Origin of the sequence: Streptomyces sp. NPDC048484 (assembly GCF_040651415.1) — a bacterium.
Classification (GTDB): Bacteria; Actinomycetota; Actinomycetes; order Streptomycetales; family Streptomycetaceae; genus Streptomyces.
Window position 1 is genome coordinate 114,285 of the sequence record NZ_JBEZJY010000010.1, and the last position, 56,047, is coordinate 170,331.

General features: G+C 69.4%; 54 protein-coding genes and 3 tRNA genes (2 of these 57 only partly in view). 23 read left to right on the plus strand and 34 right to left on the minus strand.

Features of this window, described 5'->3' with window-relative positions:
* The 8 genes from AB0D14_RS12670 to AB0D14_RS12705 form a co-directional block, all read right to left on the minus strand.
* Positions 1-430: the 5' portion of a bifunctional DNA primase/polymerase gene (locus tag AB0D14_RS12670; protein ID WP_362777645.1), read on the minus strand. The gene continues 506 nt to the left of window position 1, outside the view; only the first 430 of its 936 coding nucleotides appear in the window; its start codon is at positions 428-430; the stop codon falls past the left edge of the window.
* Positions 431-523: 93 nt separating this feature from the next.
* A complete protein-coding gene (locus AB0D14_RS12675; protein ID WP_362777646.1) occupies positions 524-2,296 on the minus strand; it encodes a MarR family transcriptional regulator in 1,773 nt (590 codons plus the stop codon).
* A 301-nt stretch (positions 2,297-2,597) separates the two neighbouring features.
* Entirely contained in the window at positions 2,598-2,906 is a 309-nt protein-coding gene (locus AB0D14_RS12680; protein ID WP_362777649.1) for a hypothetical protein, read from the minus strand.
* A 17-nt stretch (positions 2,907-2,923) separates the two neighbouring features.
* Positions 2,924-3,265, minus strand: a complete 342-nt coding sequence (locus AB0D14_RS12685) for an RRQRL motif-containing zinc-binding protein (RefSeq protein WP_362777652.1) — start codon at positions 3,263-3,265, stop codon at positions 2,924-2,926.
* Positions 3,265-4,275 carry a DUF2637 domain-containing protein gene (locus tag AB0D14_RS12690; protein WP_362777655.1) on the minus strand — a complete coding sequence of 337 codons (1,011 nt, stop codon included), beginning with the start codon at positions 4,273-4,275 and terminating at the stop codon, positions 3,265-3,267. Before AB0D14_RS12690 ends, AB0D14_RS12685 begins: the two co-directional genes overlap by 1 nt.
* Positions 4,272-4,568: a DUF6303 family protein gene (locus AB0D14_RS12695; RefSeq protein ID WP_362777657.1), complete on the minus strand. Its 297-nt coding sequence runs from the start codon at positions 4,566-4,568 to the stop codon at positions 4,272-4,274. The genes AB0D14_RS12690 and AB0D14_RS12695 overlap by 4 nt, the downstream gene beginning before the upstream one ends.
* Complete coding sequence (locus AB0D14_RS12700; RefSeq protein ID WP_362777659.1) at positions 4,565-5,008, minus strand: Pycsar system effector family protein; 444 nt, start codon at positions 5,006-5,008, stop codon at positions 4,565-4,567. Before AB0D14_RS12700 ends, AB0D14_RS12695 begins: the two co-directional genes overlap by 4 nt.
* Positions 5,005-5,271 (minus strand): DUF6284 family protein, encoded by a 267-nt coding sequence (locus AB0D14_RS12705; protein WP_362777661.1) that lies wholly within the window; start codon positions 5,269-5,271, stop codon positions 5,005-5,007. Before AB0D14_RS12705 ends, AB0D14_RS12700 begins: the two co-directional genes overlap by 4 nt.
* 456 nt (positions 5,272-5,727) lie before the next feature.
* On the opposite strand from AB0D14_RS12705, the gene AB0D14_RS12710 reads away from it, so the two are divergent.
* The gene (locus tag AB0D14_RS12710; protein WP_362777662.1) at positions 5,728-6,522 is read left to right on the plus strand and encodes a GntR family transcriptional regulator; all 795 of its coding nucleotides are present in this window, start codon (positions 5,728-5,730) and stop codon (positions 6,520-6,522) included.
* Positions 6,519-7,184 carry a YdcF family protein gene (locus AB0D14_RS12715; RefSeq protein ID WP_362777665.1) on the plus strand — a complete coding sequence of 222 codons (666 nt, stop codon included), beginning with the start codon at positions 6,519-6,521 and terminating at the stop codon, positions 7,182-7,184. The genes AB0D14_RS12710 and AB0D14_RS12715 overlap by 4 nt, the downstream gene beginning before the upstream one ends.
* A 61-nt stretch (positions 7,185-7,245) precedes the next feature.
* Here AB0D14_RS12715 and AB0D14_RS12720 read toward each other — a convergent pair whose 3' ends face one another.
* Complete coding sequence (locus tag AB0D14_RS12720) at positions 7,246-8,520, minus strand: ATP-binding protein (protein WP_362777667.1); 1,275 nt, start codon at positions 8,518-8,520, stop codon at positions 7,246-7,248.
* A gap of 555 nt (positions 8,521-9,075) precedes the next feature.
* Here AB0D14_RS12720 and AB0D14_RS12725 point away from each other — a divergent pair.
* Positions 9,076-9,615, plus strand: coding sequence for a hypothetical protein (locus tag AB0D14_RS12725; protein WP_362777668.1), 540 nt, complete (start codon positions 9,076-9,078; stop codon positions 9,613-9,615).
* A 296-nt stretch (positions 9,616-9,911) separates the two neighbouring features.
* On the opposite strand, the gene AB0D14_RS12730 is transcribed toward AB0D14_RS12725, so the two are convergent.
* Complete coding sequence (locus tag AB0D14_RS12730; RefSeq protein ID WP_362777670.1) at positions 9,912-10,595, minus strand: terpene synthase family protein; 684 nt, start codon at positions 10,593-10,595, stop codon at positions 9,912-9,914.
* A 712-nt stretch (positions 10,596-11,307) separates the two neighbouring features.
* Positions 11,308-12,174 carry a bifunctional DNA primase/polymerase gene (locus tag AB0D14_RS12735; protein ID WP_362777671.1) on the minus strand — a complete coding sequence of 289 codons (867 nt, stop codon included), beginning with the start codon at positions 12,172-12,174 and terminating at the stop codon, positions 11,308-11,310.
* 454 nt (positions 12,175-12,628) lie between these two features.
* Here AB0D14_RS12735 and AB0D14_RS12740 point away from each other — a divergent pair, with 454 nt between their 5' ends.
* The 9 genes from AB0D14_RS12740 (at position 12,629) to AB0D14_RS12780 (ending at position 22,131) form a co-directional block, all read left to right on the plus strand.
* Positions 12,629-12,940 carry a hypothetical protein gene (locus AB0D14_RS12740; RefSeq protein ID WP_362777673.1) on the plus strand — a complete coding sequence of 104 codons (312 nt, stop codon included), beginning with the start codon at positions 12,629-12,631 and terminating at the stop codon, positions 12,938-12,940.
* A 322-nt stretch (positions 12,941-13,262) separates the two neighbouring features.
* Positions 13,263-14,528, plus strand: a complete 1,266-nt coding sequence (locus AB0D14_RS12745; RefSeq protein WP_362777675.1) for an acyl-CoA dehydrogenase family protein — start codon at positions 13,263-13,265, stop codon at positions 14,526-14,528.
* A 116-nt stretch (positions 14,529-14,644) separates the two neighbouring features.
* Positions 14,645-15,583, plus strand: coding sequence for a bifunctional MaoC family dehydratase N-terminal/OB-fold nucleic acid binding domain-containing protein (locus AB0D14_RS12750; RefSeq protein WP_362777854.1), 939 nt, complete (start codon positions 14,645-14,647; stop codon positions 15,581-15,583).
* A 1-nt stretch (position 15,584) separates the two neighbouring features.
* Complete coding sequence (locus AB0D14_RS12755) at positions 15,585-16,700, plus strand: acyl-CoA dehydrogenase (protein WP_362777677.1); 1,116 nt, start codon at positions 15,585-15,587, stop codon at positions 16,698-16,700.
* A gap of 17 nt (positions 16,701-16,717) precedes the next feature.
* Positions 16,718-17,224, plus strand: a complete 507-nt coding sequence (locus AB0D14_RS12760; protein WP_362777856.1) for a MaoC family dehydratase — start codon at positions 16,718-16,720, stop codon at positions 17,222-17,224.
* Entirely contained in the window at positions 17,221-18,393 is a 1,173-nt protein-coding gene (locus AB0D14_RS12765; RefSeq protein ID WP_362777678.1) for a lipid-transfer protein, read from the plus strand. The genes AB0D14_RS12760 and AB0D14_RS12765 overlap by 4 nt, the downstream gene beginning before the upstream one ends.
* Positions 18,394-18,588: 195 nt before the next feature.
* On the plus strand, positions 18,589-19,461 hold the full coding sequence (locus tag AB0D14_RS12770; protein WP_362777679.1) for a DUF1906 domain-containing protein: 873 nt from the start codon (positions 18,589-18,591) through the stop codon (positions 19,459-19,461).
* A gap of 224 nt (positions 19,462-19,685) precedes the next feature.
* On the plus strand, positions 19,686-20,231 hold the full coding sequence (locus tag AB0D14_RS12775) for a SigE family RNA polymerase sigma factor (RefSeq protein ID WP_362777681.1): 546 nt from the start codon (positions 19,686-19,688) through the stop codon (positions 20,229-20,231).
* 253 nt (positions 20,232-20,484) lie between these two features.
* On the plus strand, positions 20,485-22,131 hold the full coding sequence (locus AB0D14_RS12780) for a long-chain fatty acid--CoA ligase (protein ID WP_362777859.1): 1,647 nt from the start codon (positions 20,485-20,487) through the stop codon (positions 22,129-22,131).
* A gap of 169 nt (positions 22,132-22,300) precedes the next feature.
* Here the strand turns inward: AB0D14_RS12780 and AB0D14_RS12785 are convergent, their stop codons facing one another.
* Complete coding sequence (locus AB0D14_RS12785; protein ID WP_362777682.1) at positions 22,301-26,974, minus strand: PAS domain-containing protein; 4,674 nt, start codon at positions 26,972-26,974, stop codon at positions 22,301-22,303.
* 269 nt (positions 26,975-27,243) lie between these two features.
* A complete protein-coding gene (locus AB0D14_RS12790) occupies positions 27,244-27,711 on the minus strand; it encodes an SSI family serine proteinase inhibitor (RefSeq protein ID WP_362777684.1) in 468 nt (155 codons plus the stop codon).
* 279 nt (positions 27,712-27,990) lie between these two features.
* Between AB0D14_RS12790 and AB0D14_RS12795 the strand changes: the two genes are divergently transcribed.
* From AB0D14_RS12795 to AB0D14_RS12805, 3 genes are all read left to right on the plus strand, one after another.
* Positions 27,991-28,081: transfer RNA gene (locus AB0D14_RS12795), tRNA-Ser, on the plus strand.
* Between the two features lie 231 nt (positions 28,082-28,312).
* A tRNA-Arg gene (locus tag AB0D14_RS12800) sits at positions 28,313-28,385 on the plus strand.
* Positions 28,386-28,608: 223 nt separating this feature from the next.
* Positions 28,609-29,541: a DUF2797 domain-containing protein gene (locus AB0D14_RS12805; protein WP_362777687.1), complete on the plus strand. Its 933-nt coding sequence runs from the start codon at positions 28,609-28,611 to the stop codon at positions 29,539-29,541.
* 263 nt (positions 29,542-29,804) lie between these two features.
* Here the strand turns inward: AB0D14_RS12805 and AB0D14_RS12810 are convergent, their stop codons facing one another.
* Positions 29,805-29,975, minus strand: coding sequence for a hypothetical protein (locus AB0D14_RS12810; RefSeq protein WP_362777689.1), 171 nt, complete (start codon positions 29,973-29,975; stop codon positions 29,805-29,807).
* Between the two features lie 153 nt (positions 29,976-30,128).
* On the opposite strand from AB0D14_RS12810, the gene AB0D14_RS12815 reads away from it, so the two are divergent.
* From AB0D14_RS12815 to AB0D14_RS12840, 6 genes are all read left to right on the plus strand, one after another.
* Positions 30,129-30,869, plus strand: a complete 741-nt coding sequence (locus AB0D14_RS12815) for a response regulator transcription factor (RefSeq protein ID WP_362777690.1) — start codon at positions 30,129-30,131, stop codon at positions 30,867-30,869.
* Positions 30,866-32,536: a HAMP domain-containing sensor histidine kinase gene (locus AB0D14_RS12820; RefSeq protein WP_362777693.1), complete on the plus strand. Its 1,671-nt coding sequence runs from the start codon at positions 30,866-30,868 to the stop codon at positions 32,534-32,536. The genes AB0D14_RS12815 and AB0D14_RS12820 overlap by 4 nt, the downstream gene beginning before the upstream one ends.
* Before the next feature lie 14 nt (positions 32,537-32,550).
* Positions 32,551-34,107, plus strand: a complete 1,557-nt coding sequence (locus tag AB0D14_RS12825; protein WP_362777695.1) for a bifunctional glycosyltransferase family 2/GtrA family protein — start codon at positions 32,551-32,553, stop codon at positions 34,105-34,107.
* Positions 34,104-36,353 (plus strand): glycosyltransferase family 39 protein, encoded by a 2,250-nt coding sequence (locus AB0D14_RS12830; RefSeq protein WP_362777697.1) that lies wholly within the window; start codon positions 34,104-34,106, stop codon positions 36,351-36,353. Before AB0D14_RS12825 ends, AB0D14_RS12830 begins: the two co-directional genes overlap by 4 nt.
* Positions 36,354-36,547: 194 nt before the next feature.
* Positions 36,548-38,041, plus strand: coding sequence for an MFS transporter (locus AB0D14_RS12835; RefSeq protein WP_362777699.1), 1,494 nt, complete (start codon positions 36,548-36,550; stop codon positions 38,039-38,041).
* Between the two features lie 76 nt (positions 38,042-38,117).
* Positions 38,118-38,954, plus strand: a complete 837-nt coding sequence (locus AB0D14_RS12840; protein ID WP_362777701.1) for a TetR/AcrR family transcriptional regulator — start codon at positions 38,118-38,120, stop codon at positions 38,952-38,954.
* 21 nt (positions 38,955-38,975) lie between these two features.
* Here the strand turns inward: AB0D14_RS12840 and AB0D14_RS12845 are convergent, their stop codons facing one another.
* The 4 genes from AB0D14_RS12845 to AB0D14_RS12860 form a co-directional block, all read right to left on the minus strand.
* Complete coding sequence (locus AB0D14_RS12845) at positions 38,976-39,446, minus strand: PPOX class F420-dependent oxidoreductase (RefSeq protein ID WP_362777702.1); 471 nt, start codon at positions 39,444-39,446, stop codon at positions 38,976-38,978.
* A gap of 185 nt (positions 39,447-39,631) precedes the next feature.
* A complete protein-coding gene (locus tag AB0D14_RS12850) occupies positions 39,632-40,456 on the minus strand; it encodes a YceI family protein (RefSeq protein WP_362777705.1) in 825 nt (274 codons plus the stop codon).
* Between the two features lie 94 nt (positions 40,457-40,550).
* Complete coding sequence (locus AB0D14_RS12855; protein ID WP_362777707.1) at positions 40,551-43,169, minus strand: MFS transporter; 2,619 nt, start codon at positions 43,167-43,169, stop codon at positions 40,551-40,553.
* 23 nt (positions 43,170-43,192) lie between these two features.
* Positions 43,193-43,723, minus strand: coding sequence for a MarR family winged helix-turn-helix transcriptional regulator (locus tag AB0D14_RS12860; protein ID WP_362777710.1), 531 nt, complete (start codon positions 43,721-43,723; stop codon positions 43,193-43,195).
* 256 nt (positions 43,724-43,979) lie between these two features.
* Between AB0D14_RS12860 and AB0D14_RS12865 the strand changes: the two genes are divergently transcribed.
* On the plus strand, positions 43,980-44,171 hold the full coding sequence (locus tag AB0D14_RS12865; protein WP_362777712.1) for a hypothetical protein: 192 nt from the start codon (positions 43,980-43,982) through the stop codon (positions 44,169-44,171).
* Between the two features lie 513 nt (positions 44,172-44,684).
* Here AB0D14_RS12865 and AB0D14_RS12870 read toward each other — a convergent pair.
* From AB0D14_RS12870 to AB0D14_RS12920, 11 genes are all read right to left on the minus strand, one after another.
* Positions 44,685-45,584, minus strand: coding sequence for an RNA polymerase sigma factor SigF (locus AB0D14_RS12870; protein ID WP_362777715.1), 900 nt, complete (start codon positions 45,582-45,584; stop codon positions 44,685-44,687).
* Between the two features lie 244 nt (positions 45,585-45,828).
* Positions 45,829-46,719, minus strand: a complete 891-nt coding sequence (locus tag AB0D14_RS12875; RefSeq protein WP_362777716.1) for an RNA polymerase sigma factor SigF — start codon at positions 46,717-46,719, stop codon at positions 45,829-45,831.
* A gap of 348 nt (positions 46,720-47,067) precedes the next feature.
* Positions 47,068-47,361, minus strand: coding sequence for a Dabb family protein (locus tag AB0D14_RS12880; protein WP_362777861.1), 294 nt, complete (start codon positions 47,359-47,361; stop codon positions 47,068-47,070).
* 79 nt (positions 47,362-47,440) lie between these two features.
* Positions 47,441-47,620: a hypothetical protein gene (locus AB0D14_RS12885; RefSeq protein ID WP_362777719.1), complete on the minus strand. Its 180-nt coding sequence runs from the start codon at positions 47,618-47,620 to the stop codon at positions 47,441-47,443.
* A 1,119-nt stretch (positions 47,621-48,739) separates the two neighbouring features.
* On the minus strand, positions 48,740-49,177 hold the full coding sequence (locus AB0D14_RS12890) for a type II toxin-antitoxin system VapC family toxin (protein WP_362777722.1): 438 nt from the start codon (positions 49,175-49,177) through the stop codon (positions 48,740-48,742).
* On the minus strand, positions 49,174-49,416 hold the full coding sequence (locus AB0D14_RS12895) for a plasmid stabilization protein (protein ID WP_362777725.1): 243 nt from the start codon (positions 49,414-49,416) through the stop codon (positions 49,174-49,176). Before AB0D14_RS12895 ends, AB0D14_RS12890 begins: the two co-directional genes overlap by 4 nt.
* Positions 49,417-49,719: 303 nt before the next feature.
* Positions 49,720-49,968 carry a hypothetical protein gene (locus AB0D14_RS12900; RefSeq protein WP_362777727.1) on the minus strand — a complete coding sequence of 83 codons (249 nt, stop codon included), beginning with the start codon at positions 49,966-49,968 and terminating at the stop codon, positions 49,720-49,722.
* Positions 49,969-50,265: 297 nt separating this feature from the next.
* A tRNA-Ser gene (locus AB0D14_RS12905) sits at positions 50,266-50,350 on the minus strand.
* A 98-nt stretch (positions 50,351-50,448) separates the two neighbouring features.
* Positions 50,449-50,880 (minus strand): tRNA adenosine(34) deaminase TadA, encoded by a 432-nt coding sequence (gene tadA, locus AB0D14_RS12910; RefSeq protein WP_362777864.1) that lies wholly within the window; start codon positions 50,878-50,880, stop codon positions 50,449-50,451.
* 56 nt (positions 50,881-50,936) lie between these two features.
* Entirely contained in the window at positions 50,937-51,503 is a 567-nt protein-coding gene (locus AB0D14_RS12915; RefSeq protein WP_362777729.1) for a hypothetical protein, read from the minus strand.
* Between the two features lie 434 nt (positions 51,504-51,937).
* Positions 51,938-52,120 (minus strand): hypothetical protein, encoded by a 183-nt coding sequence (locus AB0D14_RS12920; protein WP_362777730.1) that lies wholly within the window; start codon positions 52,118-52,120, stop codon positions 51,938-51,940.
* A gap of 221 nt (positions 52,121-52,341) precedes the next feature.
* Between AB0D14_RS12920 and upp the strand changes: the two genes are divergently transcribed.
* Complete coding sequence (gene upp / locus AB0D14_RS12925; RefSeq protein WP_362777732.1) at positions 52,342-52,977, plus strand: uracil phosphoribosyltransferase; 636 nt, start codon at positions 52,342-52,344, stop codon at positions 52,975-52,977.
* A 182-nt stretch (positions 52,978-53,159) separates the two neighbouring features.
* On the opposite strand, the gene AB0D14_RS12930 is transcribed toward upp, so the two are convergent.
* The 5 genes from AB0D14_RS12930 to AB0D14_RS12950 all read right to left on the minus strand — a co-directional run.
* Entirely contained in the window at positions 53,160-53,804 is a 645-nt protein-coding gene (locus AB0D14_RS12930) for a LytR C-terminal domain-containing protein (protein ID WP_362777734.1), read from the minus strand.
* A 255-nt stretch (positions 53,805-54,059) separates the two neighbouring features.
* Entirely contained in the window at positions 54,060-54,356 is a 297-nt protein-coding gene (locus AB0D14_RS12935) for a type II toxin-antitoxin system VapB family antitoxin (RefSeq protein ID WP_003999914.1), read from the minus strand.
* A gap of 603 nt (positions 54,357-54,959) precedes the next feature.
* A complete protein-coding gene (locus tag AB0D14_RS12940; protein WP_362777735.1) occupies positions 54,960-55,109 on the minus strand; it encodes a hypothetical protein in 150 nt (49 codons plus the stop codon).
* 56 nt (positions 55,110-55,165) lie between these two features.
* Positions 55,166-55,558 carry a hypothetical protein gene (locus tag AB0D14_RS12945; RefSeq protein WP_362777737.1) on the minus strand — a complete coding sequence of 131 codons (393 nt, stop codon included), beginning with the start codon at positions 55,556-55,558 and terminating at the stop codon, positions 55,166-55,168.
* A gap of 196 nt (positions 55,559-55,754) precedes the next feature.
* Positions 55,755-56,047: the final stretch of an HhH-GPD-type base excision DNA repair protein gene (locus AB0D14_RS12950; protein WP_362777738.1), read on the minus strand. Its footprint extends 319 nt past the window's final position; 293 of the gene's 612 nt are visible here — the last part of the coding sequence; its start codon lies off the right edge, out of view; it ends in the stop codon at positions 55,755-55,757.

Consider the following 56,047-nt stretch of genomic DNA (forward strand, 5'->3'; position numbering starts at 1 on the left):
AGTACAGGTGTTCCCCTCCGCGCGCGGTCCGCACCCGGTAGGTGCGTGGGATGGCCTGTCCGGCGCGCTCGCAGAGCGCCTGCAACGAAGTCGCGCCGTCAGGCGCTCCTTTTGGCTCTTCGGGCTTGCACACGTCCAGGTCGATGACGAGCAGTCCGGCCGGTCCGGTGGCAATGCCGACGTTGTACGGCCGGGCGCCCCAGGTGGCGTGGATCAGCTCGGGGTTGGTGGTGGCGCGTTGTTCGGGCTTGCGGTGCCCGTTCGCGCACCGTCCGGTTGCCGGGCATGAGCGCTCGGGGTGTCCGGCCGGCCGTTTGGCCCTGGGGTGCAGGGGGATGACGGGCCAGTCCCGCCCCGCGGCTGTCAGCGCGGAGGCGAGTAGGGGCAGACAGACCAGATCTGCGGTCATGATGGTGCCGGGTTGGGGCATGCTGGATGTCTCCAGTTCGATTGCGTGTGCTGGATTGGCGGCGGCCCCGGTTCTTGGCGGAAGGGGGGCCGCCGTTGTCGTGCGTCGGGAGGTTCAGGCGGCGGCGGTGTCGTCGCCGCGTGTGATGGTCAGTCGGCCGTCCAGGGCGCGGACGGCCATGCCGCCGGTCGTGAGGGTCTTGACGGCCTTGGAGACGGATCCTTTGGACAGGCCCGTGATCGTGGCCAAGTCCTTCTGGCGGACCGGTTCGTCGGCGGTCTCGATGGCCTTGAGGACGCGGGCGACGGCGCTGTCCGTGGCGGGCTCGTCCGCCGCCGTGTTCTTGACGAGGGTCAAGGCCGGGGCCGTCGCGGGCGTGGCGGTGCGGGACCACGGGGTGCGGTCGGGCAGCGCGATGACGACGGCCTTGTCCATGTAGCGGACCTTGACCGGGTCGGCCTTGCGCTTGCCGTCCCGGATCAACGCCACACCTGGTACCGGGAGTTCGTCGGCGGTCCATCCCTTGGCCTGTGCGTCCTCCCCGAGCACGACACGGGCCTCGGCAGGCGTGCGCACGGAGAGGCAGATGGAGACGCCGATCTGCGGGGCGATCTGCTTGGGGATGCCGTCACCGATGGTCGGCTTCTGCGTCATCCACCACAGGTCGATGCACGCCGCGCGGCCCATGCGGGCGATGGATTCCAGGCCCGGCAGAGCCGACCGGTTGGCGGTGCGGGTCTTGCCGTCGCTGGTCTCGGTCTCGTAGGGGACCTTGTCGGCGGCGGTCATGACCTCCGCGCCCTCGTCCACGACGACCGTGATCCGGGGCCGCTCGGGTGTGGGGGTCCAGGTGTCCTGTCCCTTGGGCAGGACGCTGAGCCGCTCCAGCATCTCCGTCTCCAGCTCGTCCACCACGTCGATGACGTCGTGGGGAGTGGAGGCGACGCGGGCGCGGTGGTCCCACAACCGTCCCTCAACGCGCTTGAGGTCGATGATGACCAGCGCGTTCGCCTCTCCCTCGGAGGCGTCGAACAGCAGCGGGCGGGAGGCGACCGACTTCCCGGCGCCGGAGCGTCCGGCGATCAGCAGCCGCTCCCCGAGCGGCACGGTCACCGCGTCGCCGGTCACGGTGTCGATGCCCAGCGAGCGTCGCTCGGGCGTCCACGCCAGATCGTCACCATCGGCCGCGCTGCGGGTGCGCAGGATGAGTTCCGCCCACCCGCCGCGCTTGCCCGCCTTGATCTGCATCCGCAGGTCCGTACGGGCTCCGAGCAGCGCCCGCACATGGTCCTCAGCACTGCGGAGCTTGGCCGGGGTCCACTGGCCATCGAGGCGGACGGCGCACACGATGCCCGACTCGGTCAGCGTGGGCTGTCCGGTCAGGGTGCCGACGAGGCCGCGCTGTTCGGCGTGCTCCTTCCAGTGCGGCGGCTGAAGTCGCTTGAGCAGTGCGGCCTCTTCCGCGTTGGGCTTGAGTCCGTCGTCACCGCGATGGCGCACGATGGCCCACACGATCGCGGCCGTGATGGCGAGGGTCACGGCGATGGCCGACCACACCCACACTCGCGCCGGGACGGCCGGAAGCCAGATGTATCCGGCGACGGCCGCACCGAGCGCGGTCTTGGAGGCGAACAGCCACAGCGGGTCGGGCACCCGCCGCTTGGCACTGCGCACCTCGCGCTCCGCGCGGTGACGGAGGGAGGTGATGCCCTCGGGGTCGAGGGCGCGTGCGGTGGCGAGTGCTCGCTTGGCGTCGCGCACGAGGGGCTTGCGCTCAGCGCGCAGGGAGCGGCGGCGGTCGGCTTCCTTGCGCCAGTTGTCGGCCGTCCAGCGGGCGGCGGTTGCTGCGTACTGGCGGTGGGTCCGCCACACTTGGGAGTGGCTCACGGAGTCCTCTTTCCGGGTCGGTGAGTTAGGCGGTGGCGGGCCCTGGCCGGCCTGCCACCGTCACGGTGGGTAGTGCGGTTTCCGGTTTCCTGGTTTCCTACGGGCGCCCCTACGCGTGTGCGCGCGAGGACGGAAACTTCCCTCACGGAGCGTCGCTACGGGGCTTGTTGCGGCCGAACAGCCTTCGGGGGGTGTTGGCCCACACGGAAGGGGTGTCAGGCGCCGTACGGGGCGCCTACGGCCTTCCGCCCGTTCCGGGGCGGACGGGAAGGCCGTAGGCGGGTTGTGCGGGCGATGCGGTTCAGTGCTTGGGGCGGGCGAGGCGCAGCGTGATGCCGCCGATGCCGAGCGTCCCGGCGGCGCCACCGACCGCAGCGGCGGTGTGGGTGGCGAAGTCGAGCAGCGCGAGGAACGCGGCCACGAGGCCGAACACCCCCATGACGCCCGCGCCCGCGATGACGATCGGGAACAGGTAGTGATGCAGCGGGCGCCCGCTGGGGTCGGTGGTGTGCACGACGATGACGACCGGTTGCCCGGTGGCTTCGGCGCGGCGGTAGGCGTCGGCGGGAATGTGCGGGGCGATGATCCCCGGCGGGTCACGATGGGCCATCAGGGGCTCCCGTCTGGTCAGTTGGAGTCGGTGCAGGGAACGCAGGCACCGAGCGAGGTGGGGATGACGTATCCGGCATCGCGGCGGCACTCGGGGCAGATGCGGCGGGCGGTATTCGCCTTGGCCAGAGCCGCCCACCGGGCAGGCGTCATCGGGCGGACGGGCTTGGCCAGGTCGAGGCGGTAGAGGTAGGCGACCAGTGGGCCCCGCCGTCGGCGGGGACGCTGGAGTTCGGCGGCCACGTCCTGACCACCCGGACGCAGCTCCATCGCGCGGAGCTGCCGGCGGGTGGCCAGTCCGTCAGGAGCCAGCCGCCACCGATAGACAGGCAGCGAGCCACTCACCGGCGCGGTGGTCATCAGTGGCCAGAGGCGGCGAGATCAACCGGAACGCCGTTGACGGGCCCGCGCAGCTCGGCGTAGCGGGTCGAGACCCAGCCCACCGACCAGCCGCACAGCTCCGCTGCGGTCCGCACCGACATGCCCTCCGCGCGGGCGGCGGCCACGATGGCGCGCGCGTCGTCCTCGGGCAGCTTGTCCGTGGCGGGACCGGCGGACAGCAGAGCGGCGCGTTCACGCGCGCCCCGCTCCTCCCGCTCCTGCCGTTCACGACGCTCACGCTCAACGCGCTCGGCACGCTCCCGCTCAGCGCGTTCAGCGGCCTCCCGCTCACGGCGTTCACGCTCGCGCCGGAGCTGTTCACGCTCGCGCTCCGCATGTTCACGCTCGGCCCGCTCAGCTTCCTCCCGAGCCTGCTCACGCTCGCGTTCCTCACGCCGTGCGGCGGCCTCCCGCTCGGCCTGTTCACGGACCATCAGGGCTTCGTGCTCACGCTGTTCACGCGCCAAAGCGGCCGTGTGCTCGCGTTCCTCACGGGCCCGCCGCGCCGTCTCCTCACGCCGCTCGGTCATGGTGCGTTCGCGGGCCTCCCGCTCGGCGTGCTGCTTGGCTTCCAGCGCCATCACGGCGGCGGTGATGGCGCGCCGGTAGGCGAGTCCGGTCTCTGCCGTGACGATCAGCAGCAGCGGAGCGACCGCATGCACGGCCACGCCCACCAGGTCGTTTTGCAGCGCGGAGTCCGCGACGTTGAGGGCGAGGGTCATGCAGCCGGTCATCCACCGCAGGGCGATGGGCCACCGTCCGCCGTTGCCCCCGAGCCGGGCGAGCACCGCGTCCAGCCGGACCACGATGACCACGGCGGCATCGACAACGAGGGGCAGGATGGGTGCGGTCCAGTCCCACTTGTCGGGGGTGTGCGCGGCAGCGAGCGGCGTGACGGTGAGGATCGAATAGAGCATCGCGCCCGCCACGATCAGCCACGTGCCGACCGACAACGCCCGCTCCGCTGAACGGATCTGAACGCCGTTCATACGCGCACCCCCGACCATGAACGCACCCGGATCGCAGCGATCAGAACGACTGGCGAGGCGGGGTTGTCGGGGGTCTCGCTGTACTCGGTCCACGTCCACTCAGCGCCCGGTACCGGCTCGAAGCCGAGCACGCTGAGCGCGTCCGTACGGTCCGTGAACGTCGGCACCGCACGCCCGAACCGCTGCTCCGGCCACCGCTCCGTGGTGTTCATCAGGACCACGTACAGACGCCAGCGGCTCTCACGGACGGACATCTGCGCCATGAACTCCTGCGCCGTCTTCTGGCCGCTCATGCCACACCCCCGAGGGTGAACAGCGCGGCGAGGACGATCAGCGTCCCGCCGACGTAAATCAGGTCGATGGCGCGGCGCAGGCCGGTGAACTTGGCCAGCGCGATGCGGGACAGGTTCGCGATGTCCGCCGCCAGGTCCTCGGACAGGGTGGCCGTGATCTGTTCGGCGGTGAGCGTGGCCCACAGCGGGAAACCGTGCCGGCCGCGCAGGTTCGGGCGCACCGAGCGCAGCAGCAGAGCCGCCGCCGCGATCAGCAGTCCCGTCCCGATACCGCCCGCGATGCAGGCGTGCAGGGGAAGCGGGACGTCCTTGGCGACCGTCCACGTACCGGCCAGGACCGCGCCGACGAACGCCAGCAGCAGACCGGTCTTCGTGTCGGTCCGTGCGATCTCCGCCTTCACCTCCGCGTGCGCGGCGGCGAGCGTCTGGGGGGTGCTCATGCGCCCACCCCGGGAATGTGCATCGTGGTGAGGTTGGCCGCCGCGAGACGCGCGGTGAGCACCTTGCGGCGGGCCCGGCGGATACGCCGCGTGTCCACCTCGTTCGGGGTGCGGTCGAGCGCGATGATCTGCGCGTCCAACAACTCGACTTCCGCCGTGATGACGGGCATCTCGCACTCGATCGCGTCCAGCTCCGCGAACGTCGGCTCGCGGTCAAACTCGTCAGCGGTAACAACCTTCTGATCAGCACCGATGTGCACCATGGGTCGCAGTTCCCTTCACAGGTGGAACGGCCCTACAGCGGCTCCCGGGTGGCACCCCGGGAGCCGCGCGCCGTTGAAGTCGGAATGTCCGGCTCCCCTCAGCGCTGCTCGTACGAGACGAGCAGCGGAGGCAACCGGCCGCAGCCGTTGAGCTGCGGAAAGGTCAGTGGCTATACCGCACGCGGGACAGAACCCGCGCACGCCGCCCTCTTGCTTGCAGAGGTGGAGCGGCTACCTCAGGCACGCTGTTGAGTTTTCAAGAAACGACAGACAGGGGGCTCCACGTAGAGGCGAGCTATCCCGAACCGGCACGGCGCTGGAGAAGCCCAAAAGAGGGCGCCCCTCGGTCGCTGTCCTAGGACTGCGACCGGCCTGAAATGAGAATGCATCACAGTCCCAGGACTGTCAACAGTCCTGGGACTGTGGTTCACTGGGACGCGTCGAAAGGAGTTCTGCATGGCGCCCAAGTGGCGAGAACTGGCGGACCGGCTCGCCGAGCGCATCAGGAACGGTGAGTACGCGCCTGGCCAGCAGCTTCCGCACATTCGCGAGCTAGTGGAGGCGGGTGAGGGATCGAAATCCACGGTTCATGCGGCGTACAAGGCGCTGGAAGCTGAGGGGCTGGTGACCTCTTCCCGTGGTCACGGCACGGTCGTACGGCAGCAGGCTCCGCTGAAGCGACTGGGTATCGCCCGGTACGACAAGGCTAAATGGCGGGACGGTGACGAAGTCGCGTTCATCGCTGACCGAGTAGCGTCAGGACGCGCGTACCGCAGGAACGAGCAGACCCAGAACGTCAGCCGCGTGAAAGCGCCGGCACTCGTGGCCGAAGCGCACGGACTGCCCGATGGCGCTGAGGTGTACGCGCGTGCGCGCCTGGTCAAGGAAGGGTCGCAGCCGACGCACACACTGACCAGCTACTACCGGCCCGAGCACGTCGAAGGCACGCGCATCGTCGATCCGTCTCCGGGCCCTGCCGGACGTGGCGGCGGCTTCCGCGTCCTGTACGACGCCGGATACGAAATCGACCACATGAAGGAAGAGATCTTCGCGCGCGTGCCCACTGCGGAAGAGGCTCAGCTCCTCCAGCTCTCACCAGGTGAATGGGTGGTGGAGCTGCACCGCACCACGTACACGGCGGAGGGCACTGTGGTGGAGTTCGCCATAGGAGTCCACGCAGCTACGCGCTTCGCGTGGGCCTACGACTTCAAGGTGCCCGACTCAGCAAACGCGGAGGACGAGAGCAAGTGATCTCGACACAGGCATGGGCCGACGCTCAGCGGCTCTGGGACTTCCAGCAGATGGGCCATGAGCCGCACCCATGCTCTGTGGCGATCGGGCTGGGCAGTCATGACCTGGGGGTAGCTGACACCACCGCAGAGCTGTACCTCCGTGGCATGGCGCCGCTCATCGTTTTTACCGGTGCGACCAGCCGTACTACGCGTGAGCGGATGCCCCAGGGTGAGGCCGAGCACTACAGAGCCCGCGCTGTGGAGCTGGGAGTTCCAGCGTGCGCCATTCTCATTGAGCCCAGGGCCCGGAACACCGGCGAGAACATCCGCTTCTCGCGTGCTCTGCTTGACGAACGACGCGTTCCCGTCTCATCTGTTCTGCTGGTGAGCAAGCCATACGAGGAACGGCGGGCATATGCGACGGCGCGAAGGCTTTGGCCGGACGTCGAGTGGGTAAGCGCGTCTACGGGTATGACCTTCCCGGAATACACCAATTCGATCCAGGACGCACGACTCGTTATTGACATGCTGGTTGGAGCTCAGCAGCGGCTCATGGTATACCCCCAACAGGGGTTTATGATTGAGCAGAAGATCCCCATTGAGGTGGCCGCAGCATTTGAGCGCCTATGTCACGAAGGCTTTACGAGTCGACTCATGTCTAATACTGCGCAGGGGAGCTGATGAGAAGGTTGAGCGAACTGCAAATCACATCCAGTCCCTAAGCTTGTGATATGGAACGTCATCAATCACTCGTTTCAGGCGATACCTTCCTGGAAGCAACCGTTGCCACGCCCACTTGTGTAAGTTGGATAGACCCTTTTGCGCGTCCACCGCTGTTGAGTGCGGTGACTGCCCAGGTTGCCACTCCCTCGCCTTCAGCCCAGGAATCAGCAATAAAGTGGATCTTGGGCAATTTCACTTGACCTTCAGCCCTAACGCTGGCGACGTTGAATACTGCGAGCCCTGTTTCAATCGAGGTTTCCATTTCGCCGGGGCCGTGGTATGGAGTGCCGATAGAGTTGATTACGCCTGAGTTGAAGAGGGCGGAAACCCTAGTGCCCAGCGGTTCCGGCGCCCGAGGTTGGCGGAATTCCTCTTCTTCGTAATCCTCGGCGAGGATCGCTATCAACCACGTCGGAAAGCTCAATTCTACTCTCACGCCCTGGTGGCTTACCTGGTCAGGATTGGATACTGTAAGCTCCAGGGCGCCCCCTCCGCCCCTGACGTACGCCTGTCTTGCCAGGTTTTCAAGATGGTCGCGATATTCTTCCAGGTGTTCAGCAACCTCATTCTTGTAGTCGTCTTCTGTGCGGTTATCCATGCCGAAGTTGTTACGCCGACGTGTGGAGTTCTGTGGGTGATTCAGATCTTCTTTCCGTTTGGTCGTAATCTCGTCTACGTACTCATCGAACTTCCACAAAGGGATCTTCACAGGCTCCGTTTCTGAGGTGACAGTCATATTCTGCGGAGCGGCCGTCGATTGTGTGGCCCGACGGGTTAGTGAAAGCACCTCTCCTGGGTTCGCCTGCATGGTGCGACCAGTTCGCCGAACAAAGATCATTCCTGCGATATAGTTACCGAACTCCTTGTGGAGGGTATGGATCTGGTCGCCGATTTTTGGCGGCTCAACTGTAATCATCAAAACGGTTTTACCGTCGAGTGACACGTAGCTGGCAGACCATTCCGGGCCATGGTGGCCGAGATAAGATTGCAGGCCAGAATCTAGATCTGCCAGGTCGATGCTTATAACTCCCTCCACATTTTTAGGCTCCACTCCGATTGCGATGTACCCGTAGCCGTGGCATATGATGGAAGATTTCTCGGGCATTCGGTTGGCCATGCCGATAATGTGGCGAGCAATAGTCGCTTTCACCTCCTTCGTCGTGAGGTCATAACTTGATTTCCACTCAATCCAGTCGTTTTCGTCATGCTCGCCTGCATCGCGAATCGCTTCGGCCAGCTCCAAAAGCTGCCGAGGGCTTCGAAGCGGGCGGTCGGTAGGGATGCTCAGTGCCATGGTCGAAGTATGGCAACTTGGACATGGCAACGTCTCGCGGTTTGTCGCTCTGCCGGAAACGCTTCGGCCAGATGGGCCGGTAGCGGCACGCGTGGAGGGATGAGGGATACCACCCAGACTGGCTGGTATCCCTCCGGTGTGCGATGGCGGCGTCTAAGGCGCCCTCTGTGGCGGCATGGGTAGGGGGCTGTATCTGCCCCAGTGTGGCCATCCTCCGGCCAGACGGGTTTCTGGTGAGGCGACGTACATCCCAAACGGGCTGGTCAAGTGCCGTTTGCGTACGACTTCTTGAACGGTCTTGAAAACCGTCGTCGCAGCGATGTGACCGTGGGTTCAAATCCCACACCCACCGCAGACGAATGGCCCCTGACCATCGGTCGGGGGCCTTCGTCGCGTGTGCTGCCTGCTGGTGACCGCGATTCCCCGAGCCTCCCCGTGAGTCCCCGGCCGGTCGGGCACGGATGGGGCACGGTCGGTCTGCTGGGCCGCCCAGCCGGTGCCCCCTCGCGGCGATACTCGGTGGAGCCGGTTGGGTAGGCGCCGCAGGATGGGCGTATGAGCCTGCCGACCGTCACGCACCGGGTGGAGTTTCTACGCCACCCTCACCCCGGCTACCCGCACCTCATGGCCTGGGGCATCCGGATCGACGGCACTGACCTGCGCGTCCTGGTCGCGGAGGCGACGCGCGCGCTCTGGAGTCGGGAGCTCGACGAGGATGACGACACCCTGCAGGAGCGCGAGGGATTCCTGCTGGGGCAGCACGCTCCGCTGTACCTGGACGACGACGCCGACGGCGCCCGGGCCCGGGCTCATTTCCTGGGCGACGCCCCACCGGATCTCCGTGACTGCGACACCGGCGCCCTGTGCCTCCTGGGCTGCTCCTGCGGGATCGACGCCTGCTGGCCCCTGCTTGCTGTGGTCCGCGCCACAACGACGGAGATCATCTGGTCCGGCTTCTACCAGCCACACCGGCCGGAGTGGGGTGAACTGACCCTGGGCCCCTACGTCTTCCCGCGCTCGGCCTACGAGGAGACCCTGGCCGCGCCGGTCCCGCTCACCCAGGACCCCCTCGCCCTGCTGCTGGGTGAGGGATAGCCGCCAGCAGGGGCTCAGCGTCGCTCCTCCACGCCGTCAATGTGGAGCGCGCCACTGTACGAACGACCTTGACGTACGCTCTGGGCCGCGTCCGCTCGGCTCTGCCTGGGGCGTCGGTGGACGGTAGCTGGCGGCCACCCCTGGCTTATTCGAACCGTCTCGCGGTCTCTCCACCCGCGCCCCGGAGCTGACCAGGGCGTGTGGCCCAGGGGGCCCAGGGGTAGGGGGGTGAGGGCGGTCCTGTGGCGAGAGGCTGACTGAACGCGCCCCCCCCAGGTCGGCTCGCCGACCCGGGCTCATCCCTCGTCTTCCGACCGGGCGGCCCCTTGGTGGGTGCTGTATCGACCGGACCGGGTGCAGAAGTCTGCGCCTCCCTTCATGAGGGTGCGGAGGTCGGTGGTGTGCCGGTAGATCAGGGGCCGGTCCTTGATGGGGGTGCCGAGGGTGTCCAGGAGGTGGGGGACGGTGGCTTCATGAGCGAGGAAGGTGTCGGTGTAGCCGCGGGTCATGGTGTGGATACGTGCCAGGGCCTGCTGCCGGGAGAGGCCCTGATGGCGTTCGAGGACGAGGACGAGGTTGTGCGGGTCGCCGGCCGTTTCTTCCTTCGGCAGGGACTGGACGTCCTGGGTGATGTTGATGACGCGGGTGGTGCTGTGGCGCATGGCCTGCAAGGGAGTGCTGTTCACGACGTCGGCGGGGACTTCGTAGTGCCCGGTTCGCTCGACGGCGTCCATGATCAGGGGGACGGCTCCGGTCAGGTCGCGGTGGCGCAGGTAGGAGCCGGTGTTCGGAGCGGTGTGCGTGCGACGGTTGGCGCATTCGGTGATGTAGGCGGTGAACCAGCCTGTCCAGTTGTCGGCTGTGCGGCTGACGAAGGTGGGGGACATGTCCTGCTGCCAGCGAGCCCACAGGTCGGTGAAGGCGCTGACGAATGGGGCGTCTTGAGGGGCTGGGGGGTGTGCTGAGGCTGGGAGCGTCATGTGGGGTGACGACGGTGATCAGGGCTTGGAAGAGGCGTTGCGCGCGGCCGGGGGTGGTCAGGAAGGCGGGGTCGTCGGTGAGGTCGTTCCAGAGGGCCCACCAGGAGACCCAGTCGCTGACGAGGTCCAGGTCGGCTCCCGTTGCGTCGGGGTAACTCAGGCAGGCGTACAGCGGCATGTCGTAGCGGTCGATCTTGGCGTGGTGGGTCGACTGGGGGGTCAGGCCCATGCGCTGGGCCCAGGTTCGGCTGTGGGCGGTGACGCGGGCGCGTTCGGGGCCGGGTGTGCTGCGGGGAGCGAAGGGCAGGTCGAAGGGCCAGTTCTGGAGGGGGCCTTGGTAGGCGCGCGGTCCGGGGAGCGTGATTCCCTGCGGGGGCGAGGGGACGACGGTGTCGTTCATTTGAGCGTTCACCTCAGGGTGGGCGGTGGAGGGGGCTGCCACAGCGTCCGGCCGTGCGATGCCCAACGGTCCAAGGCGCCCGTGCCGGGCCTGGGCAGGTAGCGCGCAGCAGGGACCAGCGAGTGATATCGGGGGCGCACACACCTCCAGCAAGCACCACCAGCGGGCCGTGGGGAACGGCAGTACGTTGGCCGGCGCGTGCACGCGTTGAACGCTTGAGCGTTTGTGAACCATCTCCTGGGCTCGCAACCACCCACCCTTGAGTGTGGAGATGCCGATGCCGCCCTTGCTTCTGAACTGCCTGCCGCGGCGCTAGAGGCGGTGGCTTGCCATGCGGGATGCCGAGGTGATGGTTGAGCGGGCCTCGCGTTCGGTGAGGCCCGTGCGGACGGCGGCGTCTACGAGGGCCTCGGTCAGGTGCGGGCCGAGGTCGTTCTCGTACGCGCGGCAGGCCGCCCAGAACAGGCGGGTGTTGCGCTGACCCTCGTGTGCGGCGAGGACGAACTGGACGAGGCCCTGGCCCTGTTGGCTCGTCGAGGCCGCCGTGGGGGCGTGGGATCGGGGCGGTGGCATGAGGAGGCGCAGCAGCGAGGCCGGGCAGGGGGCGGGCGCCAGGTGGGCGGTGCCCGGGGCCGTGCCGTAGACGCCGTGTTCGGTGCGTGAGCCGGGGCCGACGAGGTAGCCGCCGGCGCCGCGGATGTCGATGCCGGGGGCCAGACGGCCTGCGGAGTTGGGGACGACGACGTCGGGTGGGCCGCTCAGCCAGAGATGGCGGCCGCCGCTGGGGGTCAGCACGACGACCGTGTCGGGGATCGTGAACAGGTGGCGCAGCGCCAGTTCCCGTAGAGCCGCGGACGAGTCCGTATCCGACTTGGTGTCCAGGTCGATGCCGATGAGGTGGTGCGGGTCCAGGCCGCAGGCGATGCCGTAACCGGTGGCCCAGGGGGCGGCGGCGAAGAGTTCGCGTATGCGGCGGGGGTCGGTCGAGGCGTCGTACACCCCGTGCCCGAAGCGGCCGCACTCGCCGTGGCAGGGCGGTGCCGTCGGGTCGTCGCGGTGTGGAGAGCGCAGCGCAGGAAGCTTGGTTCGGGACAGGGGGATGACGGCCAGTCCGCGTTCGGCGGCTGACAGGGCGTGTGCGAGGGCCAGCGTCGTGGCCTGCCGGTCGATGGTGGCCATGACTCTATGTTCGTACGGGTGTTCGAAAAAGGGAAGAGGTGCGGGTGGGTGCGGCCGGAGCCCCTGGGGGGTGGCGGGGCCCGGAGCGGCCGGGTCGGGGTGCGAAAACCTGCCCGGCGAGATGGGCCGAAAAGGTGACGGAACGCTTGCAGGGCGCTTCCGGAGCGCTTCCGGAACGGTTCATCCCTTGCGTGTATGGGGTTGAGATGTCCACGCCACCCTGAACTGCCGTTTTGAGGGCGCGAAGGAGGTTTATCGACATATCCTCACGCTTGCGAGCTAATAGCGGCTTACAGGGTGGTTCGCCGGGGATTCGGTGGGCAATTCTGATCCCGCGACGTCGTGAACGATCACCGAGGCGGTCGGCCAACTGCCCCGGAACAAGCCGTACTCGGCCAGTCCTGACCTAACCGGTCCTGACTGGTACGTACTTCTCGCTCTGGAGGAACAGAACATGGCAAGCATCCGTATCGCCCGCGTTCTCGCCGCTGCGGCAGCCATACCGCTCGCCGCCGCCCTCTTCTCGGGGGTGGCGACGGCCGACAGCGGCTCCTTCGCGGACAACGGATCGAACGCGGCGGCGGCGAGCGTCGGCGGCAGCGGTGGCGGTGGTGACAACTTCGGCACCTCGTCCACGACGCAGCAGCAGGCCGTCGGCTCCGGCGCCTCGAACCGGAGCAGCACGGCTCAGGTGAACGGTTCCGAGTTCACGGCCATCGACCAGTCGAACGAGGACATCGCCGTCAACTTCATCGAGCTCTGGTGAGCCGGCGGCCGCCGGGGACTGGAGGCCCCTGACGGCCGTAAGCCTCCACAGTGGGGTGATTTGTGGGGTGTAACACGCCTGCGCGGCGGTGCTTCGGCGCCGCCGCGCAGGCGTTTTCGCTCGTGCGTCGCGCTCGTCATGCGGCGCTCGTCATGCGGCGTGCGTCGTGCGTCGTGCGTCGCGCTCGTTGTACGGCGGGTTCGCGGCCGGAGTTGCGTGACGTTGCCGCCGCAGCAAAACCTTGACAGTGACATGTATCTGACGGACAGTCAGAAACCCTTGTCCGTATCAGTACGAGGTCAGTCCCGGGAGGGCCGTCGTCGTGCATCTCGCCCCCACCGAGCGCCAGCGACAACTGCGCGCCGAACTCCGCGCGTACTTCCGGGCCCTGATGCCGGGCGGTCCGCCCCCCGCCGGTACCGACGGACACCGGGCGCTGTTGCGCCGGATCGGCGCCGACGGGTGGCTGGGACTTGGCTGGCCGGAGGCTTATGGCGGGCAAGGGCGCGGCGCCGACGAGCAGTTCGTTCTCTTCGACGAGGCATACCGGGCGGGCGCCCCGGTGTCCATGGTCACGCTGAACACGGTCGGACCGACGCTCATGAAGTACGGGACCGAGGAGCAGAAGGACTTCTTCCTGCCGCGGATTCTGCGCGGGGAACTCGTGTTCGCGATCGGGTACAGCGAGCCGTCGGCGGGGACGGATCTGGCGTCGCTGCGGACGCGGGCCGTGCGGGTCCGCCGCGAGCCCGTCAGGGAAGCGGATGGGGGCGCGGGCGGGGACGGGGACGGAGATGAGAACGAGGGTGGTGGTGACGGCGGCGAGGGGGGTGCGGAAGGGCCTGGCGGTGAGTGGCTGGTCGACGGGCAGAAGGTGTTCACCTCCAACGCCCAGCACGCCGACTGGATCTGGCTCGCCTGCCGCACTGACCCCGACGCGCCGAAGCACAAGGGCATCTCGATCCTGCTCATCCCGACAGACGCTCCCGGGTTCTCGTGGACGCCCATCGAAACCGTGGGCGGGTTGACCACGACGGCCACGTACTACGACGGAATCCGTGTCCCCGCGTCCCGTCTCGTCGGAGAGGAGAACGGTGGCTGGGGGCTCATCACCAACCAGCTCAACCACGAGCGGGTCGCGCTCGCGGCCATCGGTATGCAGGCAGAAGACTTCTACGCGGCCGCGCTGGCCGCGGTCGCCGCACCCGATCCAGTGACTGGGCGTCGCAGGGTTGACGAGCCGTGGGTGCGTTCCAGGCTGGCCGAGGTGCATGCCCGACTGGCGGCCACACGCCTGCTCAACTGGCGTTTGGTGGGTGATGTGGGGGCCGGCCGACTGGCGCCGGGAGAGGCCAGCGGCGTGAAGGTCGTGGGAACCGAATCGGCCGTCGCGGTGTATCGAATGTGCCAGGAAGTCGTCGGATCGGACGCGCTGGTCCGTTCCGGTTCGCCGGGCGTCTTCGAGGACGGCGAGCTGGAGCGGTTGAACAGAGCGGCGCAGATCAACACGTTCGGGGGCGGGGTGAGCGAGGTGCAGCGGGAGATCGTGGCGACGATGCGGCTCGGGATGACGAGGGGGCGGCGGTGAGCGAAAGGACCGTAGCCAGCGGGGAGGGAGCGCCGACCGTGGGCGTGGCCGAGGGCGGGAACGCGGTCGCGTACGAAAACGAAGCCGGGGACGTGTACGAAAACGAAGCCGGGGACGTGCGCGAGGACTTCTATACGCGTCTGAAGGCGTACGAGGGGCGGGAGGCCGCCGTCGGAGGCGTGGGCAAGGACCTCGTCAACGAACCGATGATCCGGCACTGGTGCGAGGCGATGGGGGACACGCATCCGGCGTATGCGGGAGCGGACCCCGTCGCGCCGCCCACGATGCTCCAGGCCTGGACGATGGGAGGGCTGTCCGGACACGGGCACGGGGGGCGCTCGGAGGCGTACGACGAGTTGCTCGCGCTGCTCGACGGCGCCGGGTACACCTCGGTGGTCGCCACCGACTGCGAGCAGGAGTACCTGCGGCCACTGCGGCCGGGGGACCGGATCACTTTCGACGCGATGATCGAGTCGGTCTCCGAGCGCAAGACGACCAAGCTGGGCACGGGGTACTTCGTCACGACACGGATGGATGTACGGGCAGGGGACGAGCCGGCGGGGACGCATCGGTTCCGGATCCTCAAGTACGTGCCCGCGGGGCAGCGTCGGAGGAACGGCACGGCGGAGAGCGCGGCGGCTTCCCGGCCCAAGCGGCCCCGCCCCGTCGTCAATCGGGACAACGCGGGTTTCTGGGAGGGCGTGGCCCGGCACCGGCTCCTCATCCAGCGGTGTGAGAAGTGCAGGACACTGCGTTTTCCCTGGCTGCCGGGCTGCAACGCCTGCGGATGCCTGGAGTGGGACACGGTCGAGGCGGCCGGCGAGGGGACCGTCTACTCGTACGTGGTGATGCATCACCCGCCTTTCCCTGCCTTCGAACAGCCGTACGCCGTGGGGCTGGTCGAGCTTGCCGAGGGCGTGCGGATGATCAGCAACGTCGTGGGGGTGCCGCACGACCGCGTACGGATCGGGATGCCGGTGCGGCTGGAATTCAAACGGGTGGACGAGGAACTGGAGCTGCCGGTCTTCCGGGCCGCAGAGGGGAGCGGGGGCTGACATGGACTTCACACCGACGGAGGAGCAGATGGCGGCCCGCGATCTGGCCGCGCGGATCTTCGGTGATCTGTCCACGCACGAGCGGCTCTCAGCCGCTGGGTCGGGCAGCGACGGTGAGTTGTGGAAGGTGTTGTGCGAGGCGGGGCTGCCGGCCGCCGTCGAGGACACAGGGCTCCTCGGGCTGGTGCTCCTCCTGGAGGAACAGGGACGGACGACGGCCCAGGTGCCGTTCGCCGCGAGCTGTGTCTACGGGCTGCTGGCGGTCTCGGCGCACGGTTCGGTCAGGCAGCGGGAGCGGCTGTTGCCGGGGATCGCGGACGGAACGGTCGTGGTGACCGGCGCCCTGCCGGCGGCCGCCGTACGGATGGGCCGGCGCGGCGAGTTGAGCGGGGTGGTCCCCGTGGTGCCGTGGCTCCGCGACGCCACGCACGTGCTGGTCGCCGACGACACACACCAGTTGTGGCTCGTACGGACCGCCGACGCACGGTGTGAACCGGTCGAGTCGACGGCCCCGTGGTCGGCCGGACGCCTGACCCTGGCCGCCACACCGGCCGAACGGCTCGGCGGCCCTGAAAGAGGCGGAGAAGAAGAAGCCGAAGAAGAAGCCGAAGCAGCAGGAGAAGCAGTAGCAGGAGCGGTCGGTAGTGGGGGCGCCGTCGCGGCGTACGACGACGTGCTCGCCACTGCGCGTACCGCCTTCGCGGGGCTGCAGGCCGGGGTGTGCGCAGGCTCGGTGGCCAGGGCGGTGGAGTACACCAACACCCGCGAGCAGTTCGGACGGCCCCTCGCGGCCAAACAGGGAGTCCAGCTCCGTGCGGCCGACGCCCACATGGATACCGAGGCGATACGGGTCACGGCGTACGAGGCGGCGTGGCGCAGGGACGAGGGACTGGACTACGCGGGGCACGCCCTGACTGCCGCCTGGTGGGCGTCGGAGGCGGGGCATCGGGTCGTCCACGCCGGGCAGCATCTGCACGGCGGCGTGGGAGCCGATCTCGAATATCCCGTGCACCGGCACTTCCTGTGGGGGCGGCAACTGAGCGCGTACCTGGGGTGCGGAAGCGAACTCCTGCAGGAACTGGGCGAGTTGATCGTGCACGGGGAGGAAGACGCATGACCACCGAAGCCGGGCCATTGCGGGCCGGGGACACCTTGCCGCCGCTGGAGATCGAGATCACCCGCACGCTCGTCGTCGCCGGGGCGATCGCGTCGCGCGATTACCAGGACGTGCACCACGACGCGGAGTTGGCACGGCAGAAGGGGTCGCCGGACATCTTCATGAACATCTTGACGACCAACGGGCTGGTGGGGCGCTACATCACGGACCAGTTCGGGCCCGGGGCCGTGCTGCGCAGGGTGGCGATCAGACTGGGCGCGCCCAACTACCCGGGCGACACCATGGTGCTGACCGGCGTGGTGGAGGACGTTCAAGGCGACACGGCGACGGTGCGGGTCGTCGGCGCCAACGGCATCGGCCGACACGTCACGGGGACGGTCACGGTCACAGCGCCGCGGACGGCGACCACGACGGTCCCGGAGGCGGATGGTGCCGCAGCCCGGAACGCGGAGGCCCGCAACGTGGAGGCCCGGAAGGCGGAAGGTCGGAAAGCCGAGGCTCGGAACGCGGAAGGCCGGACATGAGCGTACGGACGAGGGACAGCCTCGGTGGGCGGGCGGCTGTCGTGGGGATCGGGGCCACCGAGTTCTCCAAGGACTCGGGGCGCAGCGAACTGCGGCTCGCGGTGGAGGCGGTGCGGGCCGCGCTGGACGACGCGGGGCTCACACCGGGCGACGTGGACGGCCTGGTGACGTTCACGATGGACACGAGCCCCGAGATCACCGTCGCCCAGGCGGCCGGCATGGGTGAGTTGTCCTTCTTCTCGCGGGTCCACTACGGCGGCGGGGCGGCCTGCGCGACCGTCCAGCAGGCCGCGCTCGCGATCGCTGCCGGGGTGGCCGACGTGGTGGTCTGCTACCGGGCGTTCAACGAACGGTCGGGGCGGAGATTCGGCTCCGGGGTCCAACGCAGGGAGCCGTCGGCCGAAGGGGCCGCGCTCGGCTGGTCGCTGCCTTTCGGGCTGCTCACGCCCGCGTCCTGGGTGGCGATGGCGGCCCAGCGCTATCTGCACACGTACGGGCTGACACCCGAGGTGTTCGGGCAGGTCGCGGTCGTCGACCGGAAGTACGCGGCGACCAATCCGGCGGCGTACTTCCACGGGAGACCGATCACGCTCGCGGACCATGCGGCGTCGCGCTGGATAGTCGAACCGTTGCGGCTGCTCGACTGCTGTCAGGAGACCGACGGCGGTCAGGCCCTGGTCGTCACCTCGGCGGAGCGGGCGCGTGACCTGCCGCATCCGCCGGCCGTGATCATCGCAGCGGCCCAGGGCGCGGGGCGGGCGCAGGAGCAGATGACCAGCTTCTACCGGGACGACCTGACGGGGCTGCCGGAGATGGGCGTGGTGGCGCGGCAGCTGTGGCGTACGTCGGGGCTGACGCCGGCGGGGATCGACGTCGGGATCCTGTACGACCACTTCACGCCGTTCGTGCTGACGCAGCTGGAGGAGTTCGGGTTCTGCAAACCGGGTGAGGCCGCGGACTTCGTGGCGGAGGAGCGGCTGCCGTTGAACACCCACGGAGGACAGCTCGGGGAGGCGTATCTGCACGGGATGAACGGGGTGGCGGAAGGGGTACGGCAACTTCGCGGTTCGTCCGTGAACCAGATACCCGGGGCACGTCGGGTGCTGGTGACCGCGGGAACGGGCGTTCCGACATCGGGACTGATTCTGGGTTCGGACGGTCGGGACTGATTGGGTTCGGGCGGTCGGGACTGATTCTGGGTTCGAGCGGTCGGGACTGATTGGGTTCGGGCGGTCGGCACTGGTCCTGGGTTCGGACGATCGGGGCTGATTGCGGGGCGGACGGATGAATGTGGCGCGTGTCCGGGCCCGGCAGCGCGGGCGGGGCCGTTGACTCGGTCCATGCGTTGGTTGCGATATCACAAGATGATCTTCGGACTCGGGTTCGTGCTGGTCCTGCTGGGGCTCACGGCGGCACCAGCGGCGGAGGCGGGGTCATGGTCGCCGAGTGGCGCCGCTCCAGCGGGCTCCCAGGTCCCGGACAAGGGTCCCCATGGCCCGGACTCCGGCGCGAGAGCCGAGCCGCTCACGTTCAAGGGCCGCGCGTTCGACACCTGCCGGGCGCCGTCCGCGGACACCATGCGGCGATGGCGGGCGTCCCCGTACCGGGCCGTGGGTGTCTACTACGGCGGTCGCGCGCGAGCCTGCTGGTCACAACCCCATCTGAGCCACCGCTGGATGCGGACGGTGCAGGGCCAGGGCTGGCGGGTGCTGCCGCTCTATGTGGGCTCGCAGTCGACCTGCGTGTTCGCGCGGCACAAGAAGAACGTTCGGATCGGGCGGCACCCCTGGAAGCAGGGGGCGGCGGAGGCCCGCGACGCGGTGAAGAAGGCGGCAAGACTCGGTATCCGGCCGGCGAGTCCGCTCTTCCTGGACATGGAGGCCTATGCGTACGGGAACAAGAGGTGCGCCCGCACCACGCTCCTGTTCGTGCGGGGGTGGGACCGGGAGGTGTCGCGCCGGGGGTATCTGCCGGGGTTCTACAGCAGTGCCGCGTCGGGCGTCCGTCATATGGAGCGCTCGCGGCGGGCCGGTGTGCCGGATCTGCCGTCAGTGGTGTGGTTCGCGCGCTGGGGCGTACGGAACGGGCTCCACCGTGAGCCGGTACTGCGGAAGTCCGCGTGGGCGCCTGCGCGGCGCATCCACCAGTACGCGGGGAACGTACGTGAACGGCACGGCGGCCGTACGCTGCTGATCGACCGCAATCTGATGCACGCGCCGGTCGCGCGCATCGGCTGAACCGCCGGAGCGCCGCCGTACTGCTCTCGCACCACGCCGGGGGCCGGGCTACTACAGGGGGTGCACTGTGGGAGCCGTCTCTCAGGGGTGAACCCTCAGAGGTCCGGAGCCTCGCGTCCACCTTCAGGAGGTGGGGCCTGCCCCCCTCCTACAACCTGAGGCGGACAAGGCTTCGGGACCTGCGGCCGATCCGCTGGAGTAGGGGGCGATCCTAGCGTGGAGCCATGACCACATCCGTCTGCACCAGCGCTTCGAACGCAGCGACGCGGACCCATGCGTACCCGTCGTTCGCCTCGTACGTAAGGGCTCGCCAACCCGTGTTGCTGCGTACCGCACGTTCGCTGACCGCGAACCCGTGCGACGCGGAAGACCTGCTGCAGACCGCCCTCACCAAGACGTATGTCGCATGGGAGCGGATCGAGGACCACAGGGCGCTCGACGGCTATGTGCGGCGGGCGCTGCTGAACACGCGGACGTCGCAGTGGCGCAAGCGGAAGGTCGACGAGTTCGCGTGCGACGAACTCCCGGAGGCGGAGGGCCCGCCGGCCGGGGACCCGGCGGAGCAGCAGGCACTGCACGACGCGATGTGGCGCGCGATCATGAAGTTGCCCGCGCGGCAGCGGGCGATGGTCGTGCTGCGGTACTACGAGGACCTGAGCGAGGCGCAGACGGCGGAGGTGCTGGGCGTGTCGATCGGTACGGTCAAGTCGGCGGTGTCGCGTGCGCTGGGCAAGCTCCGTGAGGACCCTGAGCTGGGCCCGGTGCGCTGACCGGCGCGGCGGAAGCACCGAGCGCACGGGCGAGCCGCACGGGTGAGCGCACGGTCGGGCGAGCGCAGAGCAGAGAGCGTAGAGGGCGGAGAGCGGGCAGAAGGGGAGCGCACGGCCGGGTCGGCAAACCGTGCCGTTACGTGATCGATCGCCCGGCAGTAGTGACATACCGCGCGGTATGTGAGCAGAATCAGCCCAACCCTTACTACCGCGTAGGCAACGTCGCCCCCGGGAGGACACCGTGCTGAGCACGATGCAGGACGTACCGCTGCTGATCTCAAGGATCCTGACCCACGGGTCGACGATCCACGGTTCATCTCAGGTGATCACCTGGACCGGTGAGGGAGAGCCACAGCGGCGCTCGTTCGCCGAGATCGGGGCACGGGCGGCCCGGCTGGCGCACGCGCTGCGTGACGATCTCGGAGTCCGGGACGACGACCGGGTCGCGACCCTGATGTGGAACAACGCCGAGCACGTCGAGGCGTACTACGCGATCCCGGCCATGGGCGCGATCCTCCACACGCTGAACCTCCGGCTGCCTCCCGAGCAGCTCGTCTGGATCGCCAACCACGCCGCCGACCGGGTGGTCGTGGCCAACGGTTCGCTGCTCCCGCTGCTCGCGCCGCTGCTCCCGCACCTCAAGACGGTCGAGCACGTGGTCGTCTCCGGCCCCGGTGACCGCTCGCTGCTCGACGGGGCGACCGTCCAGGTGCACGAGTACGAGGACCTGATCGCGGGCAAGCCGGACAGGTACGACTGGCCCGCGCTGGACGAGCGCCAGGCTGCGGCCATGTGCTACACCTCCGGCACGACGGGCGACCCCAAGGGGGTCATCTACTCGCACCGTTCCATCTACCTGCACTCGATGCAGGTCAACATGGCGCAGTCCATGGGCCTCACCGACGCGGACACGTCCCTCGTCGTGGTCCCGCAGTTCCATGTGAACGCCTGGGGTCTGCCGCACGCGATGTTCATGACCGGTGTGAACGTGCTGATGCCGGACCGTTTCCTGCAGCCCGCACCACTCGCCGAGATGATCGAGCGTGAGCGTCCGACGCACGCGGCCGCCGTCCCCACCATCTGGCAGGGCCTGCTCGCGGAGCTCAAGGCCAAACCGCGTGTGGTGAGTTCGCTGACCCAGGTCACCATCGGAGGCTCCGCCTGTCCGCCCGCCCTCATGCAGGCGTTCGACGAGCTGGGCATGCGCGTCTGCCACGCCTGGGGCATGACGGAGACCTCGCCGCTCGGTACGATCGCGCGGCCTCCGGCCCATGTGGAGGTGGGTTCGGACGAGGAGTTCGCGTACCGGCTCACCCAGGGTCGTTTCCCGGCCGGTGTCGAACCCCGGCTGGCCGGCCCGGGTGGCGAGCGGTTGCCGTGGGACGGCGAGTCCGCGGGTGAGCTGGAAGTGCGGGGCCCCTGGATCGCCGGTGCGTACTACGGCGGTCAGGGCGTCGGAGCCCTGCGCCCTGACGACAAGTTCAGTGAGGACGGGTGGCTCAAGACCGGTGACGTAGGCACGATCAGCCCCGACGGCTTCCTGACCCTCACCGACCGCGCCAAGGACGTCATCAAGTCCGGCGGAGAGTGGATCTCCTCGGTCGACCTGGAGAACGCCCTCATGGCCCACCCCGATATCGCCGAAGCGGCGGTCGTCGCCGTCCCGGACGACAAGTGGGGCGAACGTCCGCTCGCAACCGTCGTGTTGAAGGAAGGCGCAAGCGCCGACTTCGACTCCCTGCGGTCCTTCCTCGCCGGCGAGGGAAAGATCGCCAAGTGGCAGCTCCCCGAGCGCTGGACGATCATCGAGGCGGTGCCGAAGACGAGCGTGGGAAAGTTCGACAAGAAGGTGCTGCGCAGGCAGTACGCGGCGGGTGAACTGGACGTTACCCAACTCTGACAGCACGGCACGGCGCACCACGTCTGACAGCACGGCACAGAACTACGGCACGGCACGGGGAGCCGGACCCCTGGTGGGGCTTTGGGGTGGGGTGCTGTGCGGGTGGGGCGGTGTGCGGGTGGGGCGGTGTTTCACGTGAAACACCGCCCCACCCGCACGTGCGGACGTTCTAGTTCGTGCCGATCCGGGCCAGCAAGTCCACGATCCGGTCCTGCACCTCGACACTCGTCGACCGCTCGGCCAGGAACAGCACCGTCTCCCCCGCCGCCAGGCGCGGCAGTTCGGTCTGGTCGACGGCTGCGGTGTAGACGACGAGCGGGGTGCGGTTGAGCTGGCCGTTCGCGCGCAGCCAGTCGACGATCCCGGCGCGTCGGCTGCGTACCTGCATCAGGTCCATCACCACCAGGTTCGGCCGCATCTGCCCGGCCAGCGTGACCGCGTCCTCGTCGGACGAGGCCCGTGCGACCTGCATCCCGCGCCGCTCCAGCGTCGAGGTCAGCGCGAGCGCGATCTCGGCGTGCTCCTCGATGAGGAGAACGCGCGGCGGATGCTGCTCACTGTCGCGCGGCGCCAACGCCTTGAGGAGTACGGCGGGGTCGGCACCGTACGCCGCCTCGCGTGTCGCCTGGCCGAGGCCCGCCGTCACCAGGACTGGTACCTCGGCGGCGACGGCGGCCTGACGCAGCGACTGGAGCGCCGTGCGCGTGATCGGGCCGGTGAGCGGGTCGACGAACAGCGCGGCCGGGAAGGCGGCGATCTGCGCGTCGACCTCCTCGCGCGAGTGCACGATGACGGGTCGGTAGCCGCGGTCGCTCAGCGCCTGCTGAGTGGTGATGTCCGGCGCGGGCCAGACCAGCAGCCGGCGTGGGTTGTCCAGTGGCTCCGGGGGCAGTTCGTCGTCCATCGGCTGCGGGTGGGGCTGGTTCGCGACTTCCACCGCGCCGCCGGGGCCGTCGAGCGGCTCAGGGCCTTCGTCGGCGTTCTCGTCGGGGGCCCCTATGGCGTACGACCGGCCGGTGCCCTCGGTGGCGTGGGCGAGCCGGGACTGCTGCCCACCGGCCCCCGGGTGCGAGCGTGCCGCCGAGTCCGCCTGCTCGGCGACGGGCTCGGGGCGGGTGCCGAGCTTACGGCGCCGGCCGGAACCGTTGGTCGAGTGCGGGGGAGGCGTGGGCGCCTGGGGCCGGGGCGCGGCTCCCGTCGGCGCCGTGGGCTGCCCCTGGGCCTGGGCCGCGGGGGCGGGAGACGCCGCCCGTCCGGGCCTGGGCTGCTGGGCGTCGATCATGCGGCGGCCGAACGGGACGCCCTGCCCGAGCGTACGGACGCTGATCGCCTGGCCCTGGGTCGAGTTGGGGTCGACGGGCGGCGCCGCGGCCTCGGCGGGAAGGGGCTGCGCGGCGCGCGGCTGCTCCGGGGCCGGTGCGGGCTCCGAGGCAGCAGACGTGTTGGCTGTGCCCGGCCACTGCTGGGGCGCCGCAGCGGTCTCCGGCTGTACGGGCATGCCGGTGCCGGTGCCGGAGCTGTCGGCCGAGCCGGGCCACGGCTGAGCGGGCACGGCTGTGTCCCCGGCCGGAGCCTCGGCCGCGGTCATTTGAGGTTGGATCTGCGGTTGCGGTTGCGGCTGGGTGGGCCCCGTGGCGGCGGGATTGCCCTGGGCAGGCGTGCTGGGATGCGGGACTCCCCCCTGGCCTGCGGACTCCTCGGCCACTGCGGGCGCCGCAGGCCCTGCGAGACCGGAGGGGGCGGCCTGCCCAGGAATGGGTTGCCCGGGGACTGCCTGTGGCGGAAGAGCCCCGGGGGCGGGTACCGCCTGCGGCGGGAGGGTCTGACCCGGAGCGCCTGGCTGGGAGATGCCCTGCGGGGAGACGGCCTGTCCCGCGGTTCCCTGGGCAGGTACGGGCGCGGGGTGTCCCGGGGCGGGCTGTCCAGAGGCAGGCTGAGCAGGCGCGCCGTCCGAGGGGACGGCTTGCGCGGGGGGCAGATGACCCGGCATGGGCTGTTGCCCGGGAGCGTTCTGCACGGGGCTCGGCTGTCCCGGCATGCCCTGCCCGGGAACCATCTGGCCCGAAGGGCCCTGTGAGGGAAGTGCCTGCCCCTGCCCGAGAACTCCCTGTCCAGGCAGCCCCGGACCGGGAACGGGCACGGCCGGCCCAGGCATACCGGGCGAGGGCGGAACGGGCTGAGCCCCCTGCGTCAAACCCGACTGCCCAGGAACCCCCGGTGCTGCAGCGGTCGTCGCGTCACCTACGCCTACGCCCTTGCCTGTGCCTACAGCCTCGTCCGTTCCCTGCCGAGCCCGTCGGCGCCCGCTGGGCGCCTGCACCGGATGCGGTTGGGGCGGGGTGTGATCGTCGGCGGCGTCGTGCAGGGCCACGTCATGGCGCCCGCCGGTGGACTGGGCGGGTGCCTGGCCGTGGCTCTCGGCGTGCTGGGCGGCGTGCTCGGGAGAGCGGTCCGCCTCGGCGGGCGGCAGCGCGAACACCGCGCGCGGCCCTGCGTCCTGGGCTGCCGCACGTTCCGCCGCGGCGGCCAGCGCACGCCGACGCCGTCCGGTCGGCTGAACTCCGCCACCGTCGGCGTTCCCGGCCGCCCCTGCACCCTCACGGGTACCCGTACCAGCGTCCAATGAGGGAGAAGGCGCCGCGGGCAGTGCGGCCGGCAGGGCCTGTCGGCCGCCGTCCTGGCGCGCGCGCCGTCCGTCGGCGGGCGCGGGCACGCCCTGCGGAGGCACGGTCTGCCCGAGTCCCGTGGCCGCGGCACCGGCACCGGCCGCATGCTCGGCGGCGGTCACGACCGCGCCCTCGGAGACCCCACCGTCTTGGGGGAACCCGCCGTCCCCGGCGGGACTCGGCCGCGCACGCCGCCGCCCGGTTCCACCGTTGCCCTCGGAACCACTCTCGTCCACGGAAGCCTGAGCCGGCAGCGCCAGCTGTCCTCCGTCCGCCCCAGCACGCCTGCGCCGACCGGTGGGCACGGCCGTCTGCGTGGAGGGTCCGACCTCGCTCTCCAGGAACGCGTCGACGGACGCGCGCCGGGCCCGCCGCCGCCCGCTCTGCGGGGAAGCCTGCTCGGGCAACGCGAGCGCGGAACCGACCTCACGGGAGCCCGCTCCCGCTCCCACAGGCGAACCGCCGCCCGGACCCGAAACCCCGCCCGCACCCGAAGCGGCAGCGGGAACCGACCCGGCCCCGCCCCCGATGGGAACTTCGAGAACGAACGCGCTGCCGCTCATCCCGGGGACCTCGTGCGTCTGCAGTACTCCGCCGTGTGCGCGCACGATTCCGCGCACGATCGGCTCGTGCACCGGGTCTCCCCCGGCGTACGGCCCGCGCACCTCGATCCGTACGCCCTCACCGCGCTGCGCGGCCGCCACGACGACCGTGTTGTCCATGTAGCCGCCGGCCGAAACCGGTGAGTTGCCGGTGGAGTCGACGCCGGCGACGTCCGCGATGAGATGCGCGAGCGCGGTCGCGAGCCGCTGCGGGTCGACCTCGGCCTCGATGGGGGGCGCGTGCACGGCGAACTGCACCCGCCCGGGTCCGATCAGCTCGACCGCCCCGTCGACACCGGCGGCGACGACCGCGTCCAGCATCACTTTCGTACGGGTGACGTCCTCCGAGCCGGAATCGAGGCGCTGGTACGAGAGCACGTTGTCGACGAGTGTGGTGATGCGTGAGTAGCCGGCCGAGAGGTGGTGCAGCACCTGGTTGGCCTCGGGCCACAACTGCCCGGCGTCGTCCGCGGCGAGGGACGCGAGTTCGCCGCGCAGCTGGTCGAGCGGCCCGCGCAGGGAACGCCCCAGAACCGCGAGGAGCTGCTCGTGCCGCGCGGACAGAGCCTCGTAACGGTCCTTCTCGCGCTCGGCGAGGGCCGCGTACCGGTCGTCTCCGGCGGCCAGCTCTTCCTCGTGCTGATCGCGCAGCTCGGCGAGCGTTCTGGTGTGCTCCTCCCCGAGCGAGGCCAGCTCCTCGGCGTGTGCCTCGGAGGCCCGCGCGAGTTCCTGCCGATGCCGCTCGGCCTCGGTGTCCTTCTCCTCGGCGAGCGCGTCGTACTGCCGCCGGTCCGTGAAGGTCATCACGGCCCCGACGAGCTGGTCGCCGTCCCGCACCGGGGCAGTGGTCAGGTCGACCGGCACCCTGTCGCCGCTCTTGGACCACAGCACTTGTCCGCGCACCCGGTGCTTGCGACCGGAGCGCAGAGTGTCGGCGAGCGGGGACTCCTCGTACGGGAAGGGCTCGCCGTCCGCGCGCGAGTGCAGCATCAGCGGGTGCAGCTCCTGCCCGCCCAGGTCGCTGGCCCGGAAACCGAGTATCTGGGCGGCGGCCGGGTTGACGAGAACGACCCGTCCCTCGGTGTCCGTGCCCACCACGCCCTCGGAGGCGGCACGCAGGATCATCTCCGTCTGGCGCTGCGAACGCGCGAGCTCCGCCTCCGTGTCGACGGTGCCGGAGAGGTCGCGTACGACGAGCATCAGCAGCTCATCGCCTGTGTAGCCGTAAGCGTCGTACGCCTGCTGCCCGTCCTCCAGGTTCGCGCTCGTGACCTCGACCGGGAACTCGCTGCCGTCGGTGCGGCGGGCGATCATCCGAGTGGGCCGGGTGCGGCCGCTCTCGTCGACGGTCTCGGGCCGCCGCATCGTGCCGGGGATGAGCCGGGAGTCGAACTGCGGCAGCAGATCGAGCAGTCCGCGCCCTACGAGAGCGGTGCCCGGGGCCTCGAAGGTTTCCAGGGCGATGGTGTTGGCGTTGACGACCGTTCCGTTGGCGTTGACCAGCACCAACGCGTCGGGAAGCGCGTCGAGTATGGCTGCGAGGCGAGCAGCGCCTCGGGATGGCCTGCTGCTCACGAGACGCTTCCTCCCTGTTACCGCACCTTGCCGACCGCGGTAGCCATCTTGCCAACGGGGCCGCGACGTGTCACGCGAGGGAGTCTACGGGCAGTGGTTGCGCTCGCGGCGCCGGATGAGAGGGAGGTCGCACGTAGGGGGGAAGCAGAACGCACGCAGAAGACACGGAGAACCTGTGACCGTGTGGGCGCGCCCCGCTCGATGACCGAACCAGCGGCCCCTCCGGACCTCTGGACCCATGAACCTATGAACCCCCTGCTGATCCCTGCCTACGCTCCGAGATCCGGAAGTACGGGGACGAGAGCGTTCCAGCGGGCGATCTCGCACCCGTCACTGCGCTGGTACGTCGCGTCGACGGGTCGGCCTGCCCAGGTGCCCGTGACGTGCGCGGTGGCCGCACCGCCGTACTGCATGGTGCACATCCCGCCTTCCCGCGCCGGCGCGAACGGGCTCTTGCCCCAAGAGGTGCTCCGGTCCAACTGCTCGCAGGCGGCCCGGACGTCGGGATGACTGCCACCCCCCGGATGGCAGTCGAGCTGGAACGTGCCGTCCCGTCCTTCACCCGCCTTGCTCACCGTCACCGTGAGGTGATCGGCACCATCCGCACCGCTCACGGGCAGCGGCATGAGCGGCATGAGGGGGAACGAGTCGGCGTACGCGAGTGACGGCGCGGCGGACAACGCGGCGAAGGACGCGACGGCGGAGGTGGCGACGGTTAGGGCGATGCGACGCAGCATGGGGGGCTCCACGGGGTGCGGCCGGTTTCGTGAGGATCGAGGAGCTTCGAAGTGGCTTCGGACTCCTCCTTCCTCTGTCGGTCGGATCTCCGGCGGCTCTTTGTCGGGGCGGGTGCCCCACTGCTCTAACGCCGTCCGCTCCGTGACGTTGCGCCGCAGGCGGGGGGCTTTGCCCCCGGGCCTTTCCGCCTAGTACCGTAGGGGGCGATTGGTGACAGCCCGCTCGGCTGTGTCATCATCTGCACGCACCATTTCGCGCTCGCGCGGGGTGGTTGTGCTGGAGGCGTCGCCTAGTCCGGTCTATGGCGCCGCACTGCTAATGCGGTTTGGGACGCAAATCCCATCGAGGGTTCAAATCCCTCCGCCTCCGCAGAAGGTCACGAAGCCCCGGTCATCCATGACCGGGGCTTCGACTGTTCCTTGATCGTTACGGGCGCTCCGCAGGACTGTGCTCGGGGGCCGTATTCTGGCCGTTTCCGCAGGTCAGGTCAGGTCTGGCAAACGGATTTCGCCTCACGCCGCCAGTCATGTAATGTTGTTCCCGCAACGCCGACCGGGAAGAAAAGCCCGGAAGGAAGAGCGAACACAACAGAACACGCAAGCACTCGTAGCTTAACGGATAGAGCATCTGACTACGGATCAGAAGGTTGCAGGTTCGAATCCTGCCGAGTGCACACAGTTGAGAAGCCCCGGGACGATGAGTCCGGGGCTTCTTCCGTTGAGGGCGCATCAGGGACCGCCCCTTGGCCTCGGGTGCCGCCGGGGCTCGGGGTGTCGGGTTTTGGCGGACCTCGTCGGCTGACGTTGGATCGCTGGCCCGCAGGTCCGGAGACCCGCAGGTCCGTTGGTCACCGGTAGTAGTCGCGTTGTCAGTGGCGGCCTCTACGCTCTTGAGTGATGGCACAAGTGTGGAAGTGCACGGGGCTTTGGTGGGTCGGGTGTGAGCCCGTGCTGACGTGGGACGGGGGGTGTCGCAGTGCGTTGCCGTGGGGGAAGCAGGTTGCGTTCGCCGTCGTGGGCGGGGGTGCGCGGCGGTGTGTGGGGGCGCGCGGGCACAGCTGTCCCTTGGGGTCCGCGCTGTCCGGGCGGAGTGTCGGTGGCCGGTGCGAGGAGTGTGCACGGCTGGACCGGTCCCATTCCGTCGCCGCGGACACCATCGCCGACGACCCCCGGCCCTACTCCGTCTATCTGGCGTGGTTCGGACCCGGGATGGTCAAGGTCGGCATCACCGCCGTCGAGCGCGGGTCGGCCCGGTTGCTGGAGCAGGGAGCCGTCGCCTTCACCTGGCTGGGGCGGGGGCCGTTGATGTCCGCCCGGCGCAGTGAGGAGTTGCTGCGTACGGTGTTGGGAGTGCCGGACCGGATCGCGTACGACGCCAAGCGGGCCGTACGGAGCGCGCTGCCGGAGGCGGCGGCACGGGAGGCGGAGATTCGGGAGCTGCACGCGCGGGCCGTGGGGCTGGGCGGGTGGCCGGAGGCTTTGGAGCGGATGCCGTTCGAGGCCGTCGATCACGCGGGCGCGTTCGGGCTCGACGGGCTTGCGTCGGCGGTGGCCGTCGTCGTGGAGCTTGTGCCGGGCGGTGTCGTGCGGGGGGAGTTGGTTGCCGCTGCTGGACCCGATCTGCATCTTCGGACCGGGCGGGGGGTCTTCGTGCTCGATACGCGGCTCATGACCGGGTGGGAACTGACCGGGGTGGCCGGGCCGGGCGGAACAGCGGCTTGCGGGACGGAGAGCGGGAGGGAGAGGAGTGAGGGGGCTGAGTGGCTTGAGCGGGGGGCGATCACCGTGCCTGTGCGGGAGGTCGGCGGGGTTCAGGAAGGGCTTTTCTGAGGCGGGCGACCGAATGGTCGAGTGATCGATCCCTTGCGGATCCCCTTTGACAAAGGCTCTGGCCTCGGCACGGCGGCCGGACCGAGAGTGGGCGACATGAGTCATCAGTCAAGAGCGCCTGTCGCCGGTCCTGCACCTGCACCTGCACCTGCACCTGCTGCTGCCGACGCGGCTGCGGCTGGTGTTCGCGCACATGGGCATGCCGGAGTACGAGGACTCGCTGGAGCGGCTCGGGCTGGGGAGAAGTGGCTGCGGGCGGTCTGTCACGACAACAGGGCGCGGCTGTTCGGGCTGTGAGGTGAGGTGAGGAGCTGGCGCAAGCGAGGAACGGGCGCGAAACCAGGGGCAAGGACCAGGACCAGGACCAGGACTAGGACCAGGGGCGGGAGCAGAACGCCGACGGCGACCGTGACGGCGAGGGCGACGGCGAGCATGGTGTGCCGCTGGCGTCTGCGGCTCCTCCGCGAAGGGCAAGGCGGCGTTTCACGGCGTTCCAAAGTGTTCCCTGAGAGGTGCCTGTGGGTTTCTCAGGGAATTCACAGCTTCCCGAAAGCGTGCTCTCAGCGCGGCCCATCAGTGTGTGCGCTATGACCACGACCTCGCCCCAGGGGCGCACCGAACTGCTGAGGCCGGACGGGAGCCCCGTCCGCGTGCTTGTGGTGGACGACGAGCTGTCGATCACCGAGCTGTTGTCCATGGCCCTTCGCTACGAAGGCTGGCAGATCCGCAGCGCGGCCGACGGGACCGGTGCGGTGCAGACCGCGCGCGAGTTCCGGCCCGACGCTGTCGTTCTCGACATGATGCTGCCCGACATGGACGGTCTCGCCGTCCTCGGGCGGCTGCGCCGGGAGATGCCCGACGTGCCCGTTCTCTTCCTGACCGCGAAGGACGCGGTCGAGGACCGGATCGCGGGCCTGACGGCCGGCGGCGACGACTACGTCACCAAGCCCTTCAGCCTCGAAGAGGTCGTGGCGCGGCTGCGCGGGCTCATCCGCCGTTCCGGTGCCGCCGACCGTCGCTCCGAGTCGGTGCTCGTCGTCGGTGACCTCACCCTGGACGAGGACAGCCACGAGGTGTCGCGTTCCGGTGACGGCATCCACCTCACCGCGACCGAGTTCGAGCTGCTGCGGTTCCTGATGCGCAATCCGCGCCGGGTGCTGAGCAAGGCGCAGATACTCGACCGCGTGTGGTCGTACGACTTCGGCGGGCAGGCCAACGTCGTCGAGCTCTACATCTCGTACCTGCGCCGCAAGATAGACGCCGGCCGTGAGCCGATGATCCACACCCGGCGCGGCGCCGGTTACCTGATCAAGCCAGCGGCGTCGTGAGCGGGCGACGACGGCCGCGGACGCAGCGGCGCCGACAGTCCGGGGTTCCGCGCGCGCAGCGGCGCCGGCAGCCTCGGACCCTGCGGACGCGGCTCGTCGTCTCGGCGGTCGCGCTCATCGCGGTGGTGTGTGCGGTGATCGGTACGGTGACGACGATCGCGTTGCAGCAGCACTTGTACGCGCAGCTGGACCGCCAGGTCACCGACACCGCCGATCGTGCCGGGGGTCCGCCGCCGGAGGAGGAGTTGCCCAGGAACCCGAACGGCGGCTCGTCTCCGGGTTCCTCCGGTGGCTCCTCGACGGGCGACAAGCTCGGTGACTTCGTCCGTAAGGGGACACAGAAGGACACCATCGCCGCCGAGGTCGGCGACAACGGCGGGATCACCAGGGCGGTCGTCGCCGTGGAGAAGTCCGCGGACGGCGCCTTCGACCGGATGGCCCCCAAGAACCTCAGCGAGGCGGTGAAGGCCGCGCTCGGCTCCGTGCCCAAGACCGGCAAGCACACTGTCGACATCCCGGGCATGGGCGAGTACCGCGTCATGTACGCCAGCGGTGTCAAGGGCGACTTCTACGTCGCCCTCCCCACCGAATCGGTCACCAGCACCATCAACACCCTGGTTCTCGTCGAGGTGAGTGTCACCACGGCCGGCCTCGTCGCCGCCGGTATCGCCGGGTCCGCCCTGGTCACCGTCGCCCTCCGCCCCCTCCGCAAGGTCGCCTCCACCGCCACCCGGGTCTCCGAACTGCCTCTCCACACCGGTGAGGTGACCCTGAACGAGCGGGTCGCCGAGTCCGAGACCGATACCCATACGGAGGTCGGGCAGGTCGGTGCCGCGCTCAACCGCATGCTCGACCATGTCCAGGGCGCCCTGCACGCGCGCCAGGAGAGCGAGACGCGCGTACGGCAGTTCGTGGCGGACGCGAGCCATGAGCTGCGTACGCCACTGGCGTCCATCCGCGGATACGCCGAGCTGACCAGACGCGGACGCGAGCAGACCGGGCCCGACACCCGGCACGCGCTGGGCCGGATCGAGTCCGAGGCCGGGCGGATGACGGGCCTCGTCGAGGACCTGCTGCTGCTCGCGCGCCTCGACGCGGGACGGCCGCTGAGTTACGAGCACACCGACCTCTCCCCGCTGGTCGTGGACGCCGTGAGTGACGCCCGGGCAGCTGGGCGCGAGCACAACTGGCGGCTCGAACTGCCCGACGAACCCGCACTCGTGCTGGCGGACGCCGCCCGCGTCCAGCAGGTCATGGTGAACCTGTTCGCGAATGCGCGTACGCACACACCTCCGGGTACGACGGTGACCGCGCGTGTGCGCCGCCAGGGAGCCTGGGTGTGCGTGGACGTCCAGGACGACGGACAGGGCATCCCGCCGGATCTTCTGCCGCACGTCTTCGAACGGTTCGCGCGGGGCGATTCGTCGCGCTCGCGTGCCTCCGGGTCCACGGGGCTCGGGCTCGCCATCGTGCAGGCCGTCGCGGCCGCGCACGGCGGTGCGGTGACCGTCGACAGCGTGCCGGGGCACACCGTCTTTACCGTGCATCTGCCCGCGCTGACCCCTCAAGCGCCCCATTCTCATGAGTCGTTCATTTCTCAAACGAATTCACAACCGTACTCACAGGCACAGCACAGTGCGACCACATGGGTGCAACAGGGCGCTTGACGACAGTCGTTGTCATGCGAACCGAACCTTCTCCCGGCAACCTGCCGGCGCGGGAGCACCTCCCGGCCGGAAATGCCGGTACGCCTGTACTGGACGTAGTGATCCCCGTCTACAACGAGGAGAAGGACCTCCAGCCGTGTGTGCTCAGACTGCATGAGCACCTGTCCCGCACCTTCCCGTACGCGTTCCGCATCACCGTCGCGGACAACGCGTCCACGGACTCCACTCCGGTGGTGGCGGCGCGGCTGGCGGCGGAGATTCCCGAGGTCAGGTCGTACCGGCTGGAGCAGAAGGGCCGCGGCCGGGCGCTGCGTACCGTCTGGTCCGCCTCGGACGCCCCGGTCCTCGCCTATATGGACGTCGACCTCTCCACCGACCTCAACGCGCTGCTTCCGCTGGTCGCCCCGCTGATCTCCGGTCACTCGGACCTGGCGATCGGCTCGCGGCTCGCGCGGAGTTCGCGGGTGGTGCGGGGCGCCAAGCGGGAGCTCATCTCCCGTACGTACAACCTGATCCTGCGGGGCTCGCTGCAGGCCCGGTTCTCCGACGCGCAGTGCGGCTTCAAGGCGATCCGGCGCGATGTCGCGCAGGTGCTGCTGCCCCTGGTGGAGGACACCGGGTGGTTCTTCGACACCGAGATGCTGCTCCTCGCCGAGCGGGCGGGGCTGCGCATCCACGAGGTGCCGGTCGACTGGGTCGACGACCCGGACTCGACGGTGCACATCGTGAAGACCGCGACCGACGACCTGAAGGGCGTGTGGCGCGTGGGACGCGCTCTCGCCACCGGCTCGCTGGCGCTCGACCGCCTCGCACGGCCGTTCGGCGACGACCCGCGCGACCGCGAGATCAGCGGCGTACCGAAGGGCCTGGCCCGCCAGCTCGTCGGGTTCTGTGTCGTGGGTGCTCTGTCCACGCTGTTCTACCTGGTGCTCTACAGCGGCTTCCGTACGTTCTCGGGGTCGCAGGTCGCCAACGCCCTCGCCCTGCTCGTCTCGGCGGTCGCCAACACCGCGGCCAACCGGCGCCTGACCTTCGGTGTTCGGGGCAAGGACGGTGCGGTGCGGCACCAGGCGCAGGGCCTGGTCGTCTTCGGCATCGGACTCGCCCTCACCAGCGGCTCGCTCGCCGCCCTGAACGCGGCGACGACCGAGCCGGCGCACTCCACCGAACTGGCGGTCCTGATCGTCGCCAACCTCGCGGCGACCGTGCTGCGGTTCCTGCTCTTCCGGGCCTGGGTGTTCCCGGACCGGCACGACGAGTCACCGTCGACCGTCGTCGCCTCGCGCGCACCCGCCGTGCCGGCCAGGCCGCCCGTGTCACCCGTCCCACCCGTGCCGACCGGAACCGCGTCGCCCGTCTACGCGACGGTGCCGCAGTCCCCGTACGTCCACAGCACGCCGGGTGCCGAGGCCTACGGCACGACCACTTCCGCTCCGTACGGCACGACCAGTCCTTCGTACGACCACCAGACCTGGGGGGACGCGACCATGCAGATGCAGCCGGTGCGCCCGAACGATCACGACCACGACCACGATCCGAGGAACGGGAACGGGAACGGGTACGCGCGATGACGACGACTCAGCACGACCATCCGAGTACGGGGGCCGCCGGCCCCGACTGGCGGCCGCCCGCCCCGACAGCCGTTCAGGAACCGGTTGAACCGGTCCATCCGGCGGAGTCCGCCGCTCCCGAGGACGGCAGTCCCAAGCAGCCCTTCGCGCGCCGCCTGTGGCGCGGGCGGCCCGAGGACAACCGCTGGGTGCGCCCCGCGTTCCTCGGCACGCTGCTGCTGATCGGCGCGCTCTACACCTGGAACCTCACGGCCTCCGGGTACGCCAACTCCTTCTACTCCGCGGCCGCCCAGGCCGGCAGCCAGTCCTGGAAGGCCTTCTTCTTCGGCTCGCTCGACTCGGCCAACGCCATCACCGTCGACAAGCCCCCGGCCTCCCTGTGGCCGATGGCCCTGTCGGTGCGGCTGTTCGGTCTGAACTCCTTCGCGATCCTGTTCCCGCAGGTGCTCATGGCCGTCGCCACGGCCGGAGTGCTGTACGGGGCCGTGCGCCGCCGGTTCACGGTCGCGGCCGGCTTCATCACCATGGCGGTGTTCGCGCTCACGCCCGTCGCCGCGCTGATGTTCCGCTTCAACAACCCGGACGCGGCCCTCGCCCTCCTGATGGCCGTCACGGTCTACTGCGTGCTGCGCGCCATGGAAAAGGCCCAGACGAAGTGGCTGGTCTGGGCGGGCGCGGCCGTCGGTCTCGCCTTCCTGGTGAAGACCCTCCAGGCCTTCCTGATCCTGCCGCCCCTCGCGATCATCTACGTGGTCTTCGCGCCGACGACCTTGCGCAAGCGCATCGGGCAGGTGCTGCTCTCCGGCCTGTCGATGATCGTCGCGGGCGGCTGGTGGGTGGCCGCCGTCGAGCTGTGGCCCGCTTCCTCCCGCCCGTACATCGGCGGCTCGCAGAACAACTCCTTCCTCGAACTGACCTTTGGCTACAACGGACTCGGCCGGATCAACGGCGAGGAGACGGGCAGCGTCGGCGGTGGCGGAGGAGGCGGCGCAGGTGGCGGCGCCTGGGGCGAGACCGGCTGGGACCGGATGTTCAGCTCCTCCATCGGCGGTCAGATCTCCTGGCTGATCCCGGCCGCGCTGATCGTGCTGGCCGCGGGCATCGTCCTGACCTGGAAGGCCCGGCGGACCGACACGGCCCGTGCCGCGTTCCTCGCCTGGGGCGGTTCGCTGCTGATCACCATGGTGGTCTTCAGCTACATGCAGGGCATCTTCCACGAGTACTACACCGTGGCCCTCGCCCCGTACGTCGCCGCCGTGGTCGGCATGGGCGCGAGCGTGCTGTGGGAAGAGCGCGGCAGGATGTGGATCTCGCTCACCATGGCGGCCGGGACGACGGCCACCGCGGTCTGGGGGTACGTCCTCCTGAACCGTTCCTCCGACTACCTGCCCTGGCTGAAGTGGCTGGTCCTGGTGGGCGGTCTGGTCGCCGCGCTCGGCCTGATCTTCCTCTCGCGGCTGGGGCGCAGGCTGTCCCTCGCCGTCGTCGGGCTCAGTTTCGTCGCGGCCCTCGCGGGCCCGACGGCGTACACGCTGACCACGTTGAACGAGGGCCACAGCGGTTCGATCGTCACGGCAGGGCCCTCGGTCTCCGGCGGTCGCGGCGGTCCGGGCGGCGGCGGTGGCGGCATGGCCGGCGGCCCCGGTGGCGGCGGTATGCCGGGCCGGAACCAGCAGGGCGGCGGTATGGGCCAGCCCCCGACCGGCGGCTTCCCCGGCGGCGGCCAGAACCAGCAGAACGGCAACGGTCAGCAGGGTCAGCAGGGTCAGCAGAACGGCAAGGGTCAGAACGGCCAGAACGGTCAGACCCAGCCCGGCGGCGGCACTGGCACCGGTGACGGCGGTGGCATGGGCGGCGGGGGCGGCGGTATGGGCGGTCTGCTCAACGGCGCGGCGGTCAGCTCCAAGGCCAAGGCGCTCCTGACGAAGAATTCCGGGGACTACACCTGGGCGGCAGCGGCCATCGGAGCGCAGAACGCGGCGAGCTACCAGCTCTCCACCGGCGACCCGGTGATGGCGATCGGCGGCTTCAACGGCAGCGATCCGTCCCCGACACTGGCCCAGTTCAAGAAGTACGTGGCGGAGGAGAAGATCCACTACTTCATCTCCTCCGGCTCCACGGGCGGCCGTGGCGGCAGCAGCGACTCCGGCACCGCGTCCAAGATCAGCGAGTGGGTGCAGGAGAACTTCAAGGAGGTGACGGTGGGTTCGTCCACCCTCTACGACCTGACGCAGCCGACGAGTTAGGACAGATCCTGGGCCGTCCTAGGGCAGTCCCAGGGCAGGTCCCAGGGCCTGCCCTGGTTTCCGAGGGCGGTGAACAGGGGCGGTGGCACAGAGGCGGTGACAGGGAGCGGCGGCCGAGGCGGGCAACAGCGCCTCGGCCGCCGCTCCTTTTTTTGCGTTGTACAGCGTATGGGAGCTGTTCTACGGTGTATGGCATGCCAACCTCGCAAGGCCGAGCCCACCCCCAGCGCTGGCTGATCCTCGGTGTGATCCTGCTCGCCACGCTCACCGTGCTGCTCGACAACACCGTCCTCAACGTCGCGATCCCCTCCCTCACAGAGGAGTTGGACGCGTCCACGGCGGACATCCAGTGGATGATCAACGCGTACTCGCTGGTTCAGTCGGGCCTGCTGCTCACCGCCGGCAGCGCGGCCGACCGTTACGGCCGCAGGAAGATGCTCGCCGCGGGTCTCGTCCTCTTCGGCGTCGGCTCGCTCACCGCGGGGCTCGCCCAGAGCGCGACGCAGCTCATCGCGGCCCGCGCGGGCATGGGCGTCGGCGGCGCGCTCCTTATGACCACGACCCTCGCCGTCGTCGTGCAGATCTTCGACGACACCGAGCGGGTCAAGGCGATAGGCCTCTGGTCGACGGTCAACTCCCTCGGCTTTGCGGCGGGCCCGCTGCTCGGCGGCGTCATGCTCGAACACTTCTGGTGGGGCGCGATCTTCCTGATCAACCTCCCCGTGGCAGCCATCGCCCTGGTCGCCGTACTCAAGCTGGTCCCCGAGTCCAAGAACCCCCAGGGCGACCGCCCCGACCTGCTCGGCGCCGTACTCTCCACGATCGGCATGGCCGCGGTCGTCTACGCGATCATCTCGGGCCCCGAGCACGGCTGGACCTCGCTCCAGGTGCTGCTCTCGGGCGGCCTCGGTGTCGCCGTCCTCGTGGCTTTCGTCCGATGGGAGCTGAACATCCCGCACCCCATGCTGGACATGCATTTCTTCCGCAACCAGCGCTTCATCGGCGCCGTCGCCGGCGCGATCCTGGTCGCCTTCGGCATGGGCGGTTCGCTCTTCCTGCTCACCCAGCACCTCCAGTTCGTCCTCGGTTACGGGCCGTTGGAGGCCGGTCTGCGCATCGCCCCGCTCGCCCTGTCCGTCGTGGCCCTCAACCTGACCGGCGTGGGTGCCCGGATCGTCGGCAAGCTGGGTACCCCGGCCACCATCGCCCTCGGTATGACGATGCTGTCGGCGGGCCTGGCCGCGATCGCGGTGCTCGGCGGCGGCGCTGACGGCGGCTACGGCGGCATGCTGCTGGGCCTGGTCGTCATGGGCGCGGGCATCGCGGTCGCCATGCCCGCCATGGCCAACGCCATCATGAGCGCGATTCCTCCGGAGAAGGCGGGCGTGGGGGCAGGCGTGAACGGCACGCTCAGCGAATTCGGCGTCGGCCTCGGCGTGGCGGTCCTTGGCGCGGTTCTCAACTCCCGCTTCGCCGCGCTGATCCCGGTCATGGCGGCCTCGTTGCCGGCGGCGCTGGCCTCCGCGGAGTCGGCGGACGAGCGGGCACGGATCACGGACGCGTTCTCCTCGGGCCTGGAGACCAGCCAGTTGGTGGGTGCGGTGGCCGTGCTGCTCGGCGGACTCCTGGCTGCGGCGTTGCTCCGGCGGGCGGAGAGGGAAGACTCCGTCGTGGCGGTGCGGACGTGAGGGCCGCTTAGCATCAGGGTGGGGGGACCTCGGTGTTCCGGGGCGCCCCTCTCAAGAGTTCCGAGGAAGGTGCGCCATGGTGAGGGCAGCCGACCGGGCCGAGCGCCCGGCGCGGACCAGTGTCTGGCTGGAGGGCAAGGCCCCGCGAGGTGGTGGCACCCGGGGCGGCCAGCCGTCGTCGCTCGACCGGGACCGGATCACCGCGGTCACGGTACGGCTGCTCGACGCGGAGGGGCTGGCCAAGTTCTCCATGCGGCGGCTGGCCGCCGAGCTGAACGTGACCGCGATGTCCGTCTACTGGTACGTGGACACCAAGGACGACCTCCTGGAGCTCGCGCTCGACGCGGTCTACGGCGAACTGGAGCTGCCGAGTCTGAGTCCGGATCCCGACCCCGACCTCGCCCTCGACCCCGATCAGAAGTCGGACTCGGACTCGGACTCGGGCGAGGACTGGCGGGACCAGCTTCGTGCGCTCGCCTCCGGCTACCGGGCCCTTCTCGTACGGCACCCCTGGGCGTCACCGCTCGCCGGGACGTTCCTCAACATCGGGCCCCAATCGATTGCCTTCTCGCGCACCGTGCAACGGGTGATCCGCAGAACGGGGCTGCCCACGCACCGGCTGGCGGGGGCCATCTCCGCCGTCTTTCAGTTCGTGTACGGCTTCGGCACGATGGAGGGTCACTTCACGCTGCGCTCCGCCGGGGCGGGGATGAGTCCGGACGAGTACTTCCAGCAGGCCCTGAGCACGCTGCGGCAGGCTCCTGAGCTCGACGAAGTGCTGGAGGAGTCCAAAGAGATCATGCGGGCCCGCGGGGGCAGCACGATCGAGGAGATGTACGAGCGGGACTTCCACTTCGCGCTGGATCTGATGATCACGGGAATCGAGACGGTGGTCCTTCGCGGGGAGCGGTGAGGGCCTGGGAAACCGCGCCGTTCACTCCTGCTCCGCCAACTTCGCCGGGAAGCCGCCCGTGGCCACCGGGCCCCACTTCCCGGGGGTGATCCTGATGATCGACTTGCCCTGCTTGAGCATGGCCTCCCGGTACTCGTCCCAGTCCGGGTGCTCGCCCGAGATGTTCCGGAAGTACTCGACCAGCGGCTCGACCGAGTCCGGGGAGTCGATCACCTCGGCCGTGCCGTCGATCTGGACCCAGGGGCCGTTCCACTCGTCGCTCAGGACGATGAGGCTGACCCGGTCGTCGCGCTTGGCGTTGCGGGTCTTGGCGCGCTCGGGGTAGGTGGAGACGACGATGCGACCCGAGTCGTCGACCCCGCAGGTCAGGGGCGAACCCTGCGGACTTCCGTCCGTCCTGCGGGTCAGCAGGATGGCGCGGTGACGGGGACGTACGAAGTTCAGCAACTCGTCCAGCGATACGGAGGTGTTCGTCGCGATGTTCGGTGCCATACGGGCAGCTTAGGCGTTGGGCCACCACTGAGCCTGCTCCTGCGGGGCCTACGCCTGTCGATGCCTGCTTCTGCCGGGCCTATGCCCACCGGCCCTGCACCTACCGGCCCAACACCTGCCAGGCCTCAAGCCCGCCGGCCCTGTTCCCGCCAGGCTTACGCCTGAGGGGCCTATCTCTGCCGGGACTACACCTGCGGGAGCGTCTCCCCCTGCACGGCCTGGATGTCCAGCTCGATCTTCAGGGTCGTGCCGATGGCGGCGATGCCCGCCTGTACGACCTGGTTGTAGTTCATCGCGAAGTCCTCGCGGCGCAGTTCCGTGGTGGCGCGGAAGGCCGCCCGGGTTCCGCCCCAGGGGTCGGCGCCCGTGCCCAGGTAGGCCAGCGACAGGTCGACCGGGCGTACGACTCCGTGCAGGGTCAGCTCGCCGTGGACCGTCCAGCGGTCGCTTCCGGTGGCCGGGGTGAGACCCGTCGAGACGAACCGGATCTCCGGGTAGCGCTCGACGTCCAGGAAGTCCGGCGACTTCAGGTGGCCGTCGCGCATGGCGTTGCCCGTGTCGATCGAGTCGGCCCGGATCACCGCCTCCACACGGGACTTGGCGACCTCGTCCGGCGCGATCTCGATCGAGCCGGCGAACTGGGTGAACCGGCCGTGCACGCTGGAGATCCCCAGGTGCTGGGCGACGGCTCCCACGGAGGAGTGAACCGGGTCCACGGTCCAGGGGCCGGGCGGCGGCAACTCGGTGCCGCCCTGCCGGACGAGGGTCACGGTGCCGATCTCGGCCCGGCCGCTCGCTGTGACGATGGTGCTCGACGCGACGGGTGCGTACCCGACGGCCGTGACGATCACGGTGTACGCGCCGGGTACGAGCGCGACGTCGTCCCGTACGGTGCCTTCCTCGTCCACCTCGGCGCGCACCACCTGGGTGCCCGTCATGTCGGTCACCGTGACGACCGCGTGCGACACGGCCCAGCCGTCCCGCGTACGGATCCGCGCGGTCAGTCCCATTGCAAGCAACCTCATCTCATGAAACCGGCCCGTGAAGCGCGCCTGGGCAGGCCTGGTCGGCCTGAACGCGCTCCACGGGCCGGGGGCTTTCTGACTACTCGCCGGGGTGGGCGAGTCGGATGTCGTGGCCGTCGGTGCCGCCGCCGCTGACGGTCAGTGCCGTGGCCACCGGCGGGTAACCGGTCGCGATGACCGTGTACTCCCCGTTGTCCAGGTCGGCGAAGGCGTACGCCCCGTCCGCCCCGGTGGTGGCGGTGCCGACCACGTTGCCCGCCGCGTCGACGAGCGTGACCCGGGCGTCGTCCAGCGGACCGGCGGGTGCGTGCACGACGCCCTGGAGCTGTGCTCCGGAGGTCAGCTCGACCTCGACCCGGGTGACCCCGGTGCCGCCGACCTCGACGGGCAGGGCGCGGGGCCGGTGTCCGGCGGCGTTCACCGCGACGGTCACGGCGCCGGGCACCAGCTCGGCGAAGGTGAACTCGCCCTGCTCACCGGTGGTCCCGGTGGCCAGCACGTCGCCGCGCACATCGGTCACGATGACCATCGCGCCCACGACCGGCTTCCCGCTCTCGGCGGCCTTCACCGCACCGGAGAGCCCGCTCGTGCCGCTCAGCAGGATGTCGTACGCGAGCGGCTCACCGTTCACGACGACCGTCGAGGCCTGCGGCTGGAACCCGTCCGCGGAGGCGATCAGCACGTACGAACCCGTGCCGGGCGCGTCCACCGCGTAGGCGCCGTCGGCCTGTGCGACCGAGCGGCCCAGCTGACGGCCCGCGAGGGAGATCAGCGTGACGGCGGCCCGGGGCACGGGCGCGCTCTCGGCGCCGCGAACGAACCCGTGGACCGGGACCCCGCCGGAGCCGGAGCCGGAACCCGCGCCGGAGTCGGTACCGGGCTCCAGTGTGGCGACCGCCGAGAGCCGCTGGGTGCCCTCGGGCCCGGACCGGGACCCGGTCCCCTCACCGCTGCCGCTGCCGGTACCGGCACCGGTGTCGGAGACGGCCCAGCTCGGGACGCGCTCATCGACCTCGGCCGGGAAGACCCCGGTCGAGCCGGCCGCTGTCGGGGCGGCCCCGGCGACCGTCGTGGCCTCCGCCGTGGCTTCCGCCTGGGCCTCTGCCTGGGCCTCGGCGGCCTGCGCCAGCCCGCCTGACGTACGCAACGGGACCTCCTTGATGAACAGTGTGACGAAGAAGGCGATCAGTGCCACCGCGCCGGCGATCAGGAAGACGTCCGCGATGCCGTGCCCGTACGCGCTCTCCATGACCGTGCGCAGCGGTGCGGGCAGGGCGTCCATGTCCGGGATGTTGCCGCTGGACCCACTGGCCGCGGCCCCGTACTTGGGGTCGATGCCGGTCAGGCCGTCCTCGACGTAGCCGGTGATCCGGTTGGCCATCACCGCACCGAGCGCGGAGACGCCCATCGCGCCGCCGAGGGAGCGGAAGAAGGTCACTGTGGAGCTGGCCGCGCCCAGGTCCTCGGGAGCCACCTGGTTCTGCGTGGAGAGCACCAGGTTCTGCATCATCATGCCGATGCCGAGACCCAGCAGCGCCATGAAGACGCCGGTCTTCCAGTAGTCCGTGTCGTACCGGATGGTGCCCAGCAGGCCGAGGCCCGCCGTGATGAGCACGCCGCCGCCGACCAGCCAGGCCTTCCACTTGCCGGTCTTGGTGATGACCTGACCGGAGACGGTGGAGGAGATGAACAGGCCGGCGATCATCGGGATCGTCAGCACACCCGACATGGTCGGTGACTCGTCCCGGGCCAGCTGGAAGTACTGGCTGAAGAAGACGGTGCCGGAGAACATCGCGACACCCACGAAGAGCGAGGCGATGGAGGAGAGCGTGATGGTCCGGTTGCGGAACAGCCGCAGCGGGATGATCGGCTCCTTGGCCTTCGACTCGATGAGCACGAACAGCAGTCCGAGCGCGATCGAGCCACCGACCATCGCGTACGTCTGCGGCGATACCCAGTCGTACTTGTCGCCCGCGAAGGTGACCCAGAGGAGCAGCAGCGAGACCGCGGCGGAGATGAAGAACGCACCGGCCCAGTCGACCTTCACGTCCCGTTTCACGACGGGCAGGTGCAGGGTCTTCTGCAGCACGAACAGCGCGATGATCGCGAAGGGGACACCCACGTAGAAGCACCAGCGCCAGCCGAGCCAGCTCGTGTCGGTGATGACACCGCCGAGCAGGGGGCCGCCGACGGTCGCGACTGCGAACGTGGCTCCGAGGTAGCCGGAGTACCGGCCGCGCTCACGCGGGGAGATCATCGCGGCCATGACGATCTGCGCGAGGGCGGACAGACCGCCCACGCCGATGCCCTGGACCACGCGGCAGGCGATCAGCATGCCCGCGTTCTGCGACAGGCCCGCAGCGGCCGATCCCAGGACGTAGATGACGAGCGCTATCTGGACGAGCGCCTTCTTGCTGTAGAGGTCCGCGAGCTTGCCCCACAGGGGCGTCGTCGCGGTCATCGACAGCAGCGCGGCGGTGACGACCCAGGTGTAGGCGGACTGGCCGCCGCCCAGGTCGCCGATGATCTCGGGCAGGGCGTTGGAGACGATCGTCGACGACAGGATCGCGACGAACATGCCGAGCAGCAGCCCGGAGAGGGCCTCCATGATCTGCCGGTGCGTCATCGGAGCGCCGTCGGGGGCGCCTCCGTGCTTGGCGTGTGAGCCCCGCACACCGGCTGGTGTGGTCGTTGCCATGGGCTTCCTTTTCTTGTGGTGCGTCATACAGGTGTACGGGTGGTCCGCTCGGCGTTCAGCTCGTGCGCGGTGGGTACGGGCGCGGTGGCCTCGTGCGCGGTGGGCCCGTGCGCGGTGGGTACGGGCCGGCAGTCGCCGAAGCCGGCGCGCAGTCGTCCGAGCAGGGCGTTGAGCTGGTCGACCTCGTCGTCGGACCAGTCCGCCAGGCAGTGGGCGAGCGCGTTCATATAGCGCTCGGAGAGGTCGGCGAGCATGTCCCGTCCGGCGGGGGTGAGCCGCAGGATGCGGGACCGCTTGTCGGCCGGGTCGGGGGACCGGTCGATCCAGCCGCGCTCGGCGACGTGCGCCACGTGCCGGCTCGTCACCGACATGTCGATCGCGAGCAGCTCGGCGAGCCGGCTCATCCGCATCTCGCCGTTCCGGTCGAGCAGCGTGAGCACCGCGGCGGACCCCGCCGGGCACTCGGGCGGGAGGACCCGGCCCAGACCCCGCTTCACAGCGCCGATGGCGCTGAGCTGCTGGGCCAGCTCCTCGTACTGCCGTCGAGCGGCCATCGCACCTCCCTCATCCTTCTTTTGTTGCTTCAGGCAACCATAAATACTGTTGGTTGCTGCAGGCAAACGAAATGGGGACCTGTGGGCTAAAACCTTGGCAAAGGCAAGTATTGGCGAACGTAAACCCGCAGGTGGGAAGCGCTTCTGTGGGTACCGACGACTCCACGGCCGCCTGTCGGCAGGAAAAGGGCACGCGTCACCGGAAGACGGCACCCGAAACTTGGGACCGCCGAACGCACCCGATAGGGTCACGCGCATGGCAAACACCCAGGGCCCCGAGGGCAACAACGACCCCGCGGGTAGCACCCAGATGTTCCGAGCGTTCGTCGACGACCCGCAGAGTCGCCAGCAGCAGGCAGCCCCCCGCGGTCCCCGCGTCGGTCTGATCGTCGGCGTGATCGTGGCCATCGCGGTCGTCGCCGTGGTCGCCTGGCTCGCACTCAAGTAGCTCAAGTAGGCGGGGGCTCCACCGGGCGCCCTGCTCCCACCTGACGGACACGTCCTGCGTCCCGCGTCTCGACGCGCATGCCGAGAGGCGCCCTCTCCATGCGCGGCTGCGCTCGGACGAGGCCGCGCGGGGCCCCATCGCGTCGACGCGCACCGTCCAGGTCTTCTCCCGGCCGCTTCTCCCGGCCGCTTCTTTCTCGGCTGTCCGGAGCGATCGGCGCGATCGGTGTGGGCAGCGGTTCGGTCGCCTCGACGGTCGCCCAGTCGATAGCGCGCGCCGCCTCCGCTGCCGCAGGCGGCGAGTGCCGCTTCCAGGCAGAAGGCGCAAGGCAGAAGGCGCAAGGCAGAAGGCGCAAGACAGAAGGCGCAAGGCAGGAGACAGAAGGCAGTCGCCGAAGCACCCCCAAGGGCACCCCGGCGACCACGTATCGACTGCTGCACCACCCGTCGGCGTATCGCGCCGACGCGACTGACCGCCCGTCAGGCCGTCAAGTACCAGGGCCCGTACGGCGGATCAGTCGGAGATGAGCCCTTCCCGCAGTTGGGACAGCGTCCGCGTGAGCAGCCGGGAGACGTGCATCTGCGAGATGCCGACCTCCTCGCCGATCTGCGACTGCGTCATGTTGGCGAAGAAGCGGAGCATGATGATCCGCCGCTCGCGGGGCGGGAGTTTGGCGAGCAGGGGCTTGAGGGACTCGCGGTACTCGACGCCCTCCAGGGCCGTGTCCTCGTAGCCGAGGCGGTCCGCGAGGGAGCCCTCGCCGCCGTCGTCCTCGGGAGCCGGCGAGTCGAGGGACGACGCCGTATAGGCGTTGCCCACCGCCAGCCCGTCGACCACGTCCTCCTCGGACACGCCGAGCACCTTGGCGAGTTCGGCGACGGTCGGCGAGCGGTCCAGCTTCTGGGAGAGCTCGTCGCTGGCTTTGGTCAGCGCGAGCCGCAGCTCCTGGAGCCGGCGCGGCACCCGCACCGACCACGACGTGTCCCGGAAGAACCGCTTGATCTCACCCACGACGGTCGGCATCGCGAACGTCGGGAACTCCACGCCTCGTTCGCAGTCGAAGCGGTCGATCGCCTTGATCAGGCCGATCGTGCCGACCTGGACGATGTCCTCCATGGGTTCGTTGCGCGACCGGAAGCGGGCGGCGGCGTAACGCACCAGCGGGAGGTTGAGTTCGATGAGGGTGTCCCGTACATAGGCGCGCTCGGGGCTGTTCTCATCGAGTGCGGCGAGCCGCAGGAACAGGGAGCGGGACAGAGTGCGGGTGTCGATCACTTCCGGGGTCGGGGGGAAGGCCGGGGCTTCGGCGGCTGGGATGGCCGGTACCTCGACAACGACACTTTGAAGCACGTCGGGTGCGGGTTCGCTCTTCGTGAGCGTGAGCACCTTCGAGCTGCCCTGGTCTGCGGACATGCCACCCCCTTTGGGTCGCGGACGGTCGCGGCGGACGCTCCCGTCGAAGGAACGCAGCCTCCACCTGAATACCGGAGGCAGGGCTGCGGCAAACGCGTCACCGGAAGAATGTCACATGTCGGCAACACGCTGTAGTGACATGTCGACACAAGAAGGGTGAATAGGCCCTGGAAAAAGGGGGTCTGACGCTTTTTCGACGTAGAACTGTCGGGAAAGGTTCTCGGGGGTGATTCGCCCCCGAGAGTTACGCCTCGATCCTGTTTGCGGATCGCAGCCGGGCGAAACTTCGGGCGAGCAGCCTTGACACATGCATCTGCGAGACACCCAGCTCCGCACTGATCTGGGACTGCGTCAGATTGCTGTAGTAGCGCAGCAGAAGGATGCGCTGCTCCCGCTCGGGGAGCTGGACGAGAAGGTGCCGTACGAGGTCCCGGTGCTCCACACCGTCCAGTGCGGGGTCCTCGTAGCCGAGCCGGTCGAGGAGGCCCGGCAGCCCTTCGCCCTCCTGGGCGGCCTCCAGGGAGGTCGCGTGGTACGAGCGGCCGGCCTCGATGCAGGCCAGGACCTCGTCCTCGGTGATGCGCAGCCGTTCGGCGACCTCACCGGTCGTGGGCGTACGCCCGAAGGCCGTCGTGAGGTCCTCGGTGGCGCTGTTCACCTGTACCCACAGCTCGTGCAGCCGGCGCGGTACGTGGACCGTGCGGACGTTGTCGCGGAAGTACCGCTTGATCTCGCCGACCACGGTGGGCATCGCGAAGGTCGGGAACTGTACGCCCCGGTCGGGGTCGAATCGGTCGATGGCGTTGATCAGTCCGATGGTCCCGACCTGGACGACGTCCTCCATGGGCTCGTTGCGCGACCGGAAGCGGGCGGCGGCGTACCGGACCAGCGGGAGGTTCGCCTCGATCAACGCGGCCCGCACCCGGCCGTGCTCGGGGGTGCCGGGCTCCAGGTTCTTGAGCTCACCGAAGAGGACCTGGGTGAGGGCCCGGGTGTCGGCCCCGCGGCGGCGCTGCGGACTCGGCTCCTGGGGGTCGCCAGGTTCGTCGAGCCGTTCGTGGGCCTGCGGCTTCTGCGCGGGGGGTGCTTGGGGACGTGCTTGGGGAGGTGCTTGAGGCGCGGTACTGGCCGGCACGGTCAACTCCACCTCTGGGTCCGTCAAACCCGTGAAAACACAAGTCCGAACGACGTCCGTCAGACACATGCGTCAACTCATCGATCAAAAGCGGTCATAGCATCACAAGACATGTGCACTGTGTGCAAGCACCTCATAACTTCGTGTTGAGGGCGAGGCGGAACCGAGGTGCGACCCGGGGCGCGACCCGGAGTGCGAACTGGGGCATGAGCCGGGGCATGAACCGCGCATGAAAGAGCCCCCCGCCGTTCGGGCGAGGGGTCGGTGCCGCCGGTACGGGTACGGGTACGGGAGTGGATACCGGTGCTGTGCGCGGAGCGCGGCTGGGCGGCCGCAGTCCTGCGCGGCTCAGAACTCGTAGTCGGCGATCACCCACGTGGCGAACTCACGCCACATCGCAACGCCTGTCTGGTGGGTCGGGTGTTCGATGTACCGCCTGAGTGCGTCCGTGTCCTCGACCGCCGAGTTGATCGCGAAGTCGTACGCGATGGGGCGGTCGGTGATGTTCCAGTCGCACTCCCAGAACTTCAGTTCGGGGATCTGCCCGCCGAGTGCGCGGAAGGCGGCGACGCCCTCGACGACACGCGGGTCTTCCCGCTCGACACCTTCGTTGAGCTTGAAGAGGACCAGGTGGCGGATCACGAGCACTCCCAGGGAGAACGAGGACACAAAAACGACGGCGACCGCTCGGCCCTTGGCTTACACAGGGCCGGCCGCCGGGCTAGTCCTTGGCCCCGTCGGCGATCCACGTCATGAAGTCACCGACGGACTGAGCAGCGTTCGAGATGCCCTCGAAGCCTATCTGGACGTAGTCCGCCGCCTTGGCGGGGTCGGTGATGATCACGTACAGCGCGAAGACCACGAGTACGTAGACGGCGATCTTCTTCGAATTCACCGCCATCGCGGCCTCCCCCTGTGTCTGTGGTCTGTGCCCGCTGCGCCCGCTGTGCCCGCTGTGCCTGTTGGGGCCCCTGTCGTCGGCGGTGAGTGTAACCCCGAGCAGTTGATCTGACGATCTTTCAAAAGTGCTGGGAAGTGCCGAGAAAGCGCCGCGAAAGTGTCGAGAAGGTGCCGGAAAGGTGCCGGAATGGTCGAGGGCCGGGACGTACGAAGGACCCCGTCTCACGACGAGGGTTGATTCGGGGCGTGGGCCGGGGAGGCGGCACGTCACGCCCGGGGCTGATCGTGACGGCAGGCTTGATCGTCGGCGGCGAGGCCGACTGTGGCGTATCGCCTCGGAGGGACCGCAGGTGGCTGATCGCTCCGAGGGAAGGCGCAGCGGGGCTGGCTCGCGGGCCAGTTGTGCTCCACCTGCAGTCTTTCGGTGCGGCACGGCCGCGTGGCACGTACCGCACGCAAAACGTACCGCACGCAAAACACCCTCCTGACCGTGTTTCCACTGGTCAGGAGGGTGTGAGAGCGGTATCGGAGGGATTTGAACCCGCTTACGTAACCCGTCTCACCTGCGGTTTTTCTTGAGAGTGGGGCATACCACCCTGTTTCCATCCTGCTGAATCCTGCTCGATCCGCCTCTGACGGTTCCCGTGCGGCACGTGCCGCACCGTGAAGAGGGGCGCGGCCAGCAGTGTTCGCCTGCTCGCTCGGGTGGTCGATCCGGGGTGTGGAGTGGCCGTTGGCTCCGCGCCCTTGACGCCGCTGGAGGCTCCTCCGCACTACTTTGCCGGGTGTGGATCCATCCTGATGGATGGCCACGGTGTGTGACTGACTTCGTGGTCTCCACGTGCTGCGCGACGGCGATGACGCACGCGTCCGTACCGCCCAGTGGCGGGCTTGCGCACTGGCGGACGAGCTGCGCCATGCGCCCGATGTCCGCCTGCCCATCCCGAGATGAAGCCGCGCTCTATGGTCTTAGTGAGCAGCCCGGCCTCACCGGATGCACTCAATGGAACTGGGCACCGCGCTGTGCGTGTTGGCGGACGCCCTGTCAGGTCACCCGATCGGAGGTCCAGCCTTCGAAATGCCGCGATGATGATCCTGTATGGCGTTGCATGCGACGCCGTCAGCCGCGCGGGGCTGCGGCGTCGTCCCAAGGATTCACGAGCGTGACACCGGTGCCCTCGAAGTCCTTGACGTTCCTGGTTGCCAGCGTCGCCTTGCGTCTGGCGCAGATCGCCGCGATCTGTGCGTCAGCGGCGGCGATCGGCCGGCCGAGCCTCTCTCGGGCCAGCACGATGTCCGCGTACCGGGTGGCCGCAGCCGCGTCGAACACCTCGATGCGTCCGCCGAGATCCTCGAACAACATCGCATCAATGCCTTCGGCAAGCTCCGACTTGCGCTTGCCGTCTGGCAACCGGCGTACCCCGTACCACAGCTCCGCAGCAGTCACCGCAGTCGTCATGACCTCATCGGGTACAAGGCTGTCGAGCCAGTCGACGACCTGCTGCTCCGGAACAGGCTTCATCAGCTCCGACAGGACATTGATGTCGAGGATGATCATTCGAAGACCGCCGAGCGCGGCGCATCCTGCCGAGCCGGCGGCTCCAACTCGGCTCCGCCGAGTCCGGAGAATCGCTCGCGGATGCGAGATCCCAGCGGACGGGAGGAATTGTCGGACGCCAGCTGCTCGCCGAGAATCGCACGCACCTCAGCCTCCATCGACCTGCCGTGCCGGGCGGCCTGCACGCGCAGTCGCGCATGGGTCGCGTCGTCCAGTCCCCGGATTGTCAGAGTCGCCACATTGCCTCCCTCGCCTCGCTTACAATGCTAGCAGTGCTGTCAGATTCGTGTGGCGCAGCACTCGTCCAGGTTGAGTGCGCGGCCCGCCGCGCGCCGCACGTGCCGCCTGCGTAGTCGACTCGCAGTCTGCCGGAGGCTCCAGTCCGGTGTCCGAGGCTCATCTTCAGAGCAGGCCGTCCTGTCCATCAGTTGAGGGCGCACGTGACGCGGCTCGGACTGCAGGACCAGCTGCTTGGGCCCAGGTCCGCAGATGTTTCCCAACGCTCGCAGCGATACCAGGAGCCCAGTCGGCGAACGCCGGGGCTACTCGCCGTGCCATGTCCGGCGGGCTTCCTCGATCTCCTCGGGAGTGAAGGAGCCGTGCTCGTCCTCGTACGCCTCGACGATCTCCCTGGTCTTGGTCAGGGCGAGGGCGTGTTCCACGGCGTCGGAGACGAAGCGGGAGAAACCCCGGGCGCCTGTGCGGGCTTCGACCTCGCGGGCGAGCGACCTGGGGATGGTGACGGACTTCTTGACGGTGGTCTCGTCCGGAGGTGCATCCTCGGTAGCCATATCCGCATTACCCCACCAGGAGTACGACTTCTGTCCAGCCAGGTTCCTCGTGGGTGGCACAGCCGCATCTGAGCGGGCTCATCGTGATGGCGGACCTGATCGCCGACGACGAAGTCGACTGTGGGACATCGTCTCGGAGGGACCGCAGGGGAGAGCCTTCCGTGGGAAGGCGCAACGTGGCCGACGCGCGGGCCAGTTGCGCTCTTGCCGTCTTCCGGTGCAGCACGGTCGTGCAGTACGTGCCGCACGCAAAACACCCCCCTGATTGCGTTTCCGCTGGTCAGGAGGGTGTGAGAGCGGTAGCGGAGGGATTTGAACCCTCGGTGACTTGCGCCACACTCGCTTTCGAGGCGAGCTCCTTCGGCCGCTCGGACACGCTACCGAGAGAGATCCTAGCCCACGATGGGCCGTGCTCGGAAATCCGTATTCGGCCGTCGGTCCGGGCGTGGCGCAGCGTGGCAGGGAGCGGCGTGCAGGGGTTCAGCGGCCGCGAAAGAACTCGGTGAGCAGCCGGCCGCACTCCTCGTCGAGCACGCCGGCGATCACTTCCGGCCGGTGGTTGAGCCGGCGGTCGCGTACGACGTCCCAGAGGGAGCCGGCCGCGCCCGCCTTCTCGTCGCGGGCGCCGTAGACGACCCGGTCCACGCGGGACTGGACGATCGCTCCGGCGCACATCGTGCAGGGTTCGAGGGTGACGACGAGTGTGCAGCCGGTGAGCCGCCACTCCCCGGTCCTCGCGGCGGCCCGGCGAATCGCAAGTATCTCGGCATGGGCGGTCGGGTCGCCGGCCGCCTCACGCTCGTTGTGCCCGGTGGCGAGCACCGTCGTGCCGTCACGAGACAGCACGACGGCACCGACGGGGACGTCCTTGCCCCGCCCCGCCAGTGCGGCCTCGTCCAGGGCGAGCCGCATCGCGGCCCGCCACCGGTCGCGAACGGGGTCCTGTTCCTCCGATGCGTTCAAGGGAGTCAGCGGACGGTCTCCAGGACCTCCGCCGCCCCGAGAACCTCGGCGATCTCGCCGAGTGCGTCGGTGCTGTCCAGGGCCAGCAACTCCTTCTCGTTCACGCCGAAATCGGCGAGGACCTCGCGGTCTCCGATGGGCCCGGGTGGCACGATCTCACCCTTGGCGATGATGCCGACGTCGTCTTCTCCATCAGCGTCGGCGTCGGCGTCGGTCTCGTTTTCGGGCTCACCGTCCTCCGTGCCGTCGAGATCGAGGGAGTCCAGGTCGGCGACGTTGTCGTCGCCGGGATCCCTTCCGAGTAGTTCGTCGGTGAGCAGGATCTCGCCGTACGAACTACGGGCAGCGGCCGCGGCGTCCGAGACGTAGATACGAGGGTCCTCCTCGCCGTCCACGCGGACGACTCCGAACCACGCGTCCTCCTGCTCGATGTAGACGAGAACCGTGTCGTCGTCGACCGAGGCTTCGCGGGCCAGGTCGCTCAGATCCGACAGGGTCTCCACATCGTCGAGCTCTGTGTCGCTCGCTTCCCACCCGTCTTCGGTGCGCGCGAGCAGTGCGGCGAAGTACACCGTGACTCTCCCACTGGTCCTAGGCGTGCCGGTTGGGGATCCCCCCCGGCGGAGGTTGTGGGCGGGGAGTGCGTGCTCCGAGTCCCGCCCACTCGGAATCGTGGCAGAAACAGAGCGTTCAGGAGAGGTCTTCGGCTCGCTGTGTCCCGGCCGCGTCGTCACGCCCGGTCGCGTGGCGCGTGCGTCACGCCGCCGCATGGCCTCACCTGGGCGCCCGGCGCCCACCGACAGCGGGATCGTACGCCGCCAGGGCCTCCGCTTCGCGCGCGTCCGCCCGAGGGCTGCCCGGCGGGTCGCGGCGCGGTGCCCCTACGGACAGGCCCGTGGCGAGCCCGTAGGTGGCATCTCAAGGGCGGTAGCGAGGGCGGTAACTGTCGGTAACGGCGGACGGACGGCTGCCAACTGCCAGACGACTGCCAACTGCTACCGAACGGCTACCAGCGGAACGTCCGCATGCGCATGGCGCGGCGCAGCCTGGCCGTCTTCGCCCGCCGTGGCTGCACCCTGTCGCGCAGCTCGCGTGCCTCTGTGAGTTCCCGCAGGAACTGGGCCCGGCGCTTGCGGCGCTGGGCGTCGCTCTCCAGGTCTTCCGGGTTTCGTCGTTCCGGGTCCGGCATCGGCAACACCCCCAGTCGGTTTCTCCCACTTTCCCTCCGACGGGCGGTTTGATGCCAGCGGAGGTTTGCGGAGGGCAGCGGCGAAGTGTGCTCGAAACCAGGGCTGGGCGGCTGTAGGGCTGGAGGGCTGGAGGGCCGGAGGAGTTGCGGGGCGGTGAGGGGCGGTGAGGGCCGGTGAACGGCGACGGGCGGGCTGGACAGGCCCGGATACCCTTGACGACATGCGTCTCCACGTCGTCGACCACCCGCTGGTCGCTCATAAGCTCACCACGCTGCGCGACCGCCGCACCGACTCCCCGACCTTCCGTCGGCTCGCCGACGAGCTGGTCACCCTGCTCGCCTACGAGGCCACGCGGGACGTGCGCACGGAGCAGGTCGACATCGAGACTCCGGTGTCCGGCACCACGGGCGTCAAGCTGTCCCACCCGCGGCCCCTCGTCGTACCGATCCTGCGGGCCGGCCTCGGCATGCTCGACGGCATGGTGCGCCTCCTGCCGACCGCCGAGGTGGGCTTCCTGGGCATGATCCGAGACGAGGAGACCCTTCAGGCATCCACGTACGCGACCCGCATGCCGGAGGACCTCTCCGCGCGCCAGGTGTACGTCCTGGACCCGATGCTCGCCACCGGCGGCACGCTCGTCGCGGCGATCCAGGAACTGATCAAGCGCGGCGCCGACGATGTGACGGCCGTGGTCCTCCTTGCTGCCCCCGAGGGCGTCGAGGTCATGGAGCGCGAGCTCGCGGGCGCCCCGGTCACGGTCGTGACCGCGTCGGTCGACGAGCGGCTGAACGAGCACGGCTACATCGTCCCGGGCCTGGGCGACGCGGGAGACCGTATGTATGGCGCGGCTGAATAGGAGACCAGCCGATCAGAGGGCCCGGTTGAACAGACGGACTGGCCAAGTAGACGGACTGGCCGAGTAGCCGGGCCGGGTGGGTCGGCGGACCGGGTAGCCCGGTGGCCTGCATGGTGCGGTGGCCCGCATGGCCCGCGCGGGCTCCCCGTTTCCTGCGGCCAGAAACATGCCCCAGCAGCGCCCTAGCAGCCCTTCTTCGTCGCCGAGGGCGTCGGTGTGGCCCTGGCCAGGTTGGTCAGGACCCTGTCGGCGTCCTTTTCCGGTGCCAGGGTCTTGTAGGCCTTGCCGAGGATCAGGTCGACCTCCGCGGGCTTCGCCCGGGTGTCGGTCTTCGTCTCGGCGCCGGCGAGCTGGGCCGCGAGGACGGGAAGGGCGGCGTCGGTGGCCGCCTTCGCGCCGAGCGCCATGCCGGGCCCTTCGACCTTCTTGTCGTACGTCTTGGTGGCGTTGCCCACCTTGCCGATCTTGAAGCCGCGTTTCTTCAGCGCGTCCGCGGTGTCCTTGGCCAGCCCGGCGCGGGACGTGGCGTTGAGGACGTTCACGGTGATCTGGCCAGGCTTCGGCACGGCGGCCTTGACCGGGCTCTCGGAAGGCGAGGGGGACGTCTTGCAGCCCGCCGCCGAACCGGCCGCCGTTGCCTTGTCGCCGCCGCCCGTGAAGACGTCGATGAGCTGCAGGGTTCCCCAGCCGACGAGGCCGAGCGCGGCGACGGAGGCGACGACCGCGAGCACGATCCGGCGGTGCCCCCGGTTTCTGCGCATCCGTGGGTACTTGTCCCCCGTGATCCGGTACTGGCCGCCCATGCCTGGGGGAGTGAGCATGCTCATGTGCGCAGCGTAGTGCGCCGAGGCCACGATGCCTACTAGATGATCATCGACCGGCGTACGGTCCTACCCAAAAGGGCGAACCCGGGCATGGGTAGACCCTCGAATGCGCCGGCCCGCGCAGGAGTCGGAGGGCTCTCGGTGTGGGTGCGGGCGTCGGCGCCCGGGCAAGCTGGACCGGACTCGGACTCGGGCCCAGGGGGGTGCCGGGTACCGGCGTGCAGGCAGGCAGGCGTGACCCGAGGGGTAGAGAGAAACTCAGTCCAGTTCGAGGACGCGGGCGTGGAGCACCTGGCGCTGCTGGAGCGCGGCGCGGACGGCGCGGTGCAGTCCGTCCTCCAGGTACAGGTCGCCCTGCCATTTCACGACGTGCGCGAAGAGGTCGCCGTAGAACGTGGAGTCCTCGGCGAGCAGAGTTTCCAGATCGAGCTGGCCCTTGGTCGTCACCAGCTGATCGAGGCGGACCGGGCGCGGCGCGACATCCGCCCACTGCCGGGTGCTTTCCCGGCCGTGGTCGGGGTACGGCCGTCCGTTTCCGATGCGCTTGAAGATCACACGGAAAGCCTACCGGCCAAGAGCTTCCGGGCGCAGCCATGGCGGCGGAGTGCGGCCCTGGAAATGCCGTCGTAAATATGGGCAAACCGGTAATTCTCCCGGATCACCCGTTCATGATCAGTTAAGAAACGGGCCCGGGACGGGCTCGGGCGAACCGGGGACAGGGGCCTTGGACTACAGACAGTGAAGCGCCGCCGACGAAGACGCCCGAGGCTATGCGGTGCTCCCCTACTTCCCCTACTTCCCCTCCTTCCTCGCTGGAGGGCTTGGCGGCCTTTCCGCGGCCACAGCCGGGCCCGGTCTCCATTACAGAGGCCGCCCGGCTGATTCGCTCGAAAGGGGACGGCGTCTTCTTAGCTTTCGATATATCCACCCTACGAACGAGCGGCGGCGGACCGGGGGGCATGTTCGGCAGAGTCGGGAGCGGCAGGGCAAGGTCCGAGGGGTCACCGCGTGCGCCCGGCGTGAAGCCTGCTGCGGGGCGTGGTGCGGTGACCGCCCTCGGAATGACCGCCCCCGCTCCCGCCCCGCCGATCGAGCCGGATCGAGCCGGATCGAGCCGGTCGGCTCGGTCGCTCGGTCGGCCCGCTCGGGCCGGTCGATTCAACCGCGTTCGTGATCCCCGGGCGGGGCCTGCTGCTCCGGCGCCGGCTTCGGCGTGCTCGGAAGGGTGGCCCGGGGTGGCTTCGGGGAGTTACGGAGGGCTTCGGCGCGTACCAGGGCGCGCAGGATCGCGTACGGGTCCTTCGGCATGGGGGGTCCTCTCGTGCTGCTGGGGAGGGGGAGCGGTCCGGTCGGAGCCGGTCTCCTCAGCAGCGGAGGACCACGCAGCGCTGGGCGTGCGGAGAGGGGGCGGGGCGGAGCGGGGGGAGGGCGCGGACCCGCAGGCGTCGACGCTCGGGGGTGAGCCGGTGTGCGGGACGCAGGGGTGCGAGGGGGCGGTGGCCCTGGCGGGCAGGGGGGCGGAGAGCGGAATCCAGAATGTCGTACTGGTGTTCGATGCCTGACTCGGTGGAGACGGCGGCAGGCGGAGCCGTTCGAGCCGCTCCGGCGTGTCCGCCCACGGAACCCGCCGCGCACATCGCGCACACCGCGCACAGCATCGCGGCGAGTGCCACGAGCCAGCGCTGCCGACCCCGCTGCCAGGCCCACTGCCGGGCGGGCTGGCGTGGAGTACGCGGGACGAACCGGTCGGGGCTCACGAAAGGTCATGTCCCCGGTCGGGCTGCCCGGCGCATCGGCCGGACCACAAGAACCGCTCGATTGGCGTAGAGCGGGGGTGTCCGGGGCGTCCGGCCCGAGGGATATCCGAGCTGTGCGGGGCGTCCGGGGTGGGTGTCCGGGGCGTCCGGGGTATACGAGGCGGCTCGGTCGCAGGTCGCGTTCCGGCGCGCGGGTTCAGGTGCCGGAGGCCGAGGCCTTCGCCGCTTTCGCCGCCGCCTTCATCTCCTGCTTGTGCGCCCGCACCTTCGTCAGCGACTCCGGCCCCGTGATGTCCGCGACCGAGCGGAAGGACTTGGCCTCACCGTACGAACCCGCGGCCTCGCGCCAGCCCTTCGGGCGTACGCCCAGCTGTTTGCCCAGCAGGGCGAGGAAGATCTGGGCCTTCTGGGCGCCGAATCCGGGCAGCTCCTTCAGCCGGCGCAGGAGCTCCGCGCCCGTTTCCGCGCCGGTCTCCGCGCCCTCCCAGA

Bases quoted from the DNA above. Each gene is read 5' to 3' on its own strand.
- AB0D14_RS12810 (WP_362777689.1), bottom strand. From the start codon at position 29,975: ATGCTCGCCGTCGCCCTCGCCGTCACGGTCGCCGTCGGCGTTCTGCTC.
- AB0D14_RS12705 (WP_362777661.1), bottom strand. From the start codon at position 5,271: ATGGTGCACATCGGTGCTGATCAGAAGGTTGTTACCGCTGACGAGTTT.
- AB0D14_RS12865 (WP_362777712.1), top strand. From the start codon at position 43,980: ATGGCAAACACCCAGGGCCCCGAGGGCAACAACGACCCCGCGGGTAGC.
- tadA (WP_362777864.1), bottom strand. From the start codon at position 50,880: ATGCGGCTCGCCCTGGACGAGGCCGCACTGGCGGGGCGGGGCAAGGAC.
- AB0D14_RS12700 (WP_362777659.1), bottom strand. From the start codon at position 5,008: ATGAGCACCCCCCAGACGCTCGCCGCCGCGCACGCGGAGGTGAAGGCG.
- AB0D14_RS12920 (WP_362777730.1), bottom strand. From the start codon at position 52,120: ATGCCGGACCCGGAACGACGAAACCCGGAAGACCTGGAGAGCGACGCC.
- AB0D14_RS12690 (WP_362777655.1), bottom strand. From the start codon at position 4,275: ATGAACGGCGTTCAGATCCGTTCAGCGGAGCGGGCGTTGTCGGTCGGC.
- AB0D14_RS12725 (WP_362777668.1), top strand. From the start codon at position 9,076: ATGAGCCTGCCGACCGTCACGCACCGGGTGGAGTTTCTACGCCACCCT.
- AB0D14_RS12835 (WP_362777699.1), top strand. From the start codon at position 36,548: ATGCCAACCTCGCAAGGCCGAGCCCACCCCCAGCGCTGGCTGATCCTC.
- AB0D14_RS12860 (WP_362777710.1), bottom strand. From the start codon at position 43,723: ATGGCCGCTCGACGGCAGTACGAGGAGCTGGCCCAGCAGCTCAGCGCC.
- AB0D14_RS12730 (WP_362777670.1), bottom strand. From the start codon at position 10,595: ATGACGCTCCCAGCCTCAGCACACCCCCCAGCCCCTCAAGACGCCCCA.
- AB0D14_RS12840 (WP_362777701.1), top strand. From the start codon at position 38,118: ATGGTGAGGGCAGCCGACCGGGCCGAGCGCCCGGCGCGGACCAGTGTC.
- AB0D14_RS12775 (WP_362777681.1), top strand. From the start codon at position 19,686: ATGACCACATCCGTCTGCACCAGCGCTTCGAACGCAGCGACGCGGACC.
- AB0D14_RS12885 (WP_362777719.1), bottom strand. From the start codon at position 47,620: ATGGCGGTGAATTCGAAGAAGATCGCCGTCTACGTACTCGTGGTCTTC.
- AB0D14_RS12695 (WP_362777657.1), bottom strand. From the start codon at position 4,568: ATGAGCGGCCAGAAGACGGCGCAGGAGTTCATGGCGCAGATGTCCGTC.
- AB0D14_RS12790 (WP_362777684.1), bottom strand. From the start codon at position 27,711: ATGCTGCGTCGCATCGCCCTAACCGTCGCCACCTCCGCCGTCGCGTCC.
- AB0D14_RS12930 (WP_362777734.1), bottom strand. From the start codon at position 53,804: ATGAGCATGCTCACTCCCCCAGGCATGGGCGGCCAGTACCGGATCACG.
- AB0D14_RS12740 (WP_362777673.1), top strand. From the start codon at position 12,629: ATGGCAAGCATCCGTATCGCCCGCGTTCTCGCCGCTGCGGCAGCCATA.
- AB0D14_RS12850 (WP_362777705.1), bottom strand. From the start codon at position 40,456: ATGGGACTGACCGCGCGGATCCGTACGCGGGACGGCTGGGCCGTGTCG.
- AB0D14_RS12710 (WP_362777662.1), top strand. From the start codon at position 5,728: ATGGCGCCCAAGTGGCGAGAACTGGCGGACCGGCTCGCCGAGCGCATC.
- AB0D14_RS12845 (WP_362777702.1), bottom strand. From the start codon at position 39,446: ATGGCACCGAACATCGCGACGAACACCTCCGTATCGCTGGACGAGTTG.
- AB0D14_RS12780 (WP_362777859.1), top strand. From the start codon at position 20,485: ATGCAGGACGTACCGCTGCTGATCTCAAGGATCCTGACCCACGGGTCG.
- AB0D14_RS12685 (WP_362777652.1), bottom strand. From the start codon at position 3,265: ATGACCACCGCGCCGGTGAGTGGCTCGCTGCCTGTCTATCGGTGGCGG.
- AB0D14_RS12870 (WP_362777715.1), bottom strand. From the start codon at position 45,584: ATGTCCGCAGACCAGGGCAGCTCGAAGGTGCTCACGCTCACGAAGAGC.
- AB0D14_RS12805 (WP_362777687.1), top strand. From the start codon at position 28,609: ATGGCACAAGTGTGGAAGTGCACGGGGCTTTGGTGGGTCGGGTGTGAG.
- AB0D14_RS12680 (WP_362777649.1), bottom strand. From the start codon at position 2,906: ATGGCCCATCGTGACCCGCCGGGGATCATCGCCCCGCACATTCCCGCC.
- AB0D14_RS12735 (WP_362777671.1), bottom strand. From the start codon at position 12,174: ATGGCCACCATCGACCGGCAGGCCACGACGCTGGCCCTCGCACACGCC.
- AB0D14_RS12830 (WP_362777697.1), top strand. From the start codon at position 34,104: ATGACGACGACTCAGCACGACCATCCGAGTACGGGGGCCGCCGGCCCC.
- AB0D14_RS12855 (WP_362777707.1), bottom strand. From the start codon at position 43,169: ATGGCAACGACCACACCAGCCGGTGTGCGGGGCTCACACGCCAAGCAC.
- AB0D14_RS12770 (WP_362777679.1), top strand. From the start codon at position 18,589: ATGATCTTCGGACTCGGGTTCGTGCTGGTCCTGCTGGGGCTCACGGCG.
- AB0D14_RS12755 (WP_362777677.1), top strand. From the start codon at position 15,585: ATGGACTTCACACCGACGGAGGAGCAGATGGCGGCCCGCGATCTGGCC.
- AB0D14_RS12940 (WP_362777735.1), bottom strand. From the start codon at position 55,109: ATGCCGAAGGACCCGTACGCGATCCTGCGCGCCCTGGTACGCGCCGAA.
- AB0D14_RS12890 (WP_362777722.1), bottom strand. From the start codon at position 49,177: ATGATCATCCTCGACATCAATGTCCTGTCGGAGCTGATGAAGCCTGTT.
- AB0D14_RS12900 (WP_362777727.1), bottom strand. From the start codon at position 49,968: ATGGCTACCGAGGATGCACCTCCGGACGAGACCACCGTCAAGAAGTCC.
- upp (WP_362777732.1), top strand. From the start codon at position 52,342: ATGCGTCTCCACGTCGTCGACCACCCGCTGGTCGCTCATAAGCTCACC.
- AB0D14_RS12765 (WP_362777678.1), top strand. From the start codon at position 17,221: ATGAGCGTACGGACGAGGGACAGCCTCGGTGGGCGGGCGGCTGTCGTG.
- AB0D14_RS12825 (WP_362777695.1), top strand. From the start codon at position 32,551: ATGCGAACCGAACCTTCTCCCGGCAACCTGCCGGCGCGGGAGCACCTC.
- AB0D14_RS12720 (WP_362777667.1), bottom strand. From the start codon at position 8,520: ATGGCACTGAGCATCCCTACCGACCGCCCGCTTCGAAGCCCTCGGCAG.
- AB0D14_RS12815 (WP_362777690.1), top strand. From the start codon at position 30,129: ATGACCACGACCTCGCCCCAGGGGCGCACCGAACTGCTGAGGCCGGAC.